Origin of the sequence: Phaeodactylibacter xiamenensis (genome assembly GCF_000759025.1) — a bacterium.
Taxonomy (GTDB): domain Bacteria; phylum Bacteroidota; class Bacteroidia; order Chitinophagales; family Saprospiraceae; genus Phaeodactylibacter; species Phaeodactylibacter xiamenensis.
Window position 1 is genome coordinate 1 of record NZ_JPOS01000034.1, and the last position, 57,671, is coordinate 57,671.

The 57,671-nt window shown below is 51.3% G+C and carries 42 protein-coding genes and 1 tRNA gene (1 of these 43 running past the window's edge); 21 read left to right on the top strand and 22 right to left on the bottom strand.

Annotated features, from left to right (window positions below):
• From IX84_RS12825 to IX84_RS12850, 6 genes are all read left to right on the top strand, one after another.
• A partial coding sequence (locus IX84_RS12825) for a transposase (protein ID WP_044221201.1) occupies nucleotides 1-602 on the top strand: 602 nt, incomplete at its 5' end.
• A gap of 17 nt (nucleotides 603-619) precedes the next feature.
• A complete protein-coding gene (locus IX84_RS12830; RefSeq protein ID WP_044221204.1) occupies nucleotides 620-1,216 on the top strand; it encodes a hypothetical protein in 597 nt (198 codons plus the stop codon).
• A 204-nt stretch (nucleotides 1,217-1,420) separates the two neighbouring features.
• Nucleotides 1,421-1,615, top strand: a complete 195-nt coding sequence (locus IX84_RS34590) for a helix-turn-helix domain-containing protein (protein ID WP_044221207.1) — start codon at nucleotides 1,421-1,423, stop codon at nucleotides 1,613-1,615.
• Between the two features lie 211 nt (nucleotides 1,616-1,826).
• Nucleotides 1,827-2,705, top strand: coding sequence for a hypothetical protein (locus tag IX84_RS12840; protein ID WP_152605035.1), 879 nt, complete (start codon nucleotides 1,827-1,829; stop codon nucleotides 2,703-2,705).
• Between the two features lie 2 nt (nucleotides 2,706-2,707).
• On the top strand, nucleotides 2,708-4,150 hold the full coding sequence (locus tag IX84_RS12845; protein ID WP_044221214.1) for a hypothetical protein: 1,443 nt from the start codon (nucleotides 2,708-2,710) through the stop codon (nucleotides 4,148-4,150).
• Between the two features lie 22 nt (nucleotides 4,151-4,172).
• Complete coding sequence (locus IX84_RS12850; RefSeq protein WP_044221217.1) at nucleotides 4,173-5,351, top strand: outer membrane protein assembly factor BamB family protein; 1,179 nt, start codon at nucleotides 4,173-4,175, stop codon at nucleotides 5,349-5,351.
• Between the two features lie 39 nt (nucleotides 5,352-5,390).
• On the opposite strand, the gene IX84_RS12855 is transcribed toward IX84_RS12850, so the two are convergent.
• A complete protein-coding gene (locus tag IX84_RS12855; RefSeq protein WP_044221596.1) occupies nucleotides 5,391-5,885 on the bottom strand; it encodes a YkgJ family cysteine cluster protein in 495 nt (164 codons plus the stop codon).
• Between the two features lie 94 nt (nucleotides 5,886-5,979).
• On the opposite strand from IX84_RS12855, the gene IX84_RS12860 reads away from it, so the two are divergent.
• Nucleotides 5,980-6,891: a DMT family transporter gene (locus tag IX84_RS12860; protein WP_238578275.1), complete on the top strand. Its 912-nt coding sequence runs from the start codon at nucleotides 5,980-5,982 to the stop codon at nucleotides 6,889-6,891.
• Between the two features lie 198 nt (nucleotides 6,892-7,089).
• Here the strand turns inward: IX84_RS12860 and IX84_RS12865 are convergent, their stop codons facing one another.
• Nucleotides 7,090-7,446, bottom strand: coding sequence for a nuclear transport factor 2 family protein (locus IX84_RS12865; RefSeq protein WP_044221220.1), 357 nt, complete (start codon nucleotides 7,444-7,446; stop codon nucleotides 7,090-7,092).
• Nucleotides 7,447-7,579: 133 nt separating this feature from the next.
• Here IX84_RS12865 and IX84_RS12870 point away from each other — a divergent pair, with 133 nt between their 5' ends.
• Nucleotides 7,580-8,080, top strand: a complete 501-nt coding sequence (locus IX84_RS12870) for a DUF1761 domain-containing protein (RefSeq protein ID WP_044221223.1) — start codon at nucleotides 7,580-7,582, stop codon at nucleotides 8,078-8,080.
• A gap of 279 nt (nucleotides 8,081-8,359) precedes the next feature.
• Here the strand turns inward: IX84_RS12870 and IX84_RS12880 are convergent, their stop codons facing one another.
• Together IX84_RS12880 and trpF are read right to left on the bottom strand one after the other, a co-directional pair.
• Nucleotides 8,360-15,844: a T9SS C-terminal target domain-containing protein gene (locus IX84_RS12880; RefSeq protein ID WP_044221229.1), complete on the bottom strand. Its 7,485-nt coding sequence runs from the start codon at nucleotides 15,842-15,844 to the stop codon at nucleotides 8,360-8,362.
• A 123-nt stretch (nucleotides 15,845-15,967) separates the two neighbouring features.
• Complete coding sequence (gene trpF, locus IX84_RS12885) at nucleotides 15,968-16,615, bottom strand: phosphoribosylanthranilate isomerase (protein WP_044221232.1); 648 nt, start codon at nucleotides 16,613-16,615, stop codon at nucleotides 15,968-15,970.
• Between the two features lie 106 nt (nucleotides 16,616-16,721).
• On the opposite strand from trpF, the gene IX84_RS12890 reads away from it, so the two are divergent.
• From IX84_RS12890 to recA, 4 genes are all read left to right on the top strand, one after another.
• Entirely contained in the window at nucleotides 16,722-17,069 is a 348-nt protein-coding gene (locus IX84_RS12890; RefSeq protein ID WP_044221235.1) for an MGMT family protein, read from the top strand.
• Between the two features lie 34 nt (nucleotides 17,070-17,103).
• On the top strand, nucleotides 17,104-17,538 hold the full coding sequence (locus tag IX84_RS12895) for a DUF2147 domain-containing protein (protein WP_238578276.1): 435 nt from the start codon (nucleotides 17,104-17,106) through the stop codon (nucleotides 17,536-17,538).
• A gap of 124 nt (nucleotides 17,539-17,662) precedes the next feature.
• Nucleotides 17,663-17,902: a hypothetical protein gene (locus tag IX84_RS12900; RefSeq protein ID WP_044221238.1), complete on the top strand. Its 240-nt coding sequence runs from the start codon at nucleotides 17,663-17,665 to the stop codon at nucleotides 17,900-17,902.
• 237 nt (nucleotides 17,903-18,139) lie between these two features.
• Complete coding sequence (gene recA / locus IX84_RS12905) at nucleotides 18,140-19,228, top strand: recombinase RecA (protein WP_044221241.1); 1,089 nt, start codon at nucleotides 18,140-18,142, stop codon at nucleotides 19,226-19,228.
• A gap of 138 nt (nucleotides 19,229-19,366) precedes the next feature.
• Here recA and gldD read toward each other — a convergent pair whose 3' ends face one another.
• The 11 genes from gldD to secA form a co-directional block, all read right to left on the bottom strand.
• Complete coding sequence (gldD, locus tag IX84_RS12910) at nucleotides 19,367-19,960, bottom strand: gliding motility lipoprotein GldD (protein WP_052515983.1); 594 nt, start codon at nucleotides 19,958-19,960, stop codon at nucleotides 19,367-19,369.
• Between the two features lie 7 nt (nucleotides 19,961-19,967).
• A complete protein-coding gene (gene gldE / locus IX84_RS12915; RefSeq protein ID WP_052515984.1) occupies nucleotides 19,968-21,383 on the bottom strand; it encodes a gliding motility-associated protein GldE in 1,416 nt (471 codons plus the stop codon).
• Between the two features lie 29 nt (nucleotides 21,384-21,412).
• Nucleotides 21,413-21,919: a single-stranded DNA-binding protein gene (locus tag IX84_RS12920; RefSeq protein ID WP_044221250.1), complete on the bottom strand. Its 507-nt coding sequence runs from the start codon at nucleotides 21,917-21,919 to the stop codon at nucleotides 21,413-21,415.
• Nucleotides 21,920-21,955: 36 nt separating this feature from the next.
• Entirely contained in the window at nucleotides 21,956-23,071 is a 1,116-nt protein-coding gene (gene mutY / locus IX84_RS12925) for an A/G-specific adenine glycosylase (protein WP_152605036.1), read from the bottom strand.
• 143 nt (nucleotides 23,072-23,214) lie between these two features.
• Nucleotides 23,215-23,754, bottom strand: coding sequence for an RNA polymerase sigma factor (locus IX84_RS12930; protein WP_044221256.1), 540 nt, complete (start codon nucleotides 23,752-23,754; stop codon nucleotides 23,215-23,217).
• A gap of 362 nt (nucleotides 23,755-24,116) precedes the next feature.
• Entirely contained in the window at nucleotides 24,117-25,205 is a 1,089-nt protein-coding gene (locus IX84_RS12935) for an LptF/LptG family permease (RefSeq protein ID WP_044221261.1), read from the bottom strand.
• A gap of 124 nt (nucleotides 25,206-25,329) precedes the next feature.
• Nucleotides 25,330-26,463 (bottom strand): tRNA guanosine(34) transglycosylase Tgt, encoded by a 1,134-nt coding sequence (gene tgt, locus IX84_RS12940; protein WP_044221263.1) that lies wholly within the window; start codon nucleotides 26,461-26,463, stop codon nucleotides 25,330-25,332.
• Between the two features lie 11 nt (nucleotides 26,464-26,474).
• The gene (gene rodA / locus IX84_RS12945) at nucleotides 26,475-27,917 is read right to left on the bottom strand and encodes a rod shape-determining protein RodA (protein ID WP_052515985.1); all 1,443 of its coding nucleotides are present in this window, start codon (nucleotides 27,915-27,917) and stop codon (nucleotides 26,475-26,477) included.
• A gap of 6 nt (nucleotides 27,918-27,923) precedes the next feature.
• Nucleotides 27,924-28,328, bottom strand: a complete 405-nt coding sequence (locus tag IX84_RS12950; RefSeq protein WP_044221266.1) for an SPOR domain-containing protein — start codon at nucleotides 28,326-28,328, stop codon at nucleotides 27,924-27,926.
• Between the two features lie 258 nt (nucleotides 28,329-28,586).
• On the bottom strand, nucleotides 28,587-29,243 hold the full coding sequence (deoC, locus tag IX84_RS12955; protein WP_394333434.1) for a deoxyribose-phosphate aldolase: 657 nt from the start codon (nucleotides 29,241-29,243) through the stop codon (nucleotides 28,587-28,589).
• 371 nt (nucleotides 29,244-29,614) lie between these two features.
• Nucleotides 29,615-32,932, bottom strand: coding sequence for a preprotein translocase subunit SecA (secA, locus tag IX84_RS12960; RefSeq protein ID WP_044221274.1), 3,318 nt, complete (start codon nucleotides 32,930-32,932; stop codon nucleotides 29,615-29,617).
• Between the two features lie 260 nt (nucleotides 32,933-33,192).
• On the opposite strand from secA, the gene IX84_RS12965 reads away from it, so the two are divergent.
• The 3 genes from IX84_RS12965 to IX84_RS12975 all read left to right on the top strand — a co-directional run bounded on the left by IX84_RS12965 (nucleotide 33,193) and on the right by IX84_RS12975 (nucleotide 35,898).
• Nucleotides 33,193-33,948 carry a hypothetical protein gene (locus tag IX84_RS12965; protein ID WP_044221277.1) on the top strand — a complete coding sequence of 252 codons (756 nt, stop codon included), beginning with the start codon at nucleotides 33,193-33,195 and terminating at the stop codon, nucleotides 33,946-33,948.
• Entirely contained in the window at nucleotides 33,920-35,683 is a 1,764-nt protein-coding gene (locus IX84_RS12970) for a T9SS type B sorting domain-containing protein (RefSeq protein ID WP_044221280.1), read from the top strand. Before IX84_RS12965 ends, IX84_RS12970 begins: the two co-directional genes overlap by 29 nt.
• A gap of 144 nt (nucleotides 35,684-35,827) precedes the next feature.
• A tRNA-Cys gene (locus tag IX84_RS12975) sits at nucleotides 35,828-35,898 on the top strand.
• Nucleotides 35,899-36,626: 728 nt separating this feature from the next.
• Here the strand turns inward: IX84_RS12975 and IX84_RS12980 are convergent.
• From IX84_RS12980 to IX84_RS13015, 7 genes are all read right to left on the bottom strand, one after another.
• Nucleotides 36,627-37,475, bottom strand: coding sequence for a glycoside hydrolase family 16 protein (locus IX84_RS12980; RefSeq protein WP_173426307.1), 849 nt, complete (start codon nucleotides 37,473-37,475; stop codon nucleotides 36,627-36,629).
• Between the two features lie 167 nt (nucleotides 37,476-37,642).
• Nucleotides 37,643-40,375, bottom strand: a complete 2,733-nt coding sequence (locus tag IX84_RS31855; RefSeq protein ID WP_081968740.1) for a carbohydrate-binding protein — start codon at nucleotides 40,373-40,375, stop codon at nucleotides 37,643-37,645.
• A 128-nt stretch (nucleotides 40,376-40,503) separates the two neighbouring features.
• Nucleotides 40,504-41,544 carry a T9SS type A sorting domain-containing protein gene (locus tag IX84_RS12995; RefSeq protein ID WP_044221287.1) on the bottom strand — a complete coding sequence of 347 codons (1,041 nt, stop codon included), beginning with the start codon at nucleotides 41,542-41,544 and terminating at the stop codon, nucleotides 40,504-40,506.
• Between the two features lie 157 nt (nucleotides 41,545-41,701).
• On the bottom strand, nucleotides 41,702-42,535 hold the full coding sequence (locus IX84_RS13000; protein WP_202965249.1) for a PKD domain-containing protein: 834 nt from the start codon (nucleotides 42,533-42,535) through the stop codon (nucleotides 41,702-41,704).
• 39 nt (nucleotides 42,536-42,574) lie between these two features.
• Nucleotides 42,575-44,347 carry a RagB/SusD family nutrient uptake outer membrane protein gene (locus IX84_RS13005; RefSeq protein WP_044221290.1) on the bottom strand — a complete coding sequence of 591 codons (1,773 nt, stop codon included), beginning with the start codon at nucleotides 44,345-44,347 and terminating at the stop codon, nucleotides 42,575-42,577.
• A gap of 12 nt (nucleotides 44,348-44,359) precedes the next feature.
• Complete coding sequence (locus tag IX84_RS13010; protein ID WP_081968741.1) at nucleotides 44,360-47,431, bottom strand: SusC/RagA family TonB-linked outer membrane protein; 3,072 nt, start codon at nucleotides 47,429-47,431, stop codon at nucleotides 44,360-44,362.
• A 159-nt stretch (nucleotides 47,432-47,590) separates the two neighbouring features.
• Nucleotides 47,591-50,539 (bottom strand): ligand-binding sensor domain-containing protein, encoded by a 2,949-nt coding sequence (locus IX84_RS13015; protein WP_081968742.1) that lies wholly within the window; start codon nucleotides 50,537-50,539, stop codon nucleotides 47,591-47,593.
• A gap of 168 nt (nucleotides 50,540-50,707) precedes the next feature.
• Between IX84_RS13015 and IX84_RS13020 the strand changes: the two genes are divergently transcribed.
• The 6 genes from IX84_RS13020 to IX84_RS13045 form a co-directional block, all read left to right on the top strand.
• Complete coding sequence (locus IX84_RS13020) at nucleotides 50,708-51,454, top strand: SDR family oxidoreductase (RefSeq protein ID WP_044221296.1); 747 nt, start codon at nucleotides 50,708-50,710, stop codon at nucleotides 51,452-51,454.
• 79 nt (nucleotides 51,455-51,533) lie between these two features.
• Nucleotides 51,534-52,487: a helix-turn-helix domain-containing protein gene (locus IX84_RS13025; RefSeq protein WP_238578277.1), complete on the top strand. Its 954-nt coding sequence runs from the start codon at nucleotides 51,534-51,536 to the stop codon at nucleotides 52,485-52,487.
• Between the two features lie 86 nt (nucleotides 52,488-52,573).
• Nucleotides 52,574-54,775, top strand: a complete 2,202-nt coding sequence (locus tag IX84_RS13030) for a carbohydrate binding family 9 domain-containing protein (protein WP_044221298.1) — start codon at nucleotides 52,574-52,576, stop codon at nucleotides 54,773-54,775.
• A 4-nt stretch (nucleotides 54,776-54,779) separates the two neighbouring features.
• A complete protein-coding gene (locus tag IX84_RS13035; RefSeq protein WP_044221301.1) occupies nucleotides 54,780-55,259 on the top strand; it encodes a cupin domain-containing protein in 480 nt (159 codons plus the stop codon).
• Between the two features lie 10 nt (nucleotides 55,260-55,269).
• Entirely contained in the window at nucleotides 55,270-56,442 is a 1,173-nt protein-coding gene (locus tag IX84_RS13040) for an alpha/beta hydrolase (RefSeq protein ID WP_044221304.1), read from the top strand.
• 9 nt (nucleotides 56,443-56,451) lie between these two features.
• Nucleotides 56,452-57,671, top strand: partial view of a glycoside hydrolase family 3 protein gene (locus IX84_RS13045; protein WP_081968743.1) — the 5' portion only. The gene runs 724 nt beyond the window's last position; the window shows 1,220 of its 1,944 coding nt (coding positions 1-1,220); the start codon lies at nucleotides 56,452-56,454; the stop codon falls past the right edge of the window.

The window sequence follows — 57,671 nt, forward strand, 5'->3', positions numbered from 1 at the left end:
GAGATGCCGAATTCGACGGCTGCGAGTTGCAACAGTCTTGTTTGGCTCACGGTTGGGAGTACGTGCTAAAAACGGCGAAGGATACTTTGGTAGCCGATCATCCGGACATGGAGAATGCTTCGGCTTTTGGCCATTTGGCCGCAAGTATCGGTCAAAAAAGCTTGTTCCTGCCCCAAATGTATGTGACTAAGCAAGGGTTTGGGCCAGTCAATGTCTTGTTCTGGCATGACCGGACCCGATATGACCGACCTTTGTATCTGTTGACCAGCTTGGAATATGGCCCACAAGCCGAAACATATTACCGAAAGAGGTATCACATTGAAACCTTTTTCGGCGATATCAAATCTCGCGGATTCCACATTCATAAAACCAGGATTGAAGAGCCTCAAACCTTGTTCAATCTCTTGATCGTGGCTAGCCTGGCTTTCATCATCTGTATCTTGTTCGAGTTTGATGCCCGAACCTCAGCCCAGTTGGGTAAATTCTGCCGTAAAGACCGAATCGATAGCTTGTCCGTGTTTCAGATTGGACTGAGGGCTGTCCGATTTTATGTCAGGCATGCTTTAAATCTTTCTTTCCAATTTTCAAAGAACTTCCCGTAAAATAAAAGTGTACGGCAATGAAATTTTACAACGCTGTAAAGGAAATGCGCATGATGAAGGTTGCTAAGATGAATTGTATTGCTGCTTTTTCGCTGTTACTCCTATGTCGTTGCAATATGGCAGAACTCCAGCCGCCCAATTATTGCCAAATGTTAAGCAACGATCAGGCCCATGTGAATTACGACAAATCAGATGCCAATTACTTGTCGGACAAAGCAAAGCGTCATGAGATTTTCAGGAATAATTTCTTTGAAATCATGGAGTATGCTTCTAAAGAGGGCTTCCCTCAAATAAATGTAAAACAGCCAGCACCAGATTCCTGTATGCAGCGTGCAATCACCATCACATTCATTCACATTGCTCAGTCAGATGTAACAATTTTCTTTGATAGGAAAATCAAGCGGTTGCTACAGCAAGAAATACAAAAGGGCAACCTGCCACCAAACCTAATCGCTAAGTCAATAGCCATTATGCTCCGCACCAATGAGCTGTGCAGGCAGACAAAGGTGGATTTGCTCCAATTCGTCAAAGACTTAGCGATCGACTCAGAGGTTGTGCAGGGAGACACCCTATCGGAAATGCTAAAGCAAAAAGAGCCGATAGCTTGTGAGTAAAGCTTCCTACTGGTATATGCACCTGCTTAGATGCAGTTACTGGCTGTCAGATGTAGCCTTATTATCAATAATGAGGTGGTCCAATGAGGACGTAGCCGCCTTCCTTTCAAAGGGTGAGTTATGGTCACTAGCGGTGATGTAATGCTTTGGAAAACAGATTTTTGTTTTATATTTAAGGGTGAAGACGCTTAAAGACCTGTATTTATGAAGCCAGAACCCACCGGATTTCCACCCAAGACGAGAAAGCAAATTGCAGAAGAGTACGGTATTAGCCGAAAGACCTTGTACAGGTGGCTGAATAAGGCGGGTATAGTGCTGGCACCAGGTTTGGTTAAACATGAAGACTTAAAGCGGATTTATGAAGTGCTTGGACCTCCTCCTCTCAGGAAACCTGCCTAGAGCAGAGTTGTGCGGAGATCGATAGACTTTAACCTGTCCCAAACTGTCCCAAACTGTCCCAAGCTATCTTTTTATATTTGTGTAATGAATTTTCGTAATTTATTCCTAAATGATTTAGAGGCTACATGGCAATTTAACGCCCAAGCAATATTGAACCGTAGGCGTGCCTCTCTAACAGTTGTGTACGGCATTTAACCATACCTTTGGATATATGTATTTTTCAAAATATAGCAGGAGAACAGCTCATCTGCTGGTGCTCGCCTTTCTGCTTGGCATTGCAGTAAGCTGTCAAAAGGATCACCTTAGTGGTGGAGCTGACAGCAAAAAAACAGGTACAGAGCTGCCTGAGTCAGCCGCGATAGCAATAAGCTATGATGTAATTGTTTCTACCTTTCTTATCCCTGAAAACCCGGACGATGCCGAATTGCTCAGCCCGGGCGAGCGGGCACTGGCTTCTCCCATTGTGGAAGGCAGCCGTGTAAAGCAGTTTATAAACAGAGATGGCACTATAGACGGAGAGATTCAGCGGATGGACCTGGAGGGCATGCCCAGCTACCCTGAACCTCGCATTGGCGGCCCGGTTATGCCAAAAAAGTACCAACCGCAGCGCATAGTAATTGAGGGAGGGGCGAGCACATCATTCAACGCTGAGGACGAGATCATAAGCCATTGCTTTCAGGGGGCTGAGACCGCTATGTATTTCCAACGCATAGCGGATGAGTTATCCGAGGGCACCATGCTCTCGGGAGAGGAATTTGACTATATGATAGAGGGGTTTGACGAGGCAGGTTTCGAGGTATCCGTCAATAGTCAGGATAACAATATTGTCGAGCTGGTCCACGAGTTTGAGGATGCCCGCCGGACAGTCTTTTATCTAGACAAAGTACAGCAGCGCATTCGCGCACGGGCACATTATGATGCGGAAGGACAATTAGAGACCTTGTCTGAATACGTCTTCGAGCCGGGGGAGCCGGCTGTGCTTACCGCTCACCGTTTTGTGACTTTCTACGATGCCCCCCGGAATGGCGTACGCATGGGCGTTTGGAAGACCGCCCAATTTCGCAATTTTGAATTGGAGAAAAATCTATAATCATGAAGAACAACAAACTACTCAATACTTTTGCCTTAACGCTGCTACTCTTTCCGGGTTGGGCGATGGGGCAGCGCAATACGATTTGGCTGGATGGTGCAACGACCACGACATCCAAGGGATGGCGAGGTACCCCAAACGCCATGCGCGACTTTTACAATTACGATTTTGTAGACCTGGTTTCCACAAATTCAGCCGGTAGCCAGGAATATGACTTAAGTTTAGGCGTCAGGGACTTTGATATACCGACAAGCCCTACCGCTGCTATACAGATGGAGCCCATGCTAGACAATAGGAGTAATGTACTCGGCATTGCGCACGATTTCGGTGGTCTGGTATTGCGGGAATTGGTCAACCGGGACAATAGCTTGTCTGCCATGATTCTTGACGGGGTGCCCAATCAGGGCTCTTCGGCAATTAAGCTGGCTACATACCGCGAAAACCCCGGTGACAATACTTCTGCCCAATTGATACTTGAAAATGCTCAATCTGTCCAGGCCATGCAAAATTGCGATGACTGCAATGCTTTAGGTATTTTTGAAACCTGGATCAATGCCCTCTCCACTACTAGTATTGATGCATTCAACCAAATGGCGAACGGCAGCTCGCAGATAAATTATTTAAATGATAACCCACCACCCCCTGAAATTCCATTTGCCATACTGTGGGGCAGTGTGGAGGAGCTGTCATTAATGAGCCTTATGGACTCCCGAACATCGAATAATCCGTGGAGTACCCCTATCACAAGCTGTGCCGCAGAGGCCATGGAGAGGGCAAGAAAAGACTATGAGACAGACCTGGAAATACTGGGGCTGATCAGTACTGTGAGTGGTTTCTTCGGCAGAGCGCTGAGTGCTTTTGGTGAGATTGTAGGAGATATTGCCGGAGGTGAAACCCCCTCTCCGGGTACGGTGCTTTCCGCATTTGGAGACTGGATAGTGGTGGAACGAAGCGCTATCATTGAAGATATTGAGGCACAACGGGAGGCCGATCAGGAGCTGGCGCGGATACTGCGCTGCGAGCTGTCTCATCAATTGCTGGCTTCCGAATGGCAGTTTGGGCTGATAGAGTATGGCACTGTAGAAGTAGGTACTGAAGAGGTCCCCCTGCTACCGGAAGCCTCTCAGGCGCTGTGCATACAGTACTGTCAGGAGCAATTTACCGGCTTTCCGGGCTTATCCGTTTTTGGCAATTGTGTAGAGGATTGCATGGACGATCCGCCTACGCAAACCGTTACGGTCTACCTGCCGGAAGAAAACGATGGGCTGCTACTCAAATCTGAGCAAATGCTGGACGGCGCAGCGCACGTTTATCATTTGGAAGAGCACAACCACTTTCAGGAAACGGCCCTGTCCGGCCAGTCTTCTGAGGGGACACTGAATCATGCTTTACAAGAACTTTTCGACGGAACAGCAGGGCCTGCTTTTGCTGTGCCTAAACAATAATGTTTGATTGGATATCTAACCTATGCGCTACCTGATTGTAGTTTGGGAATTGCTGATAAGCTTGTCAGGCTGTTCCTCCGCCTTGCAGGAAAGCTGGGTGGTCCCCTGTTCCGGTCATTTTGAGTTTTACCCTTTGAATTGGGAGCAGTTGCTCATCCTGTCGTCAAGTTGCGATTCGGGGCCCTGCATTAAGGCGATTGATTTGCGCAGCGGTGAGGAAGCCTGGTCGCTTTCTGATACGCTATTCAAGCAGGTCTACTACAACTTTCAGCCCTACCTGGACGAGCGCTACCTGGTACTTCCGGTCGGGCGGGAACTGATTTGCCTGTCACCCAAAACCGGGGAAATACTTTGGCAAAGCCGGCGCAGCAGGCCAGGGGACTCTCACGTATTCGGGGATGGTCAATTCGTATACCGTTCTTATGCTGCACCGACTGACACCGCCTTTGAGTGGATACGCTTTGACCTGGATTCCGGCAGGGATAGCCTGCTGCTCGTGAGCCCGGTAAGTAAGGCTTCCCGCTGCCTTATGCGGTCGCCGGTGCCTTTTTTTGACGGGCGTGATAGCGGCTTGGTCAGCCCGGTGATCGATTATGAGCCCCGGGGTCTTACCGAAAGCTATCTGTTGCTTTGGAAGCGAGGACAGCCAGCTGCGGCAGTGCGCCATACCATTTATCCGGATAATGAACAAGGCCGAGGACCTGGTTTGCCACCGGTTGTAGCGGGAAAGTATTCCTGGTGGGTAGCCAGCCAGGATGTCGTCTCCTTTGATTTGGCAAATGAGAAAATAGTATGGAGGGTAACCCTGCCCCATGGGTTGCTCACTTCACGCCTGACCTTGCATGGTGAAAATCTTTTTCTGGCCTGTGAAGATGAAAAATTGTACGCGATTGCTGCCTCCACCGGGAAGTTGCAGTGGTCATCGCCCATAGCCGGTACGCCGAGCCGGGTTTTCCATACCCCTGAGGCCACTTACCTGATTGGTGGATCTGATCAGGTACTTTATGAAATTGACCGGCATAATGGGCAATTGTTAGGTCGATACACTTTTCAGGGCACCGGTCGAAAACTTCGCCGGGTGGCCTACTTTGGGCATGGTGTGGCTGTGCTCAATGATGGCCGTGATTGGCAGGCGGTGCCTCTAACCGCTTTGCCAACTCAGCTGCGCAGGCTCCAGGTCCCCAGAAACAATCGTAGATAGCTTGGGCGGGCAGGGTCGCCTGTTTTTCCGAAAAACGTGTTATCCCGGCAGCACCTCCCGCAACCGCTTTACCACCTCATAAGCTGCGGGGCAGATCGTCGTATTCTTCAGCGTCAAATCCAGAATCTGGTGGAAGCCCTTGTGGTTGGTGTGCGGGTACTCGGCGCAGGCCTTGGGGCGGTACTCATAAATGGAGCAGTAGTTGTCGCTGCCGAGGAAGGGGCAGGGCGTTTCGTTGAGGACGTAGTCGCCTTCGTCATCCAGGTGCAGGTATTGGTCTACGAATTCGGCAGGGCGCATTTTCAAATGGCTGGCGATGCGCTCAATATCGCGGTCGCGGAATATGGGGCTGGCCGACTTGCAGCAGTTGGCGCATTGCAGGCAGTCGGTCTCTTCAAACACCTCATCGTGCAGCTGGGCAACGGTGGCGTCCAACTGCCGGGGCGGCTTTTTTTTGAGCTTTTGGAAATACTTTTTATTCGCCCGCTTATCGCTTTTCGCCCGCTGTTTGAGGTGCTGCAGGCGGGTAGGCATGTCTTCCTTGAGCGGTTCCTCCTCCATCGTTACAACTTTTGATCCTTGCTCTGGTTTTTTAGTGGTCTGCATCAGAAAACAAAGATCGTAAATTTTGAACGCAACATCCACTCCGCCCAAAGCAGAAGTTGAACAGGACAGCCAGCCGGACCTGATGAGCTGGGTTATCCTCGTTACCCTGAGCCTGATTTGGGGCAGTTCTTATATCCTCATCAAAAAGGGGCTGGTGGTCTACTCCAGCACGGAGGTAGCCTGCCTGCGCCTGGCGATCTCGGCCCTGTGCTTTCTGCCCTTCCTGCTGTATCAGTTCCGGAAAGTGGACTGGTCGCGCTGGCCATTTCTGGTCATTGTGGGACTGACGGGTACGGCTATCCCGGCCTTTATGTTCGCGATTGCTCAGACAGAGATCAGCAGTTCCATGGCGGGCGTGCTCAACTCTTTGGTGCCTTTGTTTACGTTGGTACTGGGTGTGCTGCTATTCGGGGCAAAGGCGCGCTGGCTTAAGCTGTTGGGGGTACTCATCGGACTGGCAGGAGCGGCTACGCTCATCCTGTTCAGCCGGGAGGCGGGCATGGAGGGCAACCCCTGGTACGGGCTGCTGGTAATCGTCGGCTGCATCTGCTACGCTATCAATTCCAATACCATTGCGAAGTACCTGAAGGAGATGAAGTCGCTCATCATTAGTGCCACTTCTTTTACCATTGTGGGCATACCGGCTTTTGCCTACCTGTTTCAGACGGATGTGCTGCCCAAGCTGGAAAGCACCGCCGGTGCCTGGGAAGCGTTAGGCTATGTTGCACTACTCAGCATCATGGGTACCGTGCTCGCCTCTCTGATTTTCTTCCAGCTGATCAAGCGTACCACTCCGGTATTTGCCTCCATGATCAGCTACCTGGTGCCTATGGTGGCGGTATCCTGGGGCTTTCTGGACGGAGAGGTGATTTCTGTGATTCATTTTTTGGGTATGGGGCTGATTTTGAGTGGGGTTTATTTGGTGAAGCAATAAAAAAATGGCTGCCCACAATCTACAGCAGGCAGCCACCCTAAACATTACCTTTGCGTCTATACATGACCGAAGCAGTTTGGGCAAGGTCCAAACCGCTTCGGTCAGTAAATGCCGACACGAAGCAGGTTTGGACCTGTGCTGACCGATAGCGTCAGTAACTCCAAACCACTTCGTCGTCGGTATAGCTTAAGAAAAAATCTACCCAGCGTTATAGTAAAAACGCTCGTGCACGATCTGGTCACCTTCCCATTTCTGCACAGCCACCTGCTCCATCTGAACGCGGTTGCCATCCTTGAAGGTCACTTCCATCATGTTTTCAACAGTCGTGATCCCGTTTTCTTCATCTGAGGTCAGGCTGTGTACCTGCAGGTCGTGAAACTCCTGTACGTTGTTGAGGAACTGCTCCTCGTATTCACGGCAGGCAGCCTTGCCGGTACGCTTGCCCGTTGGCTCTTCCATGATGACGCCCTCTGCGTAGTACTTCTCAAAAGCGTCCATTAATTTGCCCTGTCCGAGCATGTTGTAAATATCCTGTGCTTTTTCCTTGTAAGTCATAATTGATTAATTTTGATGTTTAAACATTAAATGTTTGCACGCTGAAATAGTTCGCAAGAGGCCGGCTTTTTTCAAAAAAAATGAAGGGATTTTTTCCTTTTGCTTACTTTAGGGTAACTAAAACCTTATCACCATGGAAATAAACTGGATTGCAATCGCCGTAAGTGCGCTCATACCGCTGGTTATTGGCGCGATTTGGTACAACCCCAAAGTACTGGGCAAAGCCTGGATGCAGGCGAGTGGCGTCACAGAAGAACAAGTACAGACCGGCAATATGCTGGTCATCTTCGGGCTGACTTACGTTTTTGGGCTGCTGGCCTCTCTTACCTTAAGTTTCTTGGTCGTGCATCAGGGACACCTGTACTCCATCCTGGTTAATGAACCGGGCTTCGGGGAGGAGGGTTCGGACATCATGCGGTACATCGGGGACTTTATGACCAACTACGGGGATAACTTCCGCACTTTCAAGCACGGTGCCTTCCATGGCCTGATGACCGGGATTACCTTTGCTTTGCCCATTATTGCCATCATCGCACAATTTGAGCGCCGCCCCTGGAAGTACATCTGGATCCACGCCGGCTACTGGGCCCTGACGCTTATGCTCATGGGCGCTGTCATTAGCGGGTGGCAGTAATTTTTCACCGGGCGCAATTGTCCGCAAAGCTCGTCAGCTTAGATATGGATTGGGTTCACGCAGAGCCCGCGAAGTGTCACGCAAAGTTCGCAGAGGTTGGCGGAGTGGCTAATTGTGTGGCGGGCGGTTCACGCAGAGCGCGCAAAGGGGGGCACGCAAAGTTCGCGAAGTGTCACGCAAAGATCGCAAAGTTTGCCTGTGCGGTCTTTCGCTCTGTGGTCTTTGCGTACCCTTCCTCCGCGCCCTTTGCGTGATTTATCCCGTGTGCTTCCGTCCCAACTACCGCACCAACATCACCCCACCTTCACGCTCTACCTCCAGTTCCTGCCCACAGTAAAAGACCTGCCCCTTCAGGTGGTAGACATACAGGCCGGTATTCATCAGCGTGCCTTTGAACGCCCCATCCCATCCCAGTGCCGGATCGGTACTTTCAAACAGCTGATTGCCCCAGCGGTCAAAAACCATCAGGTTGAAGGACTGCCACTCCAGGCCCGGTGCCGGGTAAGCCCGGAAGGTATCGTTATTGCCATCCTCATTGGGGGAGAATGCGGTGGGCAGGTAAAGGAAAGCCGCTTCGTCCACCCGTGGAGCGGTGACGTTGAAGTTCAGCGTCAGCACCTCACAGGCGTTGCTGAGGGTCAGTTGGTAAGTACCGGCAGTATCGAACTGCGCCATCGGGCCGCTTTCTCCATTGCTCCAGTTGTAGGAAAGCTCTGATTCTGTGCCGGAGAGCACCACGGCATCTACTGTAGTCGATGGTGTTTCGCAATCGCCGGGCTGAATGTCAAGTTCGGCCTGTAGGGGCGGCAGTGCTTCAACGGTCGCCATGAGCGTAGCCGTACAACCATTGCTGGTGTTGGTAACAGTCAGGCTGTAATCGCCAGCGCTCAGGTTGCTGAATGCCGGGGCGCTCTGCGTAGGGAAACCTTGCAGGGTGAAGGTCAGTGGTTGCTGGGAGCTATCCTGAACTACCAATGCCCCTGTACTGCCTTCCGGGCAACTGGGCGCTGTGGTTGCTATCGGCATGGGAGCAGATAGTTCTTCCACCCGCACCAGCACAACAGAATCGCACCCTTCGCTATTGGTCAGTTCCAGCTGCAGGGAATCGCCCGGGCTGAGGGATTGCCCTTCAAAATCAATGGTCGTTCCGGTACAGGCTTCGAGATTGATGGTGGTGAAGCTGGGGTCAGCTGTTCCCACTTCCACAAACACGAGGGAGTCACAGCCTGCTGCACTTTGGAAGGTAAAGACCGTATCCTGCCCGGTCTGAAGCTCGGTGCCGTTATAATCAACACTTGCTCCTGCACAAGCGGAGAGGGCGATGTTGGTCTCCAAAGCTTCCACCGCCTCTACTTCCACTGTAACCACGGAGTCACATCCATTGGCATTGATAAAGGTGAAGTTGGCAGACTCGCCCGCCGGAATGGCTGTGCCTTCGTACAAGTAGTTAGTGCCTGAACAGGCTTGCACCTGCAAGGTTGAATCGGTGGGTGTCAGGGTTTCTACAACCACCGTGACCACGGAGTCGCATCCATTAGCATTGGTGAAGGTGAATTCCTGTTGCGTTCCTGCGGGTACAGGCGTGCCGATGTAGTCTGCACTTTCGCCCTGACAAGCCGCAAGATTGAGTGTGGAGTCGGTGGGCAACAGGGTTTCGACGATCACGGTGACCACGGAGTCGCATCCATTGGTATTGGTGAAGGTGAAGTCTTGCTGCGTCCCTGCGGGTACAGGTGTACCGAGGTAGTCTGCGCTTTGGCCCTGGCAAGCAGCGAGATTGATTGTGGAATCGGTGGGCAACAGGGTTTCGACGATCACGGTGACCACGGAGTCGCACCCATTAATATTGGTGAAGGTGAAGTCTTGCTGCGTCCCTGCGGGTACAGGTGTACCGAGGTAGTCTGCGCTTTGGCCCTGGCAAGCGGCGAGATTGATCGTGGAATCGGTGGGCAACAGGGTTTCGACGATCACGGTGACCACGGAGTCGCACCCATTAATATTGGTGAAGGTGAAGTCTTGCTGTGTCCCAGCGGGCACGGGTGTGCCAAGATAGTCCGCACTTTCGCCCTGGCAAGCCGCGAGATTGATTGTGGAATCAGTAGGCAACAGGGTTTCAACGACCACGGTGACCACGGAGTCGCACCCATTAATATTGGTGAAGGTGAAGTCTTGCTGCGTCCCTGCGGGTACAGGCGTACCGAGGTAGTCTGCGCTTTGGCCCTGGCAAGCCGCGAGATTGATTGTGGAATCAGTAGGCAACAGGGTTTCAACGACCACGGTGACCACGGAGTCGCACCCATTAATATTGGTGAAGGTGAAGTCTTGCTGCGTCCCTGCGGGTACAGGCGTACCGAGGTAGTCTGCGCTTTCGCCCTGACAAGCCGCGAGATTGATCGTAGAATCGGAGGGTAGGAGGGTTTCTACAACCACCGTGACCACAGAGTCGCATCCATTGGCATTGGTGAAGGTGAATTCCTGCTGCGTCCCTGCGGGTACCGGCGTGCCGAGGTAGTCAGCGCTTTGGCCCTGGCAAGCGGCAAGATTGATCGTAGAATCGGTGGGCAGTAGGGTTTCAACAACCACAGTAACTATGGAGTCGCATCCATTGGCATTGGGAAAGATGAAGTCCTGTTGTGTTCCCGCCGGCACCGGCGTACCCAGATAGTCCACATTTTCCCCCTCACAAGCGGCGAGGGTAAGTGTGGAATCCGTAGGCAACAGCGTCGCCACCACCACCGTCAATATGGAATCACAACCTGCAACATTTGTAAGTATAAAATCCTGCTGTGTACCGGCCGGGATAAGCGTGCCCTGATAATCGAAAGCTTCATTCTCGCAAGCGCTGGCCTGCAGGGTGGCAGCTGTGGGTTGTAGTATGTCAATAGAAACCTGCACCAGGCTGTCACAGCCCCAGAAACTACTCAGCGCACTTTCCAGAATGGTATCCTGTACATAGGTTACCCCTTCGTAAACTACCGAGTCACAGCCCGAAAAGCTAAAGTTGGTGGTGTCAGGCGTGCAATTCACCTGTAGCAGCCAGTCGGCCGGGAAGGCAAGGAAACAGCCAAAGGTGGTGGTGTCGATTTCGGTGTAAACCGGCACCAATTCCTGTGGCAGCTGCGTAGTATCCAGCTGTAGCTGATAGTCGCCCGCCGGGAGATTGGGGAAGGTGTAACCATTGGGGGCAATTGCTGTAAGGCTGTTCAGCAGGCTGTTGTTTTGCAACAGGTCAATGACGGCCCCGCTGTAGAGCGTATCTGCTGCGTCAATGATGCCATTATCGTTGACATCGATGTACACCTGCCCTTCCAGCTGACTTAATCCGTCGAAGAGTTCCAGTTGTAAGGGTTCCGAGGACAGAGCGCAGCCATTCTCGGCAACCATATCCAGCCAGTAACTGCCGCTTTCGGTGGCGATGAGCTCGGGGACGGTGGAGGAAGGTGCTCCCAGCGGCAGGCCTTCAAATACCCACTGATAGGTGCTGATGCCGGGGATTTCGGGCAGGCAAAGGGTGTCCGGGCGGCAGCGGCTGTAACAGCCATTGGGCACCAGTGAAATATCCGGGCCGGGCTCAATCTCCAGGGTGTTGCTTTCGCTTTCGCATCCGAAACCGTTAGTGGCCGTCACGGTGTAGCGCCCGGGCTGATCGGTTTGCATGACGGGACCGGTAACGCCATTGCTCCAGCGGTAGGAGAGAGAAGGGGCAGGGCTGTCTACTGAGAAAGTGACCAAGGTACCTTCGCACACAAAACCACCGGGCGATTGACTGATCTGTACTTCCGGTACCGGATTGACAATCACGGTGAAGGGGCCTTCCATGTTGATGCAACCGGAAGCCGTTTCGGTTACCGTCACGTCAAAGGTATAAGTGCCGGCGGTAAGCAAGTTGCCCCGTTCATCGGAGAACTCTATGGCGACCGCACCGGTACCGTTCGACCAGGTGTAGGAGTAGTCAGGATTCGCCAGGGTTTCCAGGAAGACATCGGTGCCCTCGCAAACTTCCAGGGTGTCGTATTCATAGCCTAGAAGTTGGCCCAGTTCGTTGTAGATCGCCGCCCGGATGGTGTCTTCGGGGGCAGGGCGGAAAGCCAGTTCGACCGGGTCAGTTGTATAAGTGCAGCCATTTGAATTGGTAACGGTAACATCGTAGATACCGGTTCGGGTAACAAACAGGCTGTCCCCGGCCTGGCCATTGCTCCACGCCCAGGAGACGCCGCCCGGAGGTGCTGTAAGTACGGCCGTATCCCCCGCACAAAATTGAGTGCCATTCGAGCTAATCATACCGCTCAGGGTATTGGGCAGAATGGTCACCGTTGCTACGTAAGTGCTGTCGCAGCCAAAGCGCCCGATGGCCGTCAGAGAGACCGTGTAGGTGCCTGGATTTTCAAAGCGGTGGTAGGCGATAGTCCCTTCGGCTTCGTTGGCTTCTGCGCTGGCCGGGTCGCCGAAGCTCCAGAAAAGTTCTGTGACATCAGGCCCGGCATCGGCTTCAAATTGTACGGCTTCGTCGGCACAACTTACGGCGGGCTGCGGGAAAGCTACCTCGGGCAGGCCCTTGACAGTGACCGACCGGCTGAAGGTAGAGGTGCAGCCGTTGCTCGTGATGGTCAGGCTGGCGGTGTATACGCCCGGAGCGGTATACAAGTGTTGGGGGGCAGGCAGGTTGGAAGTGTTGTTCGGGCTGGCAGGGTCGCCAAAGTCCCACGCCCAGCTGTCGATCGTTGCCCCGTCGATAAAACGGGACAGGTCAATGAATGTCGTAGGCCCGCCTGCACAAACGGTGTCGGCATTGAAATGGGCGACCGCATAGACCGTGTCCGGCCGGTAGAAAGAGCAGGTGGTCGCCTGCCCGGTGGAGGGGTCCGTAAATTCTCCAACAAAAAACACCCGGTAGTAGCCGGGGCTGGAAAACACGTGGCTGGTCTGCAGGGTGCCAAAGGAGATATTCCCCGGGCCGCTGCCGGGGTCGTCAAAATTCCATACAGCAGTGCCTGGGATATAATTGGCAGACACGATGGCTTCGTAGCTGCGGTCGTTGCAGTCGCCATTGCTCATTTGCTGAAGGTCAATGGTGCCGGCACAGCCCGGGCTGTTTGGAAAAATGCCGCCGCCAATGCCCGAGCAACCGAGTACGGAAATGGTATTGGACAAGTCTGTACACCCGTTCTGATCGGTCACACTCACCTGATAAGCCCCGAAGTCGGTCGCGGTGTACTGCGCGCTGTTGGTTCCTACGGGGTTGCCGTCCTGCAGCCACTGAAAAGTATATCCGGCTTCAGTATCAGTGGCGTAAAGCCGGGTGGAAGGCGGCAGGTTGCAAAATCCATTGGGGTCAGGGGTGGAAATGCTGACTTCCGGCGCTTCATAGCCGCGGATGAGAAAGAGGGTGTCTTCCGCACAGCCGTTAAAGTCGGTCACTACGGTGCGGTAAAAACCGGGGCCAAGGTCAGGGGTGTTGTCCAGGGAAACGATGTTGCCTGTTTCATCCAGCCAAAGGTAGCTGTCGAAAGGGGCTGTGGTTTGAACCATAGCCGTTTCTTCCGGGCAGAGCACATCCGGGTGGTCCACCACCGGCTCCGGCAAGCCATAGACGGCTACTTGCAGGAGGGCGATCTGATCACAGGCTTCCATCGTCAGGGTGGCAAAGCCGGTGTAGTGCCAGCTGACAATAATATCGGCACTGCCATTTTCATTGATAATGGTGCCGGCACCGGCAGGGCTGATGCTCCAGTTGTAGTCCAGCCCTTCGATATCCGCTACGCTGTAAGAGGTGATTTCCTGATTGCAGGTTTCGTCCGGCCCGCTGATTTGAAGCTCCGGGAGGGTATCCAAAGCAATAAGCGTGTCGGGAGAAGAGCAGCCTAGTACGCTTTCCTGCCGCACGCTGATTTCGTACGGTGGGGTAGGGCCAAAGCTTACATTGACCGGGTTGCCGGTTCGGGTGGAAAGGGTCCCCCCATCGTTGATGGTCCAGAAAAAGCGGGCACTGTTCAGGTCGGATTCTGCCTCGTAAGTGTAAACCCGCCCCGGGCAAATCTGCCGGGCGCCTTGTATAGCCTCAATTGCTGGCACGGCCGGCAGCACTCTGAGTACGGCGGAGGCTTGCATCAGGCAGTACCCGCTTCCGGTTTCGGGCGTGGCGGTCACCTCGTAGATCCCATCTGTAAAGTCGAGGGGGAGCGACCAGGTCCCGGTAACGCTGTTGTTAACCGAAACAGTATCGCCGGTGGCATTTTGGAGCACCCAGGTTGAAGGGGCGGGGCTGCCGCTGGGGATGCTCAGGGCATCAATGGCTATAGTATCGCCGGCACAAGCTTCCAAAGGTGCTTCTATTAAAAGCCCGGGGGTGATGCGTACCGGAAGGGTATCAGCAGCCACGCAGCCCAGGTAGCAATTGTCGAGCTCCACGGCGACCCACTGTGGCTGATTGGACAGGAAATTGGCCCATTCCACTACGATTTCGTTGGTGCCTTGCCCTTCCAGGATGGTGCCAAGAGCGCTGGCAGACCATGTCATCGTGGTGCCTTCGTAAGGAGCGATGCTGTATACGCTGGTTGCTGCCCGGCATACATTGGTTGCGCCGCTGATGGCAATGGTGTCATCCAGAATGGGGACCTGGGCATCAAAGACACTGGTGCAGCTGCCAGGATCGGGGCAGTCGCTCACTTCCAGTTGCACGGTGCCTGCCGGCCCTTCGTTCCATTCCACGCTGATAAAGTCATCCTGCGGGCCGCCACCGTCGATGATGGTCCCGTTGCCGATGATATTCCAGGTGTAAGTGCTGCAATCGGTTGCCGCCTCGTAGGTGCCAATTTGCCCGGCGCAGAGCGTGCCCACACAGTCTACGATGGGCACTTCCCCTTCTTCCACTACGACGGTCAGGCGGTCCTCATCCACGCATTCGCACTCGTTGAATGCCGACAGGGTAGCGGTGTAGGTGCCCGGCAGGTCGTACCGATGGCTGGGCTGCACTCCGGCAGAGGTGTTCCCATCGCCAAAGGACCAAAAGAAGGATTCGGCGGCCTGGCTGTTGTTGAGGAACTGTATGGATTGCCCCTGACAGACAAAAAGGGTGTCGCCACTGGCTTCGGGCAGGGTTTTGAAATCGGCGATTGGGTCTTCTAATACTTCGGTACAAGTAAAAACTTGCTGCTCTGTTCCGCACGGGCTGTCGACGATTAATGAAAGGCTCCCAAACCCGGCCTCTTCCCAGGTTACCTCCACACGATTGTCAAAAATGGTGAAGTCGCTACTGCCGCTGACTTGAGCGGCTACGAGGGTAAAAGAGCTGTCGGAAAGCGTATAACTGACGGTGCTGCCCGCACAGACAATTTCGCAGTCTTGAGTGCCGCCTGGGGTATTGTTGCCCTGGTTAGCTGAGGGGCAGATCAAGGCCGCATTGGATACAATATCCGGGGTGGAAGGAACGGCAGTTATAAAGGCCCAGCACCCTGGGAAGTCTCCGCAAATGTTGGGGTCAAGGCAAGCTACCTCATAAATGAACGTTCCTAACCCATCAATAATTTCCCCATTGGAAGGGTTCTCGTCATTGACGATCTCTATTTGATAGATTTCCGGGTTGTTCGCCAGGGTCGCGATGTCGCCTTCTAAGACGCTAAAAATATTTAAGACTCCCTGGGCTTGGCAGCTATCACCGGTGAGGGAAACTTCGACTATTGCATCATGGCAGGAAAAAAGGTTTTGCGCTGTTAAATTCAGGCAGGGACTGAGAAATATCGCCCACAAGAGAAAGCTCTTTTTCATGGGATGTTTGTTGAGATTATGGAAGCAGCCAAAGGGCTTGTAAGGCCACCGAAAGCTGGCGGCCTGTCAGGTTAAGCAATATCTTTAAGCAGGGCTTTCAAGCTTTGAAGCCAGTAGGCAATTTTACTCCTCAAAGGTCTCCAGTGCCTCAAACAGGTCATCCAGTTTATCAAAGGATTTATAGCCCACTTTTTCCTCTTCGCCCCCCCGTACGCTGATGCCCGCTGCGGCAGTGGTTTCCAGTACCTCTTCCACCTGCCCGGCCGGGAAGTCAGCGCTTAGCAAGATAGGGAATTCTCCGCAAAGTTCCTGAAGTTGCCCCTGTGCATTAGACTGAATATCAGCCCATTTTAAGTTGTTTTTGGCAAAGTCGAGCACAAAGTACTGTACCTGGTCTTCGTTGGCCTTCATCTGGGTGGCTATAGCATCGAGCTCGCTCAGGTCCTGCACTACCATTTCCTGAATGACGGGCACTTCTGCTTTGTGCAGGGCTTTGAGGGTTTGCAGGTCAGCGAACATGCCCACCTGTACGGCATCGAGCTGGAGCATATCGACGGCGCCCAGGATTTCATCGTTGGCCTGCAGGTTGAATTCGCCGAGTATTTTCACGCCGTCCACCCATTCGCGGATGGCCTCCATATTGGCAGGGGGGATGTAGTCTGCGGCTCCGGTATCGAGGTTGAAGCCCAGCCACTCCACTTCCCAGGCGGCGAAATAACGGGCATCAGTAAGGTTAGTCACGGCGCTGGCCTTTACTTTTGTCTTTAGCATAAACTAATAATGCGTGTTGCTTGTCAATATAAATGGTCGATCCTTTTCGCTGAAGCGATTAATCAGCAGGCTCGCAGTGCAAAGTTATAGAATTGAAATGTGAACCATGGCACAGCCTTCCTATTATACTTTAGTGTTTGCCGTGACCCGGGAGATTCCGCGGGGGCGGGTCAGTACTTATGGCGCAATTGCCGATTTCCTGGCCCTGGGCTCCGCCCGTATGGTCGGCTGGGCGCTAAACAACAGCTTCCACGAGGAAGACGTTCCGGCCCATCGGGTGGTCAACCGGAAAGGCGAGCTGACCGGGCGCAATCATTTTCCGACACCAACGTTAATGCAGGAGCGGCTTGAGGAAGAAGGTATCCGGGTGGAAGATAACCGCGTGGCGGACTTCGACGAAGTGTTTTGGCACCCCAAAGTCCTGGGCATGGATTACGAAGTGAAGGTTGATTAAAAGGGGTAAACCCCAAAACTTAAACTTAAGCGAGATGATGAAGCAGCTGTTGTTGCTACTGTTTGTTACACTAGCTGGCGTAGTAAGCGTTCAGGCACAGAATACACCAACCGGCATATGGAAAACCGTTGATGATGAGACTGGCGAGGCCAAGTCGCACGTGGAGATTTACCAGGATGGCGGAGAGTACCACGGGAAAATCACAAAACTACTGCAGTATCCTCAGGACCAAGTCTGCGAGGCCTGCACAGGCAGCCGCAAAGGGAAGAAGCTGGTAGGGATGGTCATTGTTAATGACCTTGAGCCCTACAAGGATTACTGGAAGAATGGTACCATTATGGACCCGGAGACCGGCAACGAGTATGGCTGTTCGGTCTGGTTTGAAGAAGGCAAGCCCGATGAATTGAAAGTGCGCGGCAAGCACTGGACAGGGGGTTACCGTACACAAACCTGGTACCGGGTCAGGTAATCAGACGGGAGGATAAAGTTTTGGTGGTGCAGCACCGAAAAAAACAAATTAAAAGGGCAATATGAATGTCCTTTCTTTAGTTTTATAGGTGATTTTCTTAAACGCAACCACATCAAATTATTCTATGAAGCAAAGCTTTACATCCAACCATCTCGTCAGATACCTCTACAGTGAGGTGACGGTATCAGAACGGCTCGGCCTTGAGGAGGCACTCACTCGGGATTTCGGGCTATTTGAGGAATACAGCGAGCTGAAGGCGGCTTACCGAGCCTTGCCGAAGGTGACGTTTAGCCCCTCAAAGCAATCGCTTCAGCGCGTGCTGGAGTATAGTAGTGAAAGAGCTGCCCTGGAACGCTCGCATTGAGCGCCGGAACATTTACTGCTTAAGAAGCCCCTGGCATCGCAATGACGGTCAGGGGCTTCTGCATTTTAGGCCGTCGCTCTTTTGAATCCCTGCCGGGTTTGCCTAACTTGAGCCGTGGTTGCGGGCATACCTGCCTGCAATCAGTTTTAAATAAAATGTAGCGTTTGTTTGCTTTTTACAAACGAAGTGTTTATTTTTGTTGGGCATTCAAACAAAATCTTGATTAAACCACACCAAATGGCAGATGTCAACAAGGACCGGGAAGCTAAACTCAAGGCGCTTCAGCTGACAGTAGACCGGATAGAGAAAACCTACGGGAAGGGCTCGATCATGCGCCTCGGTGACGACAACGTCATCGAAGTAGATGCCATTCCCTCCGGCTCTTTGAGCCTCGATATTGCGCTCGGCGTAAATGGATTTCCCCGCGGGCGTATTGTAGAAATTTACGGGCCGGAGTCTTCCGGTAAAACTACCCTGGCTATTCATGCGCTTGCAGAGTGTCAGAAACAGGGCGGGATTGCAGCATTTATCGACGCAGAACATGCCTTTGACCGCACCTATGCCAAAGCCCTGGGCGTAGATACGGAAAACCTGCTTATCGCTCAGCCGGACAACGGTGAGCAGGCACTGGAGATTGCTGAAAACCTCATCCGCTCAGGTGCAATTGATATTATCGTTGTCGACTCCGTGGCGGCCCTGGTGCCCCGCAGTGAGATCGAAGGGGAAATGGGGGATTCCAAAATGGGCCTTCAGGCGAGACTGATGTCTCAGGCCATGCGTAAACTTACAGGTACGATTGGCCGTACGGGCTGTTGCTGTATCTTTATCAATCAGCTTCGGGAGAAAATCGGTGTTATGTTCGGTAACCCCGAAACAACTACCGGTGGTAATGCCCTGAAGTTCTATGCTTCCATGCGACTGGATATCCGGCGTTCGGGTTCGGCCATTAAGGACAAGGAAGGTAACGTAGTGGGCAACCACGTGAAAGTGAAGGTGGTGAAAAACAAACTGGCGCCCCCATTCCGGATTGCTGAGTTTGACATCATGTACGGCGAGGGTATCTCTAAAGTCGGCGAGGTCGTTGACCTTGGTGTCGATCACGATATTATCCAAAAGAGCGGCGCCTGGTACAGCTATGATACTGCCAAAATTGCGCAGGGGCGTGAGGCGGCCAAGCAGTTTATGATGGACAATCCGGAAGTGGCGCTGGAAATCGAGCAGAAGATTAAAAACAAGATCACCGGTGTGGCAGAACCTGCAGAGGAAGACGATGCAGGCGCTAAGGGCAAAAGCACCAAAAATGCCGTGAAGGTGAGTGAGGATTAGGATGTTCCCGAAGAGGGAATATGCAGAATAATAATGTAAAGAATAGAAAACGGCGTGTCCCTGTAGGAATGGACACGCCCTTTCTGTTTAGTCCTGTATGGATTAGGTATTATGGCTGCAGAATGAAGGTGGCCCTCTCTATTCTTTCCATTCAAAGGTCTCGATCATCTTCAGAAGGTCGGTTTCCAGGAATTTGTAGATTGGCGCCATAGAGTCCGGGCGTACTTCTGTGTTGAAGTAGAGCGAAGCCCTTAGGAAGTGGTTTGTACTGTCTGTAAGGTAGAACTGAGCCGGAGAAGCAGCGTGCCCTTCAATAAGGAAAAGAACACCACTAACGTTATTGTCTTTTTGGATGAGCATCTCATCAATATAGCTGGCTTTTTTATTGTGCCAGTCTGCAAGGTTGAAGGCATCGCTGCGCAGGTCTTCCCAGTCTGCCTGACTTTCAATAGGGGCGTAGCTGCAATAGAGGCGCCCATCAAAGTCCTTAAAGTAAAGGTCGAACCAACAGGGGTGTGGAGGAGCTTCGTCAAAGAAGCTTTTGTCCTGTTGAACTTCAGCATAGTTCGGGTACTCGAAGGTGAAGGCACAGTAGTCTTCATCAAATTGCTGATAAGCCTTTTCGGGATACTCAACTTTGGGGAATGTTCTCGGTTTGGGGGTGGGGGCAGGGGCGTCGCCGCAGCTGCCTAATAAAAGGGTCAGGAAAACAAAAAAGCTCAACCGGTACATAGACGATCTAATTTTTGGGAAGTGTCAATAAAATCTGCTCAATCCTCCGCTTGCTAACGGTCACGACTTTGAAACGGTATGCCCCCTGGGTAATCTCTGCGTCAGTTTTGGGCATATATCCCTTGATTTCCAGAATTAGCCCCGCCAGTGAATCCGCCTCGCCCTTTACTTCGTCAAAAGTATTGGTGTCGATACCGATAATGCGGCACACATCATTGAGCAGTGTCTTACCTTCAAATAAGTAATTGAAATCATCAATTTTTTTATAAACCACTTCGATCTCATCATCAAACTCGTCTTTGATTTCGCCGATGATCTCTTCCATGATGTCTTCCAGGGTAACGATGCCGGAACTACCTCCGTATTCGTCCACCACGATCGCCATGTGCAAACGCTCCACCTGGAACTCCTTTAGCAGGTCATTAATTTTCTTCGCTTCCGGCACGTAGTAAACATCCGGCCGGATCAGCTCCTGCCATTCAAAATCAGCAGGTTCGTCCAGGTGGCCCAGCAGGTCTTTCACATAGAGGATGCCGGTGACGTTGTCGAAATCATTCTCATAGACTGGGATACGAGAGTAACCCGCCTCCTTAATAATTTCCAGGAGCTCCTTATAGTCCATTCGGAAATCGACAGCCACGACATCTACCCGGGAACGCATAATCTGTTTGACGGTCACATCACCAAACTTGACAATACTTTTCAGGATATCAATATCCCTCCCTGCCCCTTTTTCCTGGCTTACCGTTAGCTCGATGGCTTCATCGATTTCGGCCCGGCTGGGGCTGTTGCCATTGCCGGCGCCGGCAAGGCGCCTTTCCATGATATTGGTAGACCGGACCAGGATATTGCTGACCGGATGGAACAACCGCATCATGATATCGAGAGGGCGGGACATTAACCGGGCAAGCTGCAGGTTGTTGATACGGGCATAGACCTTGGGTGCCACTTCCCCAAACAAGACGAGGAGGAAAGTAACGCCAGCTATCGTGATCAAAAAGCTCAGCAAACGGCCCCAGAATTCTGTTTGTTCAGCCGTGGGGACCGTAAACAAACCAAGCAGAGTTGTTGCCCATTGATCGAAAGTTTCGTCCGGAAAGGCCGAACGGAGCACAAAGTCAGACAGGATGACGATCGCAATATTGATGAAGTTATTGCTAATCAGGATAGTCGCTAAGAGCTTTCGGGGTTTTTCCTTCAGGCTGATAATGGCGCGGTCTGCGACGGTATTACTGTCTTCCAGTTTTTTCACATCGCTATAGCCCAAGGAAAAGAAGGCGACTTCAGAACCCGAAATCAGGGCTGATGAAAAGAGCAGCAAAATAATGCCAAATACGCCCAGCAACAATTCAGGGCTGAAGGCACTCAGAAATAGTGGATGCTGAACCAGAAAAGACAATAAACTAGCGGGCTCCGATTCCAAGGTGCTGGGAATTAGTGAACGGAAGTTGCCTAGAATGGCAGGTCATCTTCGGCGGTGTCGCTGCCGCTGGCAGATTCATTAGATGTATTGCCGACAGGTGTGTCAGATGTTTGTTGAGCCGTAACTGACTCAGAGTTGCTTTCTTTCTGCATGCCATCTGTTTCCTGCTCATTTCTGGGGGGGGCTTCATTGTAGCCGGGGTTGTTGTCACGTTTGCCACCAACCATTAAAAAGTTGTTGGCAACTACCTCTGTGGTTTTGCGGTTATTGCCATCCTGGTCCTGCCAGGTGCGGTGGGTCAGCTTGCCTTCGACGTAGATCTGCGCACCTGTTTTTAGTTGCTTTTCTGCACGCTCAGCGAGGGCTCTCCACATGACAATATCGTGCCATTCTGTTAGTGTTTGTTTCTGCCCATTACGATCTTTGTAAGTTTCATTGGTAGCCAGGCGCACCTTAGCTACGACCGCACCATTTTCCAGGCGGCGTACCTCCGGGTCTGCACCTAAATTGCCAATTAATATAACGCGATTTACCATTTTTAGCTATTGGATTGAAGTTTGAGGCGCTCTTCGTTACACCAACTTTAAATATAGCGAATTATCACCTAAATACCAATCAATTATTTTTGGGAAGGCGAAATTACTTAAGTTTTTTCGATCGGCAAGAATGTAAGGGGCTAATTCTGATATGGAGGGTGGTTCGTCTTCGAGGTGGATTTCCCAAAACACGGCCTGAATCTTTTGATGGGTCAGTGTTTGCTGCTGAGGCGGGGAAATCTGCTCGATCCGGGCGGGCCGATCGCCAATGCAAGCCTCCCAGGGAGCGCTGCGCCGGATTTCCTGTTCACTTGCTTTAGCCTCCGGCCACTCCAGTACCGGGAATTCATAGAGGTTGCGCCAGATGTCCTTTTCGGTTCTTTTCCGGAGCATAACCTGCGGGCCTGCGTTCACGACCAGGTAATGAAAATACCGGTTTTTCTTTTTGATTTTTTTGGACTTGACAGGGAGCTGATCGACTTTTTTATTCTGAAAAGCGGCGCATTGGCCATTCAGAGGGCAATGTGAGCAAAGTGGCGCTTTAGGCTTGCAGTGGATCGCGCCAAAATCCATCATAGCCTGATTGTGCTGAGATGGGGCAAGGGATGAAGCCTGTAGTGCCCGGTCTGCCAGATTGGCAAACTGCTTTTTCCCTTCTGTACTGTCAATGGGGGTTTGAATGCCCCAAAACCTGGAGAGCACCCGGAATACGTTGCCATCAACTACGGCATAAGGGAGCTCGTAGGCAAAGGATGCAATCGCTGCTGCGGTATAAGGGCCAACTCCTTTGAGTGCCCGTATTCCTTCGTAGGTGCTGGGGAATTTACCCTTGAGCGTGTGTACAATATACTTTGCGGCTGCGTGGAGATTACGGGCCCGGGAGTAGTAGCCGAGGCCTTCCCATGTTTTCATGATGGTATCCTCTGGTGCATTAGCGAGGTCATGAACGGTAGGGAAGCGTTCCCGGAAACGCTCAAAGTAGGGCAGACCCTGTTCTACCCGGGTCTGTTGAAGGATGATTTCGGACAGCCAGATCAGGTAGGCGTCTTTTTCACCCTTCCACGGAAGAGGGCGGTGGCTTTGGCTAAACCAAACCTTGAGCTGATTCGTGAAAAATGACAAACTGTCTTTTGAAGTGGATCTTCTGAGCATAGGTAAAAAAAGTAGCGGCAATAGAGCCTGATGGTTCTATTGCCGCATAAAAGTAAAGTTTATTTTTCGATAAAGGGGGAAATACGTAGGTCCGGAATGTCTAAGTTGCCACAGGTATTACCAGGTTAAACTTGCGCGAAAACCTACTGATGAACCTTCTGACGGAGCTCGCTCAGGTTCTCATAACGCTTGCCAATCACATCTTTGAGTTCTTTGCGAGCGAAGAAAATACGGCTCTTGACAGTGCCCAGCGGAAGCTCCAGGTGCTCTGCAATCTCCTGGTACTTATAACCGTGGTAGTGCATCAAAAACGGAATCTTGATGCTGTCGTCCAGCTCTTCGATCATTTGAGTAAGCTCCTTAAGCATGATGTTGGATTCTGCTTTGTTTGAAATAACGACGCTTCCCGAATTAATATAGTACATATTATCGGTAGAGTCCATTATCGTGTTGGCTTTGACTTTTTTCCGGTAGTTGTTGATGAAGATGTTCTTCATGATGGTGAAAAGCCAGGCTTTAAAATTCGTTCCGGGACGGAATTTATCCCGGTTGGTAAAAGCTCTGAATGCGGTCTCCTGGAAAAGGTCTTTCGCATCCTCCGTGTTTTTGGTCAGATTGTAAGCGAAAGAATTAAGGAGAACCGTCATTTTATCGAAGTTGCTGTAAAACTCTGTGGTGGACATGGCTAAATTGGACTTTAATTTATTTGTTCTAGTTTTCTTCTCTTGTTGAATCAAAGATAATAAATAGTTAAACAAAATACAATATTTCATACCAAAGTGACGCCTGTTTTGCACTAAAATGAAGCGTGAATTCTCGAATTCGTTTCGTAACTATCTAATAGACAGTTTTTTACACTGATTAAGGAACTTTCGAAAATTTTTATAACTTTCAGTAAAAAATGAAATGAGCGGGTTTTTGTAGAGACTTACAGGCGTGTTTTCATACTTTTGTTCAACATTCGGGACTTTAAGCGGCACGAAAAAGTCTGGTGTAGAACGATGCCTACCCTAAAGTTGAACAGAAAATAAACTTTTGTTAAACCTTACTTTTGAGCATTTCGGACCAAATAAATGGCAACTGCGCCAAAGACCAGGTTGGGCAGCCAAATACCCACAATCACCGGAATGAGCTGACCGGCTGCAAATACAACAGCAAAGCGGGAAAAGAAAATGAACAGTGCCCCTATGCCAACCCCCATAGCCAGATGAAGCCCAATGCCGCCCCGTACTTTACGCGCAGCAATAGCCATGCCGATAACGGTGAGGATAAAAATAGTGAAGGGCTCGGCAGTCCTCCTGTGAAATTCGATTTCGTACTTCTTAGTATTGCCCACTCCGCGGGCTTCCTGCTTGGCTATATAGTCGAGCAGTTGCCGGGAAGTCATCATCATATGCTGCTCTTTATAGTCCACAAAGTCAGCCGGTGTTAGGTTGATCGCAGTATCGAGGGTCTCTCCCCGCCCGAGGATGAGTTCCTCTGCCATGCCATTGAAAGTGCGGACTTCATAGTTGCGCAGCCGCCACTGATTAGGTGGGCCAACCCATTCAGCGGTATTGGCTTTAAGGAGCGATACCAATTCACCATTCTCAAAGTGCTCCAGCCGGAATTTCCGGGCGGTGCTGTCGCGCTTCCGGTAGTAGTTGATGTAAACCTTGGTGTTGGGGGCTACGAACATATGCACGTCCTGTGTCTTGCCTTTATCGTTATTCGTCCAGATATAAGCATGTTCGACGTCCAACCGGTTCTTGTTGCCAAGCGGGATGAAAAAGTGGTTGCCTATCAGATGAAGTATTGCAATAAAGCTTGCCGCAACCAAATAGGGTTGCATAAACCGCCGAAAGCTAATCCCGGCATTGAATATGGATATGACTTCTGAGTTGTAGGCGAGGCGTGAGGTGAAGAAAATGACGGCAATCAGGGTGTACAGCGGCCAAAGCAACCCCGCAATAAACATAATAAACCCGGGGTAGTAGAGCACAAAAATCTCATAGCGCGTGATTTCGCTCTCGATAAATTTCTCTATTTTTTCACTAAAGTCAATAATGACCGATATCATAGTGAAGATGAGCACCGTGAAAAAGAAGGTACTCAAAAACTTCTTAATAAGATACAGGTCGATTTTCTTTAGCATAGTTCTGGCCGGGTTCTTGACTTGGCAACAAAGAAAAGCGCTTTTGAGCGGAATTCCCGCTGCATCTGCTGCGCTTCTTTTCGGTAACGCATGGGATGAGTATTTAGATGCACTACTAACAAAATTATAACCTCCTTTGCACTCGTTTAACCATCTCCTCCTTCCAGGACGCAAAGTCGCCGTCAATAATGTGCTGCCGGGCTTCCCCCACAAGCCAGAGGTAGAAACTCAGATTGTGCAGGCTGGCAATTTGCGGGCCCAGGAGCTCTTTGGTATGCATCAGGTGCCGCAGGTATGCTTTGGAGTATTGCTGACTGGCATAACAGGGGTTGCTGGCATCCACCGGGCTGAAGTCGTCTTTCCATTTGGCATTCTTGATGTTGATAATGCCCTCTGAAGTATAGAGCATACCGTGGCGGGCATTCCGGGTGGGCAGCACACAGTCAAACATGTCCACACCCAGAGCGATGCATTCGAGGATGTTTTCCGGTGTGCCCACGCCCATCAGGTAACGTGGCTTGTCTTTAGGCAAAATGTGGCAGACCTGATCGGTGGTTTCGTACATAGCTTCCGCAGGTTCGCCCACCGAAAGACCGCCAATGGCATTACCCGGTTGCCCTGCTGCTGCGATCGTCTCTGCTGATTTGCGGCGCAGGTCGGGGTAAGTGCTGCCCTGCACGATGGGGAACAGCGTCTGTTCGTACCCGTATTTGCCCCCGGTCTCTGCCATGCGCTTCACACAGCGGTCCAGCCATCGGTGGGTGAGCTCCATAGAGTTTTTGGCATACTCATAGTCGCAGGGGTAGGGCGGGCACTCATCGAAAGCCATGATAATGTCTGCACCAATGATGCGTTGAATATCGATGGCGCGCTCCGGAGTAAAAGTGTGGGAAGAACCATCTATATGCGACCGGAAAGTGACCCCTTCCTCATCTATTTTGCGCTGAGCGCTCAGGGAGTAGACCTGATAGCCACCGCTATCGGTAAGCATGGGGCGCTTCCAGCCATTAAACCCATGCAGCCCGCCTGCATTTTCCAGTATCTCCAGCCCGGGGCGCAGGTACAAATGATACGTATTGCCCAGGATGATCTGAGCCCTGATATCAGACTCTAATTCTCGTTGATGGACTCCTTTGACGGTGCCAAGGGTGCCAACCGGCATAAAAATTGGCGTTTGGATCTCGCCGTGCGCAGTTTCTATACGGCCTGCCCGTGCCGCAGATTTTGGGTCAGTATGTTGCAGCTGGAACGTGAACAAATTCAATCAGTTTAGTGGCGGAAACGGTGTTTGTCTAGCTTGAGCAGAATGCTGATCATGATGGTAAAGCCCAACAGGGACGAGCCGCCCTTGCTAATCAGGGGCAGGGGGATACCGATGATCGGCGTCACGCCCATGGTCATGCCGATGTTGATAAAAATATGGATGAACAGAATACCTGCAACGCAATAGGCGTAGTGCCGGGCAAAAGCGGATTTTTGCCGCTCAGCAACCACCGTTATGCGCAACAAGAGCAGCAAATACAGGAGAATGATACCGGCTGTGCCCACAAAACCCTGCTCTTCACCTATGGTACAAAAGATGAAGTCAGTAGACTGCTCCGGTACGTAGTTGAGTTTAGTCATCGTGCCATTAAGAAACCCTTTGCCTTCCAACCCTCCGGAGCCAATGGCAGCCTTGGATTGGGTCAGGTTATAAAGGGAGCCCCGCTCGTCGCATTTTTCGGGCTGCAGCCAGACGTTAATCCGGTCCTGCTGATGCGGTTTGAGCACATAGTTGAAGGCGTAGTTTGAAGCGAAGGCGAGCCCGCTGCCCAGTATCAGAAAGAAAGCCATGAGCATAGCCATGCGGCCGTTGCGCTGCTGGTAAGCGATGAAACCGGAAGCCAGGAAAAACAGGATTGCTCCGCCCAAAAGGTATAAATGATAGCCCAGCCCCGACAGATTGTACGCTGCAATGGCCAGGAGGGCAATAGCTGCCCACGCATAATTTCTTAGGTTGTTGCTGAAGTAATAGGCAAGCACCGCTGCACCAGCCAAGACGGTGCCAAAGATGATCTGTACAGGAGGATATATGAATCCCAGAATCAGCAACGTGGCTCCGACGATTCCTACAATATAGTAGATAGGGTTCAGCCCTTCGCGGAAGTATACAACCAGGAAGGAGGTGAAAACGAGCGCTGAACCGGCATCAGGCTGTAGCATGATCAATAAGACCGGTAGCGCGATGAGCCCAAGGGCTGTCAGTTGTGCTTTGGGATGCCGGAGGTCAGTGCTGTAGGTACTTAGAAATGCGGAGACGCCCAGGCAGGTGCCCACTTTGGCCAGTTCGGAAGGCTGCAGGGAAAAACCACCGAAAGAAAACCAGGAGGTTGCGCCTTTAATGTTGGTCCCAAAAATCAGGACCAGGACCAGCATCAGCATGGACAATCCGTAGATCGGATAGGCAAAGGTTTGCCAAAACTTATGGTCAAAGAGCATGATGAAGGCGAAAACCAGCCCGCAAATGCCCAGCCAAATGGCCTGCTTACCGGCAGATGTATTCAGGAAGCCTCCCATGCCGACTTGCCTGTACTCCTCGTAGCTTACGGAGAAGATCATCATCCAACCAATAACCGCCAGCCCCAGGAACAGACAGAAGGTCAGCCAGTCAATGCGGCCAAACATCATCACACTTTCCGGGTTACCCTGATGTTGTCTGCGGTATGCGTTCATAAAGGATTAAAAGTTTCCAATAAGCTCTGAAGGTCTGATCCTGTCATCTTTAACGAGATAAATCCCGGAGTAGTCTTGTTGCAGGATATACTTCAGCCGCATCGCTTCCAATTTGGACTCAAAGGCGCCGGCCCGGAGCTTGTAGTAAGGCTTCGCGTGCTCCCAGTCTACCGGGATATTCGGGTAGCGGTATTTGAAGGATTGCTTGACCGTCTCCAGGCGCTGCCGGTCCGGCGTAGCCAGAATTTGTACCCGCCAGCCTTGTACAAAGTTTCGGGATTTGTTGAGCTCTACGTAGCGGTCCATCATCTGCTGAATAGGCTCATCTGCCTCAATAATGACATTTTGGGCTTGCCCGAAGCCAAGGCATCCTATCATAAAGAAGGCGGAAAACAGGACTCTGAATAACATTATAATCGTTTTGATCATTCAATTGACTATGCCTTTGGCAGGCATGTTCCGAAGCCGCAATAGCGGGAAATTGATGCAAAGTTCCTAAAATTAAGGAATTATAACGAGGGGAAGTCATTAAAAGTGGCGATTGCCATAGCTGAACGGTCAAAGCTATGCTTTTTAAGCGCAGATTTCAGGATGGACAGAGACCCGGGCTTACATCAAAATCTACGTGTGCCGTTAGCCCTGATGCGTGCAGAGGAACACGGCCCGTCTTTACCCGCCTATGATCGCAACTCCTGAAGATGTGCCGATACGTTCCGCCCCTGCTTTAATAAACTGCTCGGCTTCCCAGCGGGAACGGATTCCACCTGAAGCTTTGATCCTGGCTTTCCCGTTGGCCAGGCGCTTTAGCAGTTCGACGACCTCTAGGGTAGCTCCACCACCATTAAACCCGGTTGAAGTCTTCAGGTACTCCACCTCTTTATCCAGGCAAATGCCAACAACCCGCTCGATCTCCTCCTGAGTGAGCAGCGCAGTTTCGAGGATAATCTTTATTTGTTTGCCTTTGAGGTGGGTCGCTGTGGTCAGGCTGTCGATGTCATTGGTGACGTAGTTCCAGTTGCCGGATTTCACCGCACAAATATTGATCACCGCATCAATTTCGGAGACCCCTTCATCGATTGCTCTTTTGATTTCTTCTATTTTGGAAGGAGTAGAGGCATAGCCCATAGGGAACCCAACTACGGTAGCTACAGCAACGGAGCTGTCTTCGCAAAGGTCAGCAGCCCGTTTCACATGGAAAGGAGGTACGCAGACAGCTGCGAACTGATGCTGCCGGGCTTCCCGGCACAGTTGCTCAATGTCTTCCATTGTGCAATCAGGTCTGAGGATCGTATGGTCAATGTAACCATTTAGGTTCATCTTGGTAATCAGGGTTTGTTCTTTCAGGGATAGAATTATTCAGCGGTGCAATATATCACAAATATCCTTTTCGGATGGCATTCCTTTCTAATTCGTGCGGAGAATGATTGTTAAACCCGGTTGCCTTGTCAGAAAACTACCCGAATTAGGGTATGAAACAAAGCCCGGAATCAGGCGGGCTGTTCCGGGCTTCGTCAGTAAGGTTTAACTAGTGGTCTGTCAAGGCTAAAACTAGGGGGTTGCCTGCGGCGACTTTTGAGGCTACTCTTCGTTGGACAACCCCTTACGTAGCGCTGCTATGCGCGGGAACATCCGCCTTGATTAGCCTCAAAATTCGCTCCCACTCAACCCATAAATTAACACTTGACAGACCACTAGGCTTATCTGCCATGGCAATGCTTGTACTTCTTGCCACTGCCACAGGGACAAGGCTCGTTTCTGCCTACTTTCTTTTCGTTGCGAACCACAGTCTGAGGCTTGGGCTGGCGGCTCACGCCCTCAGCAGCTGCCCTTGCCGCACGTTCCTCCGCAGACCGGTTGGTTCTGACTTTGCTAAGGTCTGTCCGTTGCTCGCGTGCCTGCTCAAGGGTCCGGCCATCAGCAAAGATGAGGGTGCCTCTTGAAAGATAAGAAGTTACCTGCTCGTTGATTTCAAAGATGAGCTGCTCAAACAAATTATAAGCCTCCATCTTGTAGATCACAAGCGGGTCCTTTTGCTCAAAGGAAGCCGCCTGAACAGATTCCTTAAGCTCATCCATAGACCGCAGGTGTTCTTTCCATCGCTCGTCAATAATGGCAAGAGTGACTGCTTTTTCAATGTCCCGGCGGATTGATTTGCCTTTGGTGGTTATAGCAGATTCCAGGTCTGCGGTAACAGCCATGGGTTTTGTCCGGCCATCACTGAATGGGATCACGATCCGCTTAATCTGATTCTTCTCCTCATGCTTCTCGATGAAGAAGGGCATCAGTGCATCCGTAATCTGAGTCATCTTACGGTCGTAGAACTCATCGAATTGTTGTTGGAACCGCTCCTTAACTTCTGTTTCGGGTGCCTCCTTAAAGTCGATGGCATCCATTTTGGGGTCCATGCCCAGAACGCCAAGAGCATCGCGGCGGAAACTCTCAAAGTCGCCCGTTTCCCGGTGGGTAGCCACCAGGTTTTCGAGCATGCCCTCAAACATATTATTGACGTCAACGGAAAGGCGCTCACCGGAAAGAGCATTGTCGCGTTTCTTGTAGATCGCTTCCCGCTGAATGTTCATTACGTCATCGTACTCCAGCAGCCGCTTACGAATACCGAAGTTGTTCTCTTCCACCTTTTTCTGCGCCCGCTCAATAGACTTGGTCACCATAGAGTGCTGAATGACCTCGCCCTCTTCGTGGCCCATGCGGTCCATTAGCTTGGCAATGCGCTCGGACTGGAAGAGGCGCATGAGGTTGTCTTCCAGCGACACATAAAACTGTGAGCTACCGGGGTCGCCCTGACGCCCGGCGCGACCGCGCAACTGCCGGTCTACCCGGCGGGAATCATGGCGCTCGGTACCAATAATAGCTAAACCACCACTGTCTTTTACTTCCTGCCCGATTTTGATGTCCGTACCCCGGCCGGCCATGTTGGTGGCAATGGTGACATTGCCTGGCTTACCGGCTTCGGCAACCACTTCTGCCTCGCGCTGATGCTGCTTGGCGTTCAGTACGTTGTGGTTGATATGGCGCAGCTTCAGCATCCGGCTCAGGACCTCGGATACCTCCACGGAGGTCGTACCCACCAGTACCGGGCGGCCCTGCTCCGTCAGGTTGACGATCTCATCAATCACTGCGTTGAACTTCTCCCGCGCGGTCTTAAAGATCAGGTCCTCCCGGTCGTCCCGGACGATTGGCCTGTTGGTGGGAATGACGGCCACATCCAGCTTGTAGATTTCCCAAAGCTCGCTGGCCTCCGTCTCTGCTGTACCCGTCATACCAGATAGCTTGTGGTACATCCGGAAGTAGTTCTGTAGCGTCACGGTGGCGTAAGTCTGGGTGATATCACCAATCTTTACATTTTCCTTTGCTTCCAGTGCCTGGTGCAGTCCGTCAGAGTAGCGGCGGCCTTCCATCATACGGCCCGTCTGCTCGTCCACGATTTTCACCTGCCCGTCCATGACTACGTATTCCTGGTCTTTCTCAAAGAGCGTGTAGGCTTTCAGCAGCTGGCTCATGGAGTGCAGGCGCTTGGACTTGACCGAGAAATCCTGGCTAAGTTTGGTTTTGGCTTCCTGCTTTTCCTCTTCGGTCATCGAATCATTATCATCGATTTCGACCATAGAAGTGGCTATATCTGGCATGATGAAGAATTCGGGGTCAGAGGTGCCCTGAGAGAGGTACTCTGCGCCGAATTCAGTCAGCTCAACGTTGCGGTTCTTTTCGTCTATGGTGAAGTAGAGCGGCTCATCTACAAGGTGCATGTTTTTGGACTGCTCCTGCATGTAGAAGTTCTCAGCTTTTTGCATGGCTACCTTTACACCATCCTCACTCAGGAATTTGATCAGTGGGCGGTACTTTGGCAGGGCGCGGTAGGCGCGGAGGAGAGCCATCCCGGCTTCTCCTTCCTGGTAGCCTAGTTTACCTTCTTTAAACAAGCGTTTGGCCTCGGCAAGGTACTCCGTAGCCAGCTTGCGCTGTGCAGCAATGAGTTTTTCTACAAAAGGGCGCAGGCTCACATATTCCTGGTCTTCGCTACCCTGAGGGACCGGTCCGGAGATGATCAGGGGAGTCCGGGCGTCATCAATCAGTACAGAGTCGACCTCATCGATCATGACGAAGTGGTGCTTGCCCTGCACTTTCTCGTCAATGGAGCGCACCATATTGTCCCGTAGATAATCGAAGCCAAATTCATTATTGGTACCGTAAGTAATATCGCATTTGTACGCTTTGATACGCTCGTCGGAATGCGGGCGGTACTTATCGATACAGTCAACGGTAAGAAACAGGAATTCGAAGATAGGGCCGACCCATTCCTGGTCACGGCGGGCGAGGTAATCATTCACAGTGATAACGTGTACGCCCTGCCCGGACAAGCCATTGAGGTAGGCCGGGAGGGTAGCCACGAGGGTCTTACCTTCACCGGTTGCCATCTCTGCGACTTTGCCATCGTGCAGGACCATACCACCGATCAGCTGCACATCATAGTGCACCATATTCCAGGTGATTTCACCACCGGCAGCCATCCAGCTGTTTTTCCAGACCGCCTGATCTCCTTCGATGGAGACGTAGCCTTTCTTGGGGTCCGCTGCAATATCCCGGTCGTGCTCGGTAGCTGTGACCCGTATTTCAGAGGAGGCTGAAAAGCGGCGGGCAGTCTCCTTGACTACAGCAAAAGCTTCGGGTAGGATCGACTTCAGGATTTCTTCGAGGTGCTTGTCACGGTCTTTTCTGAGCTCGTCCAGTTCTCCGAAGAGCGCTTCCTTGCGATGCAGTTCCTCTTCCTCGTTAGCTTCGGCCCGGGCTTCCGCAATATCTTTGTCGATACCGGCCAGGTGCTCGGCGATGCGGGTGCGGAATTCCTGCGTCTTATTCCGCAGCTCATCGTTGGAGAGGCCAGAGAGCTTTTCGAAAGCCTCGTTAACCTCTTCAACGACAGGCATATACGTGTTGACATCTCGCTCCTGCTTGGTGCCGAACACTTTTTTAATGGATTTTGCTATAGCATTAAACATATGAGAAAATTTCCAATGTTAGTCTTTTATTGTGGCGCAAAGATAAATATATTTGCGGCGTTTAGAGCATCTGTTGGGCGGGTAGCCGGATGATCTTGGTCCTTCCTCTGCATTTATCGTACCATTACCTTTAACCGTGCCATTTTGGCACATACAAAATAAACAGAATGAAATAATTATAGGTTGATAAAAGCGTTGATTAATAGCAGACAAGCTTTGCTTTTTCCGGGTTTTTCCGGTGAAAACCTGTTTTTCATATTATGATTGATCTGAGGTTATTTGTTTCAGCTCTTTTTATTGTCATTTTCGTCACCGGACTGTCATCCTGTCGCGAAAACGGGCCTAAAGACATCCGTGATTACTACTTCCCGCTGCGGGAACTGGAGGACGGTCTGGTTTATGAATACGAGCCGGTACACCTGGATTCCCTTACGCCTGCCTATTGGTATTACCGGTCGTTTATTCAGGAGGAGGGCGTGTTCCTAACCGGTACTTACTACGAGTATGACCTTGTGCCTCTTCAGTTGGTGCGTGAGGAGCTGGTACGCAACGGTATGCTGGTACAGGATGTTTATTTGTACGAAGAAGAGGCCGATAGCTCCGGGCAGCAGAACCGCACAGCCGTTGAGGTGTTGCAGGGAAGTGCCTTCCCCTTTGAGGTTACAGACGGCTCGGGTGTTTTTTTATATAAAATCCGCTGGGCGCCTCCGCAGGACAGTGGGGCGGTGATCACACTGGTGAAAAACCGGCGCTACCTGAAAGACACCGTGGTACAGGCGCTGGGGGCAACCCACGATGCGGTGGTCTTTGAGGTACGCGAGTTGCTCTCTTATGACAAGGAAGGTGTTTTTGAACAGGAATACGGCGGCCGTGAAATTTATGCGGAAGGCATAGGGCTGGTTTATTACGATAAGAAAATTGGCGGGAGCATGGCGTTGAGTTATGCGCTTAAACGCCGGTATCCCATGAACGAACTAGAAGAACAGTATGAACAAAGAATCAGAGCAGCGCAGTAAATATGGATGGTTAGCGATAATCCTTTTTCTTGCCCCATGGGCCTCCCTTTCGGCGCAGATCGCTCCGCCTGAGTTTTTGTGTGTCAGCAATGATACCCTGCGCTGGGACCTGCCGGTGGTCAACTGCGGCCCGGTTAATAGTTATGAAATCTACGCCAGCCAAAACGAGAACGGGCCTTACACCCTTCTGGCCTCCGTCACAGATCTTGCCATTGATTTTTTCTACCACGATTCGCCCGGGGCCGGCACCTGGTACTATTACTTGCAAACCAATGCCGACTGCCCCGGAGAACCGGTGGTGGCTTCTGATACCCTCGATTCGCTTATTCCGCTCCCGGCGGTACTGCAGTCTGTCTCTGTAGAGAATGGGAACGTGGTTATCAACTGGGGCGAGAGCCCTTCCCCGGAAGTCGTGGGCTACATCATTTCCCGGGAGGTAGATGGAGTCGGCTCGGTGGTCCTCGATACCGTCTTTTCCGGCAATACTTATCTGGATACCGGAGCAAGCCCGGGCGCTCAGCAGGAAACCTACTTCATTGAATCGATTGACCCCTGCGGCAATAAAAGTATTGTTGCTGCACCCCATTCGACCATTTTGCTGGAAGCCAGTGACTTCGACAACCCCTGCATCCGCAATGTGACGCTTTCCTGGACACCTTACATCGGATGGAATAGCGGCGTGGCAGAGTACCGGATTTTCGAAGCTGCCGATAGTTCTTCCTGGGCTTTGGCCGGGACGGTGGATGGGGCTGAAACCGAATTCCAATACGAAACCACTGAGAACGGGCGTGAGTATTGTTTTTCCATCGTTGCCATTCAAAATAATGGAGATCAGCAAGCCCGGTCGAATACGGTTTGCGCCACCGCCATGATCAACGACCCGGTGGAAACCCTCGTGATGGCCAATGCCACCGTTATGAATGGCGAAGTACAGCTCCAATGGTTTTGGAACGATAATGCACTCATTGACAGCTACACCCTGCAGCGGGCCGGTGCTAATAGCAATTTTGCCGGTTTGCTTACGCAGCCTCCGGTTCTGCCACTCAGCAATCAAAATACATACACGGATGCGGGTATCAACCCTTCCACTGAGTCCTACTCCTATCAGGTGCTGACCACGGATGCCTGTGGGGTGGAGATGACCTCCAATACTGCTGCAACCATTTGGCTGCAAGCAGAGGGCCAAAACGGCATCAACACCCTGGAATGGACCCCATACACCAACGGGCAGGGCACCCTTCAAGGCTACCGGGTCTTCCGATTGGAAGCTGGTGCGCCGATAGAGCTGGGCTTTTTCGACTCCAACACCCTGACTACCGCCGATGAGGTAGACCTCAGCGACCCGGATCAGGCTCAGGCCTGCTACTTCGTGGAGGCAGAAACCATGGTTGAAGTCGGTACAGACACGGTGATAGCCCTCCAAAGCCGCTCGAACCTTGCCTGTGCAATACAGACTGCCAAGGTCTATGTCCCCAATGCCTTTTCTCCCAATAACGATGGCGTAAACGATATCTTTCGCCCCTACCTCCAGTTCGGTACCCCATTAGCCTACAGCCTTCGGATATTTGACCGCTGGGGCGGGCTCGTCTTTGAATCCCAGGATTACGATCAAGGCTGGGATGGGCTGCGTGGTACGGAGCCTTTAAATATCGGCGCCTACGCCTATCAGCTCCGTATCGAGCAGGCAGACGGCACCCTTATTGAGCGTTCCGGAGAGATCTACCTCGTTCGTTAAAAAAGAATAGCGGAAGGGAAACTTTATGTCCCGTTCCCCCGTTTTCCTATTGTCCTCAAGCAAAGGATAAAATTAGTGCCTAAAAGCTGGGTACTTTTGAAAAAAGCTTTATATTTGCATTCCGCTAAAAATACAGCGGTAGACGGTTGGGTGGCCGAGTGGCTAGGCAGAGGTCTGCAAAACCTCGTACGGCGGTTCGAATCCGCTCCCAACCTCTAAGCACTTCACAGCCTCTTCGCGACAGCGAAGGGGTTGTTTGCATTTCAGGCAGGTCGAAAGTTCACTTTCGTAAGCGGCTGAAACGCAAACAGCCCACCGCCGATAGGCGGAGGCTGCGGAGGGCTTTGAATCTTTGTCCCGGCGCCGAAGCTAATGGCGAAGGCGGCCCCATCTTCGGAAGGGGCGCAGCCCAATCCGCTTTCCCAAGTCCTTTCTGACAGCCCCTCTCTAAAGAAAAGCACAAGCCATGCCCATAGCAGACAGCTTGTGCCTCACCATACATCAGGTGTTTAAGGACGGGAATCATGCTCCCTGGTAAAATTGGGGTTTAGTCAGGCAGAGGTCATGCCCCTGCCAAATCAGCGGACAAGCAACCTGCCAGCCAGTATTTTTTATCATCGGTTTGGATGCGATAGAGATACAGGTCACTACTCAGGCTTGCCCGGTCAATTCGTGGCATAGCTTAACTGGTATTATCATTTTTGCAGAAAGCTGGATAAAAGTATTGTTAGGGCTACCCGTGCGGCATAGGCGAATGAGGCGGTTGGATTGGATATGGCTGTGAGAAGTGCTTCTCTCAGCTAGCCTTCTCCGAAGGCGTTAGGGCACAAAAGCCCTCATGGCGTAGGGCTGTCCAATATACAGCCCCAGCCATAAGAACAAAAAATTAGTGTATGAGACTAAAAATGTATCAGCGCGGCTCTTCCGTAATAGAATGGCCTGGCTAATCTTTATATTCATGCTTTACCCAATCTACCTCCATCGTCCACTCCCCCTCCATTGGAGAATCGGTAATCTTTGCATAATTCAAAATCGCAAACATGGGCTCCGGATAGTTGTCGCCTTGCCCAATATTGCGGTACACTTCTTTGCCGTCCAGGCGGTAGACCAGATCACTGCCTTCCCATTCTACGGCATACTCATGATATTCGTTTAGCGTAGCATCAACGCCCTTGCGCATGCTCCACCAGTCTCCTTTATCACATTCTCCCAGGCTTTTTATCGCTCCCGTGGTAAAGTGGTCCTTTTGATGGTCACCGTGGTGTTCGAAAATATCAATTTCACCAGATCCGGTCATCGGCCAGCAAACCTTTTCATCTTCCTCCTGAACGGGTGGCTCATTGTTTTGGGCACCCAAAATCCACCATGCAGGGAACATGCTGGCTTCTCCGTTGCTCCACAGCCTCAGTCTGGCAGTCCATCTTCCCTTAATGAATTCTTTGCGGTTTTTTGAGGTGATGCGGCCAGCGACAAACTCTGTATCGGGGTGCTGTTTCCCATATTTGTCCAAATTGTCGCAGGGGCGCTTTTCTCCGATGTTGACGACCTTTAATTTTAATGTGCCATCACTCACCTCCCGGGTGCCGAATTCTCCATCGGGGACATAGCAGTGCGTTTCATTGTTTACCCAGATACGCTGATCCTGCCAGTTTTCCGGGTCGAATGTATCAAAGTCATCAAAGAAATCCACCTTCCAGACAGGGGCCGTATGGTCATCTTTTGTTTCTTGATGCCCTAAATAGAGGGTTAAGTTTAAGGAGACAACAACCCCCATGGTTAAAACATACTTCATTGTAATTGATGTTGGTGATCAGTTAGATTTTATCTTATTGAAGGGGGGCGTAAAAGCTGAGAAGGGCCTTTTCCTGAGGCTGTTTTTTCGCAGACTTGCAAAATGGGCTCAGCCCTCAAAAGCAGCGTTGAGCCATTCAGAGCCCACAGCCCCCCCCTTTGGGTTGGTTAGTCAAGCTTGATCAGCTTTTTTGAACAGGCAGAGCCATCTGAAAACCGGATTAATAAATAGTAGCAACCGCTTGGCTGCCTACCAAGAGATATCGTTTCTTCAATGTGCTCTGCTTTTGGGAGAGGCCTGTTTATAATGACCTGACCATCTGTAGCGTATACCTGCAGGCGCAATGCTTGTTTCTCCGGTGTACTCAGTTGTACCTGGTACGTGCCCTCAGAAGGGTTTGGGAAAACAGTTACCAGCTCGTCTGATTCTTCCTGAGTCGAGGAAGTCCCCAGGTTGAACTCTATCCAGTTCAGGTTGAAAGGAGCGGCAGTGATTCGTGCTCTGAGCGTATAGCGCCCCGTGGGGAGATCTGCCATTTGCTGAGTTGTAGACCAGCTTTGCCAATCGCCCGTTGGTGTGAAACTTACATTCTGAATGACGAAAGCATTTCCTGCTGTATCTATGAGTTGCAGCTCCATTCCTCCGGTGCCAAATTGGGATGCCGTACGGTAGCTAACCTGATAGGCTCCCGGAGTAGTGATATTGACTTCGTAGTCTAGATAATCGCCTGGGTCAAGATAGGCAATGTTCTGCCCGCCCCCTTGATCGGTAGTTTCTTCGAGCTCGATGCCTTGCTGCACACGGAAAGCTTCCGCTTCGACCCGGCCAGGCAATTGGTGAACGAATGGGAGATTGTTTTTAACTTTTTCGAGGGTAAAAGGGCTGAGGGCACCCCCATCATTAGCCATCACCTCACTTCCACTGTAAGATATCCGGATATCTTCTGTTGATTTCAGAAGATAATCTACCGAAAAGAGGAATTGTTTATGGTTGTCCGGGTCGATTTTCACCGAAGCAACGGGCACACTATTTCCGTCTACATGTATCTCAAAACCGCTGGGCGCAGCCGGCAGTGCCTCATTCATAGCTTTGTTGGTGTTCATTTTTATGGTGTACTCATCTACAGTGGAAGCTTCCATAAACCGAGTGAGCACCTCTGCCGGAGCAAGCGCTGTGCCAACGAATTCGAAACTGCTGATGTTGAAGCCGGCAGCATCAATATAAAGCCGGATTTTTTGGGCATTGCTATCAAGGATGACATTGGGGATGACAACTGTTTCCCAGTTTTGCCAGCCTCCGGTCGGAGGCATAAAGCTGGTTGGCGTGATGGCAGTGCCATCGGCAGCAAAGTGCAGCCTGCCACCGGAACCGCCGGAAGCGACCCTAAGGTGGATGTCATATACCCCGCTTTCCATAATGTCTGACTCGTACTGCATCCATTCGTCCGTCTCCGTAAAGCCAACGTTGAACCCATTGGTATTGAGGGTATCTGCGCAGGGCTCAATATCCACGCCATCGTTTCGGTAAGCCCAGCCATTATTCCAGGCCGTGTAGTTGCCGGTGGATACATGGTAGTTGGCAACTACTTTGTCGTAGTAAGCTTCCCCAACGACCCCCATATCAAAGTCAGTGGCGTGGATAACTCCGGGTATGGTATGCGGCTGATGGTAAGGTACCGTTTCATCAGAGCGCACCTGCCTGAACATGGCGTCAATGACATCTTGCTGAAATATACAGTTTTCCGTTTTCAGCCCTTCAGTGATTTCCATAAGTGTGGCGGCTGCAAATGCCGGATCAGGGGCAGGGCCATTACCGTTCCAATAATCCAGCAGTGATTGGTATTCCTCGGTTTTGACCACTGAAAGAGGACCGGAAATGGATTCAATTTTTTTCATAGGCCACCAGGCCCAGCCAATGCCCAGGTCTTCCAGAAGTCGGATGGCATCCCGGAACCATACATTGGAGTTTTCTCCACTCTCTCCAAGGTAGAGTGGGACGTTATAAGTGTTCCGGATATCCAGCACCCACTGCATGGTGGCTACATCATTATTGGACCAGTACTTATGAGGGGAATAAACGATATTGTCATCCCACGGTGGTGTCAGGCCCGTAAAATCATTGGCCCACCAGTTGCCTTCGATGATGAGCATGTGAGTGGTATCCACGGTGCGAATACTATCTGTGGCTTCTTCGTAAAGCTCCCGCAGAAGTACATTACCTGGTAGCTCCCAGTTGGGCTCGTTGAGGAGATCATATCCGGCTACCCACTGTTCGTCTGCATAGCGCTCGGCAATTTTTTTCCATAGCGCAACCATTTTGTCGCGGTTGTCTTTGCTTTCCCAAAGAGAAGGTTTGGTAGGGTCATAGTCACTAATTGCAGCGTCCTGACCCTGTCCTCCCGGTGCGGCATGGAGGTCGAGGATAACGTACATCTCGTTCTGAGCACACCATGAAATGACACTATCGGTCAGTTCAAAGCCTTTGTCCAGCCAGGTCTGCTCGCCGGGTATTGGCTCTTCTTCAATAGGCAGCGTAAATAGATTGTAGTGCATAGGCAACCGGATGGAGTTGAAACCCCAGGATTTTAGAGAATCAATATCTGATTTTCGGACGTGGTTGGCCAGCCATGCTTCATAAAACAAGTCGGTTTGTTCTTCCCCAATGAGGGCTTCGATAGCCGCTCTGATCTCATGCTGCGGATTTGCAAAACCTGAAGTTTGTAACATATATCCTTCCTGTATCATCCATCCGCCGAGCCCCATGCCACGGAGGAGTACAGTGTCTTGGTTCTCATTGACTATGGCTTGTCCATGTGTCCTCAGCAGGTGCTGTCCGGCCATTGGGCTGAGCAGGGTGAGGCAAAAAAAGCAAAGGGCAAAGGAGGTTAATTTAAGATTCATTGGGAAGTAAGTTTTATGAAGGCCTGATAATTAAATAGTGCATGTAAAGGAGGTTATTCGCCATATTCCCGATAGTGGCAAATGGCGAATAACCATCCTGATTCTAAAGCTCAACTCAATAGTTTGTGCTATCGCTGTACGATAAATTTACGGGTATAGGTAGCGGTTGCTGTATTGACGCGTACATAGTACAGGCCTGTGGCATAGTCAGTGGTGTTTATTTGGTAGAAAGCTTGTTGTGGGGTATCGAAGGTTTCTATCATTTGCCCGGCTGCGCTAATGATCTGTATTTCCTTGTCCATTGACACGACCCGCTCATTGAAAACCAGTTGGGTGAAGCCCGTGGCCAAGGTTGGGTAGAGCTCGAACAGCGTTTCATCCACGGCTACTCCATTTGTACTGGTAACCTGGCAGGAGCCATCGTTTGCGCAGTTGCCAAAACAAGCCATGATGGTTGTATCCGATTGGGTCGCTGGCAGAAACCGATCGTTGAAGCTGTTGGGGTCACCACAGGGCAGCCCCTCCAGGTTTTCCTTGCAGGACCAGTCGCCACAAGCACCATTTGTAAAGGTGTAGTAGCTCGCAAAACCTTTTGGCCTGCGCATGGTAATGGTGTAAATGCCATCGCCATCGGGGTCGATCATTGGATTGTCGCCCGGAAAACCGAAATTGTTACCACCTGCCAGGAAGACGCCCGAGGGGTCAATCATCTCAATATTTTCTGTATTGAGATGGAACGTTATATCGATAGAGTCCGTGACAATAGTACAGGAGCCATCGCCGTCACAAGTACCAAAACAGGCCAGAATAGTAGTATCTGCCGATACAGGCGGTAAGAACCGGTCATTAAAGTTGGCAGGATCGCTACAGGGCAGGCCAGCTATGTTTTCCTTGCAGCTATAGTCCCCGCAATTGCCATTGGTAAAGGTGTAGAAGCTGGAAAAGCCGACTTCCCGCTGTAGGGTAATGCTATAAATGCCATCCCCGTCCGGATCCGTTAGCTCATTGTCTCCAGGCGAGCCAAAACCGCTTCCACCTGCTATATAAAGCCCTCCCGGGTCAATCATGTCAATGGTGGCTGTGTTGAGCTCAATGGTAATATTGACCTGTGCGGTCAGGGCTGCAGTCAGTGCTGCCGAAAAGAATGCTGTAAGTACTAGTTTTTTCATTTTACTTGGTTTGATTGATAATTGATGAATAAGCCATTAACGGGTCCGGTATAATGCAGACGTTGCGTAGTGGCATAGTAGGGGCAGGGGCACCGTAGGTCATAGGCCTTATGGTGCCTGCTATTTGTGATAAATTTTGTACTATTTCCAGGTGTGCTTAGAGTGCACGTACTGATACGTTGTCTATTGTCACACCATTGGTGCCATAGTCTGCCCCACCACCTCTGATGACCAGGTACACGGTGCCTCCTTCAGTAAATTGGAACGTACCATCATCCCCGCTACAGCTGTAAGCCGTGAATAGGCCTTCAAACGGTTCGCCACCGCAGCCTTCCCAGGTATTCAAGCCAAGCCGGATGCCGCCGTCGGTATAGTCGTTGCCTGGGGTGGGCACTGTTTTCCCTGCATACACTTCAAACCAGGAATCACTTAGCCCGTTGCAAGTGACCTCCATATTGATTTGGTACACCTGATCGGCCTCCACTTCAATGGCTTGGTAGATGCCCTCCTGCCCCCAGCCACCACCAGACCAAGAAACAGCCCCATTCTCAAATGCCACTTCTACCCCATTTGAAATGGGGAGTATGCTCCAGGCTTCATCACCATCAAATTCACCGTTTTGGATGAGGTTGGGGCCCAAGATATCCGATTCGATGGAGATGGTCTGAGTGCTTTGGGCTGTACCGCCATCGGTGAAAATTTTGAAACGCACCTCATATTCGCCGCTAAGCGGGTAGGTCTTGGTAGCTTCCATTCCTTCAGCAGCCGTGTTATCGCCAAATGACCAGTGCGTGTACCAGGTTTCTACCTCAGGGGAAGCTGTAAAAGTTAGCCTATTGGGGTTTTCAGGGTCGGGGGTATAGGAGAATGCAGCCTGTTCACTGTCGGGAGGCAGGACGGCTGCGGGGCCCTCATCGGTGTTGCAACTTGACAGAAGCAGCAGCGTAAAGAGTGATAGAAGCCCGTATTGAAGTTTTATTGCTTTGATCATGCTGTTATTTTTTAGTTTACAAAAACCTATCCCTGCCGGTTAATAGCCAGGGTTCTCGATGAGCTTGGGGTTGTTGTTCACCCGGTCTTGTCCGATGGGGAAGTAGTAATGACGTGGGAAAAAGTTCATCTTTTGAGATTCGGCTACAATGGTCTCATAAGTGAAGGTCTCCTGTCCCTGATCATCCACGTGGCGCAGGGAGCGTATGCCCATAATTTGGACACTCAGCGCTTCCTCTGCAATACGCCAGCGCTTCACATCCCAGTATCGCTGGTCTTCGAAGGCCAGCTCGATTTTCCTTTCGTTTCGGATGCGGTCTCTAAGTTCAAGCCCTGAGTAAGGCTCCAGACGGAGGTGTTGCTGCAGGCCTGCACGCGTACGGATGGGCTCAATATAGCCCCGGGCTTCTTCCTCCAGCCCGAGCTCAATAGCTGCCTCGGCAGCATTAAGGTAAATTTCTCCCAGCCGGAAGATGATGCAGTCCTGTCCCGAGTAGTATTGCTGAATGAGGAGTGGTGAGGAGCTATCATTCAGGTATTTTCTTACATAAGCTCCGGTCTTTGTGGCATCGGGGTGGATCCCCATACCATCTTTACCTTTACCCGTGCCAGTATTGGTGTCGAGCTCGCCATTCCTCTCAGTAGCATACCAGGTCTCAATGCGGGAACCCTGAAAGATATCGTTATCGGTGAGCAGCGTCCCTTTGAAGCGGGGGTCGCGGTTGTCAAATGGAGCCTGAGGGTCGTACCCGGAACCTTCCTCATCAGGCAGGAGTCCGGTACTCAGCATTTCGTAGCTGTCCATCAGTTGTTTGGAAGGAGACATGCTTGAGCCCCAGTCGACCCGATAGCTGTACGGCGTATTGTAGAAGTCATAGGAGTGTCCTTTTTCAAAGGGAAGCCAGACTTTCATAAAGATGGTCTCATCTTCGGTTTCATCAACGAACAGGCGATAGTAGTTTTCGGCAGGGTCCGGGTATTGGTTGAAAAGAGTATGCCCGCTGTTACTGATGATTTCCGCTGAGGCATCCAGCGCCTGCTGATAATAAGCATCGGCATCAGAGGACGGCAGGCCTACCAGACCGTCCATTTCATAAGTGCCATATTTGGCAATGCTTCCTGCGTATAGTGCTGCGCGGGATTCCAGTGCTTTTGCCGCCCATTTTCCAGCCCGCCCTTTCAGCCCATTCCAGCGATGGGGTAGCAATTCAAATGCCAACTGTGCGTCCGACAAAACCTGATCATATACAGCCTGTTCTGTATCCCGCTCCGGGAAGTATTCTTCCTCCGGGGTGGTATTAGGGTCTTGAGGCTCCAGAATGATGGGTACGCCACCGTAGCGTTTCGCCATTGCAAAATAACAGTATGCCCGCATGAAGTACAGCTCGCCTAAGCGGTGGTCCCGCTCTTCCGGGGTGAGGACATCCTGGCCCACGGCTTCGATGTTTTGAAGCGCGTAGTTGATTTTCCAGATGTTAAAATACCCCCACCAGTCCAATGGCCAGGTATTGTTGGCAGTCCCCCAGTTGCCGGGCCGGAAAGTATTGGAGGCTGGAGTCCAGGCATAAGTACTGCGTGCCAGGTCAGAAAGAATTTCACGATGGGCACCCCAGCCCGCACCACCGCCAAAGTCTTTAAGGTAGTCCCATGGCATATCGTCATAGATCTTATAGATGTAAGCATCGATTAGTGCCTGATCTCTCCAGACGTCGCTGTCGGTGATCCGGTCTAGTGGGGGCTGATTCAGGTAATCCTCACTGCAACCAACAAAAAATAAAGTAAGCAGGAGGAGTAGAAGAGTATTGCGGTTCATTTTGGCTAAGTTTTAAAGTGTCAGATTGATTCCACAGGTGAAAGACCGAAGCTGAGGATAGTACCAGCCTACGGAAGATTGCATCTGTGGATCAAATTCTTCGTCAAAGTTTTTCAGGACCAATAAATTATGACCGGTCACGAATAACCGGACTTCGTCAAACCCCCTGAGCCTTTCAAGGAGTAATTTGGGAATGGAGTAGCTTAAGTTGACGTTCCTCAGGCGAATGTGGCGGCCGTCGCGCATCCAAAAATCTGAATATCGGTAGTTGTTGTCGTTAAAGCCTCCATCGGTAATGCGCGGATATGCTGCATCTGTGTTTTCGGGCGTCCAGTAGTCCATCTGGTAGGTGTAACCATTGAAACCGTTTCGCAGGGGGCTTTGTGCTTCTCCGTCAATATAGATGTCGTAACCGGCAGCACCAGTGAGCAGCACAGAGCAATCGAAGTTTTTATAGCTGGCCGATAGATTTAGGGAATAGTTCAACGCGGGCTTATCGCCATCACCAAATACCCTTTGGTCACGGACATCAATAATGTTGTCGCCGTTAAGGTCTACGTATTTGACATCTCCTGGCTGCAGGCTGTTGTTCTCATTGCCATCTTGTATTGGGCTTTGATTAATTTCCTCCTGAGTTTGGAACAGCCCGTCCGAAATATAGCCTCTTCTCAGGTTGGTATATCCTCCGGTGACTGTCAGGTTTTGCCGCATAAAGGGATCTTCAAAGAAGGCCTCGTCAATGAATACTGCCGTTTCCCGGGCGCGGGAAAAGTTGAGCATGGCACCTAGTGTGAGGTCCCGGTTTACCTTTTTATTGTAATTGAGGGATACCTCAAAGCCTTCATTGGAGTAGGCGTGCAAATTTTGGGCAGCCAGACCAACCCCAAGGGTACTGGGCACACTGCCAGAAGCAAAGGCCAGTACATCAGTCCGGTCGCGGTAAAAATAATCGAAGGATACCGTTAGGCTATTGTCCAGAAAAGCGGCATCGAAACCGACATCATAGGTGGTAATGGTCTCCCAAGTGAGGGCTTCATTGGCCAGGGCCGTATTATTGATAGTTGGAATGGCTGTTTCGTTGATGGCAAAGAAACCATCGTAGACAAATCCGGACAGCCATTGATACGCTCCGGTGCCATCATTACCAGCTGTACCCACGGAAGCACGAAGTTTGAGGTTTTGAATAACACCTCTCGCCCCGTCAAAGAAACCTTCCTCTGATAATCGCCAGCCTGCGGAGACTGAAGGGAAGAAACCCCACTCCCGGCCGGGGGCAAAACGTGAAGAACCGTCATAGCGGAAAGACGACTCTATCAGGTATTTTGCTTTGTAATCATAGCTCAGGCGACCTACCAGGCCCAAACGGTTCTCCCGGTACTCCCCACCGTTGGCATCCTTATTTTCATTCGATCCGGCAAAAAGTTGATCAATAAGGGTAGACTGAAAATCCTGCCGCCGGCCAAAGAAGTTTTGTCCACTGTTATTTTGCAGCTCCCCGAGTAAAAGAGCCGAAACGCTATGCTGCCCAAACTGTTGATCATAGTTAATAGACTGCTGTACAACGTAGTGGTTGTTAAAATTAGTTGACTGCGTCAGTACCGTCTCGCTGAACGAGCCTTCCGGACTGGCTGTAAAAGCATCGTACTCGCCGGTTTGACGGTTCAGGGTATATAGCTCATAGCTTTTGCCCCATTCCTTGGCGAAGTTGGTATTGTAGACCAGGGAGCCATAAGACTTGATGCTAAGACCGGGCACTTGATTGACATCCCATTGCAGGGACAGCTTCGTATCAATATTATTGTTCCGGGCCCGGTAGTAGCCGGCGTTGAAGTCGCGAATGCCTTCAAGGATATGGTTGGGGCTGAAGCTGGGGCGCGCGGGGGTGCCATCTGGATAGTAAGCCAGATCGGTTGGAAGGGCACGGCTGAGTTCCCGGAAAATATTGAATGCGGAGTAGGCAGGGGCTTCATTAAGCCGGCGCCGGCCTGATAGTTTGAAATCCAGGATCAGGTTATCGGTGATGTTGGCATTGATATTTGACCGTAGGTTGAACTGCTGATACCCGAGGACGTCTTTCGTGTAGTTGGAGCCCTGATCCAGAAAACTGGCAGATACAAAGTACCGCACTTTTTCGCTACCACCATTAAGGTTGAGGTTGTGGCGTTGCTGGAAGCCGTAATCGTTAAACATCAGGGCTTTCCAGTCTGTATCGGGATAGTTGATAGGATCAGACCCCGAACGGAAGGTCTCCACTTCGTCTTCTGTATAAAATGGAGCCTGCCCTGCATTCAACAGTCCTTCATTGAGCACGGTAGCGCGCTGAGCGAAATTGAGAAAGTCTGGATAGGAGGTAAATGACGTAAAGGTAAACTGATTGTCATAGCTTAGTTTGGGTTTTCCCATCGTGCCTCGCCGGGTGGTAACAAGGACTACGCCGTTGCCCCCTTGCACCCCGTATACGGAGGCTGCCGCTGCATCTTTAAGAACGGTAATGCTTTCGATCTCATTGGGGGCGAGCTCGTCAATATTGCCCGGAGACCCATCTACAATGACCAGGGCGTTACCGAAATTGCGCACCTCAAAAGAGGACCCGCTAAAGCCAGGCTCTCCGCTCCCCTGACGCACAAACAAGCCTGCCGCCAGGCCTTCCAGCCCATTGCTGACATTAGCCACCGGCAGCTTTTTTAGCGTTTCTTCATCCACAGTGGAAACCGCTGAGGTCAGCTTTGCTTTGGATTGACGGCCGTAGCCAACCACCACCACTTCCTCCAATGTCTCCCCTGAAGTTAAGGCTATGTCAATTACGGTCTTTCCACCAATATCAATGGTTTGATCAGCATAGCCGGTGTAAGAGAAACGCAATTGCCTGGCGGTATCGCTGACCACTAGCACGTAGGCTCCGTTGATATCGGCAATTGTGCCATTTGCTGTTCCGACAACCAGGACGTTGGCTCCGATTAGCGGATCACCCGAATCGGCATCCGTGATGACCCCGCTGATGCTGATTTGTGCATTCAGATGGGCTGAGCCCAACATCAATAGCACCAAAATGACGAATGGATAGAGTAGGGTATTTTGCTTCATAATCGTGGTTTGTTTTTTCACTTTCTGAAGCCCAATAATCCAAAAGCCTATCCATTTTCCGCAATTTTACACTACGACAAACCTACTACAGGCAATATTCTCTTGCAAAAACGCTGTGTTTTAAGGGTTTATAATGCACTGAAAAACAAAGATGTAGGGTTAGTCTGTTGTTTTAAACCCGGTGATATACTTGTTAAGGTCCTCTTCTTTGCCCAATTCTAACCTTTTTTTAAGCCGGTAGCGGCCCTGCTCCACTGCCCGGGTCGATATATTGAGCAGAAAAGCAATTTCCTTTGTGCTCAGATTGATGCGGATCAGGGAGCACAGCCGCAAGTCATTTTGGGTCAGTGCGGGATGCTTGGCGAGGAGGGACTGGAAAAAGTCCTGGTCGACTTGATTGAAGTAGATATCAAAATCTTTCCAATGGTCTTCGTTGCGGAGTTCGGCATCAAGTTTTCTGACCACACTGGTCAACGGGGCGCCCGATTGCTGCTGTACTTTTAGCAAATCATCTTTGAGGCCGGTAAGAATTTCGTTCTTGTGAGCCATTTGTACTGTTGAGAACATAAGCTTAGAGGTCTTAGCCTCTATCTCAGCCGCCATTTTCTCATTTTTCAACCTTAGGAGTGCTCTGTTATGAACAGCCTCCTTACGTTTCAGGATGAGATAAATGCCAATAGCTGCCAAGCAGATAATTGAAAGGGCTATTAAGACGCGAAACCAAGAGGTTTGCCAAAAAGGAGGTTGAATATGCACATTAATGGAAGCCATCTGCTCCTGATACTTTACCTTGAAAGTGTAATCGCCCGGGTCTAAATTGGTATAGCTTACCCGGTTTTGGCCAGCTTCTGTTTCCTGCCACTGATCATCAAAGCCCTGCATGATAAATGAGTATTGATAATCCATTGGGTTGGTATAATCAATAGCAGAGAAGCTGAATGAGAAGGATTTATCGAGATAGCTGAGTTGAATGTGTTCTGCTTCTTCGATAGGGCGCTCCAGGATCACCCGGCCATCTACCTTTTGCCCGGCTTTGATCGTCTGATTGAAAATTTTAAAATCGGTCAGGATGATGGTGCCAGCAAAAGCTTCGGTATTCAACTGGCTCGTTTGTATGGTATTGAGCCCATTAGTGCCCCCGAAGAAGAGCCGCCCGTCATTTGCTGCGAGCAGGGCAGACTGATTGAACTGATTGGCATTCTGGTGCGTACGGAAGTCAAAGTTTTGAATGTCCATAGTTTCAGGGTCTAGGCGGCTGATACCCTCAAAGGTGGTCACCCAGATCATGCCCCGTTCATCTTCAGTAATGCCCATAACGCTATTAGCCACTAATCCTTGACTTTTCCCTATCCGCTTAAACCGGCCATTGCCCAACCATTGGTTGAGCCCTCCCCCCTCTGTGCCGATCCAAAGATTACCCTGACTATCCTGAAAAATGCTACGGATGGCGTTATTACTGATCGAATAGGGGTCTTCAGGGTTATAGCGAAAGTGTTCAAATTCCTTACGGCTTTCCACCCAGCGGTCAAGCCCCTGATCGGTCGTGCCTACCCATATCTGATCGCTTTGGTCTGCGTAAACGGCCATGATGTTGAGGTCTGCCAGGCTTTGGGGATTGCCGGGCTCGTGGCGAAGGTATTGGTTTTCAAGGGTTTCCGGATCTAGCACCACGATACCCTCCCCCATAGTGCCCACCCACAATTCCCCGTTTTGGCGTTCTGCAATGGACCAAACGCTGTAAGGCGGTCCAAGTACATGCTCAAAGGTTTGGTTTTCTGGCTTATAACGATCAAGCCCTGCTCCGAATAAGCCGACCCAGAGTTGATTTCTGCTATCCTCAAATAGCGCTTTCACTACATTTCCGGCAATGGAGCGTTTGTCATTTGCCTGGTGCCTGAATGGAGGTATAATAAACTGGCTTTGCTCCGGGGTAAGCCTGTTGAGTCCGCCCCCATCGCTGCCAATCCATACTACACTGTCATGGGTTTGGGCCAGAGCGAGGATAGAGCGATTATAGAGGGTGCTGCTGCCTGTCATTCCCGGTGCAAATTGCCGGAACCAGACTTTCCGGGGTTTATAGATGTTGATGCCTCCGTTGTAAGTTCCGATCCAGATATTTCCCGTCCGGTCTTTTTCTATACAATATAGCGCGTCACTGTTCAGCCCCGTTTTGTTTTTTACCTGATACCTGTATTCAGTTATTTCTTCTGTATCAGGACTATAAACATTAAGCCCACCCCCATCTGTGGCAATGAAAACAGTGCCATCTGGCATTTTGCAGATGTCTCTCACGCCGTTAGAGCTGAGTGGGCGTTCTTCAAGGCCAGGGGCAAAATGAATATAGGAACGGTCCCGGATATCCATCCGGTATAAGCCTGTACCTTCAGTACCTACCCATAAATGCTCATCGTCCAGCAATAGCTTTTTCCGGTAGCCGCTCATATTCGGATGATTGGGCAACATGGGGTGGCTCAACTGGAACTGATGGTCTTTACCCAGTATGTTGAGCCCCCCACCGGCCGTAGCGACCCAAATTGTACCGTATTTGTCTTCTTTGATATCAAAAACGACATCGCTGGAGAGTCCGCTATTGGCTTGAGTATAATGGCGGGTCGTGCCGTCTGAAGGGGTGTACCGAAGCAACCCGCCTTCAATCGTTGTGATCCAGATCTGGCCTTCCTGATCTTCCAGGAATGAGGTAATCTCGTGGTCTGCAATAAATATAAAAGCAGAGTCCTGATTTAGGCTGATAAATCGGTCATTGTGAACCTGCCGATAGTAGATGCCATTCTTACTCGTCCCCACCCATAAATTGCCTTTGCGGTCCTCATACAAGGCAGTGATTTTCGCACCGAACAATCCCAGGTTTTCTTCCTCTTCGTTGAGGGACTGAACAACTTCAAAGTTGTAGCCATCATATTTATTAAGCCCGTGCTGGGTGCCTGCCCATAAATAGCCATATCGGTCCTGAAGCAGGCAATGCACTGTATTATGAGACAAACCGTCACTGATGGTGAGGTGGTCAAAAAACAACTCGGTATAAGGCTGCTGGCTGGTGCCGGCTATCGCAAGTATTACACAAAAAAATACCCCCAATAATCGTTGCATGGATCGCTTTTACTTCTCGTGTACGTAACTTTGCTAAGTTACAAGAAGTAAATTGATTAAAAGTCAACCGCTCCTGTTTGATTTTCATAACTATCCGTTTGAAAACCATTAGCCCCTGCCTGTGCTTTTCGCTGACCTTTGCATTAAATCAATGCAAAGGAGAATATCATGAACGAAAATATTAAAGGAAAAGTCATCATCATCACCGGGGCAAGCAGCGGGCTCGGCGAGGCCGCGGCAACGCATTTGTCAGGGCTCGGAGCAACCGTTGTACTTGCAGCCCGGCGCTCAGCGCGAATTGAAAATTTGGCGAAAGCCATCACCGATAAGGGCGGTAATGCCCTGGCTGTGACCACCGATGTGACGGATAAGGTGCAGGTGCAGCACCTGGTAGACACCACAGTGGATACGTTCGGCCGGGTGGATGTGCTCATCAATAACGCCGGGCTGATGCAGCAGTCCCCGCTTGATAGCGGGAAGCTGGAAGAGTGGGATAATATGATTGACATCAACATCAAAGGCGTGTTATACGGGATCGCTGCGGTTTTGCCACAAATGCAGCAGCAAAAATCCGGGCATATCATTAATGTGTCTTCCGTAGCCGGTCATAAGATAACGCCTGCCGGCTCTGTATACTGTGCCACGAAGCATGCGGTGCGGGCCATTTCGGAAGGGCTGCGGCAGGAGGTGAAGCCATATAACTTGCGCACCACCATCATTTCTCCGGGCGCTGTGGATACGGAATTGCCCAACCACATCACCCACGAAGCCTCCGCAGAGGGCATTCAGGGCTTTTACCAACACTATGCGATCCCGGCTGAACCCTTTGCCCGGGCAGTAGCTTACGCGATTGAGCAGCCTGAAGAGGTCGATATCAATGAGGTGCTGTTCCGGCCAACGGCGCAGGCGCTGTAGCGGGTAACAACAAGCTGCAGGCATTCGCTTTGGTCCGCGGCTTTCCTTTTTCCGGAAAAAATATTAACTATGACTACTGATGCAAACCGCCTGGATCCGTTTTTTCAATGAAATTGCTCATGCTATGGACTCCATCGAGACACTGGAAGAATTCTACAAGCGAAAGTTCGAACTGCTGCCGGAAGAAGTGGAGGAAGGCATTGGCCATTTCAATATCTTTCACATAGCGCCTTTCCGGGAGGGGCAGCGGACTTCTGTGCCGTACCGCCGCCGCGATTTTTATAAGGTCATGTTACTCAAGGGCAACAGTCAGGTGTACTATGCGGACAAAGTGTACCAAATTCAGAATCAGGCGCTGGCATTTTCCAACCCCCTCATTCCTTACAAATGGGAGCATCTGGACAAGATGTTCGATGGGGTGTACTGCATCTTTAATACCCCATTCTTCCATAACTTCCATCAGCTGGCCGATTATGAGATATTCCAGCCTGGGGGCAACCACATCTTTGAGCTGACGGACGAGCAGGCCGCGGAAGTGCAGCAGATTTTTGAGGAAATGGAGCAGGAGTTCAATTCGGTGTACAAGTACAAATTTGATGTGGTCCGCAACCGCGTGCTTGACCTCATCCACTACGGGCTAAAGCTGGAGCCTTCCACTTCCATACAGCGGCATTCTGTGGATGCCGCCTACCGGATATCCCGTTTATTCACCGAGCTGCTGGAACGGCAATTCCCCCTTGACGAGCAGCACCCGGAGATTGCACTGCGCGCGCCTTCCGAATTTGCAGAACAGCTCAATGTGCATGTCAACAGCCTCAACCGCGCCGTGAAATCCACCATGAGCAAGACCACCTCTGAGGTGATTGCTGAGCGCCTCGTGCAGGAGTCTAAGGTACTGCTTCGGCATACCGACTGGAGTATTTCAGATATTGCCTTTGCATTGGGCTTTCGGGAGGTCACTCATTTTAGTAATTTCTTCAAAAAGCACATGCAACTGCCGCCTTCGGGATTCCGGTCGGGGGCAGCTGTTTGATTTTCGTAAGTATCCGTTTGGCAAGCATAAGGCACTAAGCCCCTTTATCCTGACATTTGGACTATCGAACCAATAGGTACAGCCTTATGAAACGGCATTTCCTTTTTTCATTGCTTGTATTGGCGTTCCTGAAAAGCTTTGCACAGGACCACCCCGGCACCCTGCAGGTCCGTCACATTGATCAGGCCATCACGCTGGATGGGGCATTGGAAGAGGCCGTTTGGGAAACAGCGGATCGAATCACTGGCTTTTGGCAGTACTTTCCTTCCGATTCTGTACGCGCCCGTCAATCCACGCAGGTGAAAATCCTGTACGATGATGAAAATATCTACGTGGGCATCTATGCCGTTTCTGCTGCGGATAACTACGTGGCCACAAGTCTGCAACGCGATTTTAGCGGAGCGAGCAACGACAACGTCTCTGTCCTCTTCGATACCTTTAGCGACGGGGCGAATGCTTTCCTGTTTGGGGTCACGCCCTACGGTGTACAACGGGAGGTACTGATCTCGGAAGGGGGCATATCAAGGGGCTTCAATCCCGCCTGGGATATGAAATGGCGGGCGGAGGTTCAACGCTTTGACGGCTACTTCACCGCTGAAATGATCATCCCACTGACGTCCATGAAATTCCCGGAAGGCGAGCGTCGGTGGCGGTTTCAAGCCTACCGGTTCGACTATCAGGCGCAGGAGCATAGTGCCTGGGCGCGGGTGCCACAGAATCAGTTGCTGTCCAACCTGGCTTTTATGGGCGATTTGGAATTCGAGGAGCCTCTGGGCAAATCCCGTACTCCTTTCGCGGTCATTCCCTACATCAACACACTGGGACAGCAGGATGGTGCGGCGGGCACCTCAGATGTGTCTCTCAAAATAGGCGGCGATGCCAAGCTGTCCATTGGCAATGGCATGAACCTGGACATTACAGCCAATCCGGACTTTTCCAATGTCGAAGTGGATGCCATTTTCACCAACCTGACCCGCTTCGAGGTCCTGCTGCCCGAGCGCCGTCAGTTCTTTATTGATAATAGCGACCTGTTTAATTCTTATGGCAGCATCTACAATGATGCTTCGCCCTTCTTCTCGCGCCGCATCGGACTGGCCCGGGATACTGCTGGCAACCTCATCCAAAACCGTATCATCGGCGGGGCACGCCTGAGCGGCAAACTGGACGAAAACTGGCGCCTGGGCTTCCTGAGTATCCAAACCGATGAAGACCGCCCCAATGAAATCCCTTCCAACAATAACACCATGCTGGCGCTGCAGCGCAAAGTCTCCGCCCGTTCCAATATCGGTGCCTTTTTCATCAATCGGGAAACAGTGGGGAATTACGAATTTCAATCGCCGGAGGAGCTGTACAACCGGGTGTACGGTATCGATTACAACCTGGCGTCCAAAGACAACCGCTGGACAGGGAAGTTTTACGTGCATCAATCTCTGCAGCCGGACGATACAAAGGGCAATCTCTCCGCTCAGGCTACCGTCACTTACGATGACCGCTTCTGGAATTTCACGGCTGACATCGTGTCCGTAGACGAAGGATTCCAGTCCGATCTGGGCTTTATCCCCCGCAAGGACATCATCAAGTACGGCATGGGCGGAGGGCGTACTTTCTACCCCAGAAGCGGCATTGTCAACAAACATGTCCTGCGGCTGGTTTCCCTTACCTTTTGGCGGCCTGGCCTGGACTACCAAAGAACCGATCAGCTCTGGCGCCCGGAATACACGATCGAGTTCCGCGATCAGTCCAATCTACGGATGCGATACTTCGATCAGTTCATTTTCCTGGCCAATGATTTCAACCCTACGGGAAAGACGGGTAGTCCTATTCCCGGCAATACCGGCTATGACTTCAACCAACTGGAGGCGACCTATACCTCCAATATCACAAGCCCTTTTACCTATACGCTGTCCACTACACAGGGGCAGTTTTTTAATGGCAACTACACCTCCTACGGGCTGACGCTCGGCTACCGCCTGCAACCTTACGCCAGCTTTAGCATTGATACACAGTACGACCGCATCCGGCTGCCCGGCGACATACCGGATGCCGACTTCTGGCTGCTCACGCCCCGGGCAGAGGTGACCTTCTCCCGCTCCGTCTTCTGGACGACCACCATTCAGTACAGCAATCAGCGGGACAATATCGGGGTGAACTCCCGCCTGCAGTGGCGTTTTGCCCCATTGTCTGATTTATTCCTGGTCTACAACGATAACTACTTCCCCAATAGCTGGAGCCCGAAATTCCGCTCCCTCAATTTGAAACTGACTTATTGGTTGAATCCAAAATTATAGCTTTATGAGACCTTTTATCTTGTTTTTTTGCTTCACCACTTTCCTGCTCGTTTCCTGTGCACAACCGGCGGACGAGCCTGAATCTTCCGATACGCTGAATGACATTTTCCCGAAAGGGCAAAAGGGGTCGGCTGAGCTCTTCACCGGCAATGCCTACAACTACGGTCTGGTGCCCATGGACTCTACCTATACCACCCTCGTAGGAAATGTGTATTTTGAGCCGGGCGCGAGAAGCAACTGGCATACTCATCCGGCCGGACAAATCCTCATCATCACCGATGGGGTAGGCTACCACCAAATCGAAGGGCAGCCCCGGGAGACCCTCCGCAAGGGGGATGTGGTACAATGCCCGCCCAATGTGAAGCACTGGCACGGCGCGAGCGAGGAGACCGGTTTGCAACAGCTGTACATCGTGCCCAATACCGAAAAAGGGGTCGTCAACTGGATGGAACCGGTGACAGATGAAGTTTATACAGCGCAATAAAAACTAAGTCATGAAAAAAATAGCACTTTGCTTAATACTGGCTGGACTATCCATCAGCCTGCAGGGGCAGCAGGATATTTTTCAGCGCGCAGCGATTGTCTCTCCCGAAATCAACGAAGATGGCACGGTCATCTTCCGCCTGATGGGGCCGGAGGCCAATGAAGTATCCATTAGCGGAAGCTGGATGTCCGCGTCGTCATTCCAGCTTATGCAAAAACAGGGAGACAGTCTCTGGGTCCACACCACGCAGGTATTGGAACCTGGCTTTTACCGCTACAGCTTTACCATCGATGGGGTGCGGGCCATTGATCCGGCCAATGCTCATGTAATCCGTGATGTGGCGTCGATTTCTAACGTATTCCTTTTAGAAGGTGGCAGAGCGGATCATTACAAAGTACAAGACGTGCCGCACGGAAGTGTGGCTTACCGTTGGTACGATTCCCCGGGGAATGACAAAAAACGCCGCCTGTCGGTATACACGCCTCCGGGCTATGAGGGCAGCACCAGGGATTATCCCGTACTCTACCTGCTCCACGGCATTGGAGGGGACGAGGAAGCCTGGCTGGGTTCAGGTCGGGTGGCTCAGATCATGGACAACCTCATCGGGGCGGGAAAAGCCAAGCCGATGATCGTCGTGATGCCCAATGGGAATGTGGCTCAGGAAGCTGCGCCGGGCAAAGGCAGTGCAGGCTTTGTACAGCCTACCTTCATGCTGCCGAACACCATGGATGGGCAGTTTGAACAAACCTTCGGCGATATCATGAACTTCGTGGAATCCAACTACCGGACCCTGGGCACCAAAGAGGGCAGAGCCATAGCCGGACTTTCGATGGGCGGGCACCACACTGCATATATCTCTCTCAATTACCCAAATACATTCAATTATATTGGCTTGTTTTCCGCTGCGCTGAATGTCAATCCGGAAGGCCTGCCCGATTCGCCTGTCTATCAAGGCTTGGAGGAGAAGCTGATTGCTCAGAAGGGGAACGGCTACGCCCTCTACTGGATCGCTATCGGAGAGGAGGATTTTCCCATACTGTACCAAGGGGTGCAGCAACACCGAAAGCTACTGGATAAACTGGGTATGGAGCATACCTACCTGGAAACAGCAGGCGGGCATACCTGGGCCAACTGGCGGCGTTATCTGACCGAATTTGTCCCCTTAATTTTTATAAACGATTAACCAACAACCATGAGAGTATTCCTAAATTACGCACTGCTGCTGTCTATAGTGGCTACTTGGGGCTGTCAGTCTGAACCGGGCATGTCAGAAAAGACTATCCCCGCACTAGCCCTGGAAAAAACAACCCTCAAAGCAGAAGCCGATGGCACAACCTTCCGGGACCTCAACAAAAACGGCAATCTCGACCCCTACGAGGATATTAATGCCCCCATTGAGGAGCGGGTGGAAGACCTGCTTTCTCAAATGACGGTAGAGGAGAAAGCAGGGCTGCTGTTCATGCCCGGCGTGGGCGTCAATGAGGATGGCAGTTTGGAAAAAAGTGACAAAGCGAAAGGCCCGGGCGCCCGCTATCCTGCGGCGATCGAGAATATTGACAACGGCAAGCTGAACCACTTCAATGTCTGGACCATTCCGGAAGACCCCAAAATGATGGCGGTGTGGTACAACAACCTGCAGGCTTACGCCGAAAAATCCCGCCTAGGTATTCCGGTCACCATCGCCTCCGATCCCCGGCACCATTTCAGCAATACCATTTTCTCTATGGCGGCCGATGGCTTTACGCAGTTTTGCGAAACCCCGGGCCTGGCGGCTATCGGCAATGATTCATTGGTGGAGGCTTTCGCCAATATCGTCCGCGAGGAGTATCTGGCGGTGGGGCTGCGGGTGGCTTTACACCCACAAATTGACCTGGCTACGGAGCCCCGATGGTCGCGCATCAGCGGTACCTTTGGAGAGGATGCAGCGTTGAGTGCCCGTATGGTCACGGCTTATATCAAAGGGCTGCAGGGCGAAAGCCTCAATGAGCGGAGCATCGCCTGCATGACGAAGCACTTCCCTGGCGGCGGACCGCAGAAGGAAGGGCTCGACCCCCACTTTGCCATTCAAAAGGGGCAGATTTATCCAGGTGAGAACTTTGACTATCACCTTATCCCCTTTGAGGCGGCTTTCAAAATGAATACGGCTTCCATCATGCCTTACTATGGCATTCCTACCGGGCAGACCGATGAGGATGTGGCCATGGCTTACAACAAAGCCATCATCACCGATCTGCTGCGCAACAAATACCAATACGACGGCGTGGTTTGTACCGATTGGGGCTTGCTGACCGACGTGCCCATGGGACCGGACGTGATCTGGCCGGCCCGAGCCTGGGGCGCTGAGCACTTGTCGGAAGCGGAGCGCGTACAGAAAATTATCGACGCGGGTTGTGATCAGTTCGGGGGAGAAAA

Coding starts and splice junctions, on each gene's coding strand:
- IX84_RS12995 (WP_044221287.1), bottom strand. CDS start 41,544: ATGAAAAAACTAGTACTTACAGCATTCTTTTCGGCAGCACTGACTGCA.
- gldD (WP_052515983.1), bottom strand. CDS start 19,960: ATGTACCGGTTGAGCTTTTTTGTTTTCCTGACCCTTTTATTAGGCAGC.
- IX84_RS12895 (WP_238578276.1), top strand. CDS start 17,104: ATGATGAAGCAGCTGTTGTTGCTACTGTTTGTTACACTAGCTGGCGTA.
- IX84_RS12935 (WP_044221261.1), bottom strand. CDS start 25,205: ATGCTAAAGAAAATCGACCTGTATCTTATTAAGAAGTTTTTGAGTACC.
- IX84_RS12870 (WP_044221223.1), top strand. CDS start 7,580: ATGGAAATAAACTGGATTGCAATCGCCGTAAGTGCGCTCATACCGCTG.
- IX84_RS12920 (WP_044221250.1), bottom strand. CDS start 21,919: ATGGTAAATCGCGTTATATTAATTGGCAATTTAGGTGCAGACCCGGAG.
- IX84_RS12840 (WP_152605035.1), top strand. CDS start 1,827: ATGTATTTTTCAAAATATAGCAGGAGAACAGCTCATCTGCTGGTGCTC.
- IX84_RS13020 (WP_044221296.1), top strand. CDS start 50,708: ATGAACGAAAATATTAAAGGAAAAGTCATCATCATCACCGGGGCAAGC.
- IX84_RS12855 (WP_044221596.1), bottom strand. CDS start 5,885: ATGCCTACCCGCCTGCAGCACCTCAAACAGCGGGCGAAAAGCGATAAG.
- IX84_RS12965 (WP_044221277.1), top strand. CDS start 33,193: ATGATTGATCTGAGGTTATTTGTTTCAGCTCTTTTTATTGTCATTTTC.
- IX84_RS13005 (WP_044221290.1), bottom strand. CDS start 44,347: ATGAACCGCAATACTCTTCTACTCCTCCTGCTTACTTTATTTTTTGTT.
- IX84_RS12970 (WP_044221280.1), top strand. CDS start 33,920: ATGAACAAAGAATCAGAGCAGCGCAGTAAATATGGATGGTTAGCGATA.
- IX84_RS12865 (WP_044221220.1), bottom strand. CDS start 7,446: ATGACTTACAAGGAAAAAGCACAGGATATTTACAACATGCTCGGACAG.
- IX84_RS12900 (WP_044221238.1), top strand. CDS start 17,663: ATGAAGCAAAGCTTTACATCCAACCATCTCGTCAGATACCTCTACAGT.
- IX84_RS31855 (WP_081968740.1), bottom strand. CDS start 40,375: ATGAATCTTAAATTAACCTCCTTTGCCCTTTGCTTTTTTTGCCTCACC.
- IX84_RS34590 (WP_044221207.1), top strand. CDS start 1,421: ATGAAGCCAGAACCCACCGGATTTCCACCCAAGACGAGAAAGCAAATT.
- IX84_RS13010 (WP_081968741.1), bottom strand. CDS start 47,431: ATGAAGCAAAATACCCTACTCTATCCATTCGTCATTTTGGTGCTATTG.
- IX84_RS13025 (WP_238578277.1), top strand. CDS start 51,534: ATGCAAACCGCCTGGATCCGTTTTTTCAATGAAATTGCTCATGCTATG.
- IX84_RS13000 (WP_202965249.1), bottom strand. CDS start 42,535: ATGATCAAAGCAATAAAACTTCAATACGGGCTTCTATCACTCTTTACG.
- IX84_RS12845 (WP_044221214.1), top strand. CDS start 2,708: ATGAAGAACAACAAACTACTCAATACTTTTGCCTTAACGCTGCTACTC.
- IX84_RS12850 (WP_044221217.1), top strand. CDS start 4,173: ATGCGCTACCTGATTGTAGTTTGGGAATTGCTGATAAGCTTGTCAGGC.
- IX84_RS13015 (WP_081968742.1), bottom strand. CDS start 50,539: ATGCAACGATTATTGGGGGTATTTTTTTGTGTAATACTTGCGATAGCC.
- IX84_RS12980 (WP_173426307.1), bottom strand. CDS start 37,475: ATGAAGTATGTTTTAACCATGGGGGTTGTTGTCTCCTTAAACTTAACC.
- trpF (WP_044221232.1), bottom strand. CDS start 16,615: ATGCTAAAGACAAAAGTAAAGGCCAGCGCCGTGACTAACCTTACTGAT.
- IX84_RS12930 (WP_044221256.1), bottom strand. CDS start 23,754: ATGTCCACCACAGAGTTTTACAGCAACTTCGATAAAATGACGGTTCTC.
- IX84_RS12950 (WP_044221266.1), bottom strand. CDS start 28,328: ATGTTATTCAGAGTCCTGTTTTCCGCCTTCTTTATGATAGGATGCCTT.
- IX84_RS12830 (WP_044221204.1), top strand. CDS start 620: ATGAAATTTTACAACGCTGTAAAGGAAATGCGCATGATGAAGGTTGCT.
- IX84_RS13035 (WP_044221301.1), top strand. CDS start 54,780: ATGAGACCTTTTATCTTGTTTTTTTGCTTCACCACTTTCCTGCTCGTT.
- IX84_RS13030 (WP_044221298.1), top strand. CDS start 52,574: ATGAAACGGCATTTCCTTTTTTCATTGCTTGTATTGGCGTTCCTGAAA.
- mutY (WP_152605036.1), bottom strand. CDS start 23,071: ATGCTCAGAAGATCCACTTCAAAAGACAGTTTGTCATTTTTCACGAAT.
- secA (WP_044221274.1), bottom strand. CDS start 32,932: ATGTTTAATGCTATAGCAAAATCCATTAAAAAAGTGTTCGGCACCAAG.
- IX84_RS12880 (WP_044221229.1), bottom strand. CDS start 15,844: ATGAAAAAGAGCTTTCTCTTGTGGGCGATATTTCTCAGTCCCTGCCTG.
- recA (WP_044221241.1), top strand. CDS start 18,140: ATGGCAGATGTCAACAAGGACCGGGAAGCTAAACTCAAGGCGCTTCAG.
- IX84_RS12890 (WP_044221235.1), top strand. CDS start 16,722: ATGGCACAGCCTTCCTATTATACTTTAGTGTTTGCCGTGACCCGGGAG.
- rodA (WP_052515985.1), bottom strand. CDS start 27,917: ATGAACGCATACCGCAGACAACATCAGGGTAACCCGGAAAGTGTGATG.
- IX84_RS13040 (WP_044221304.1), top strand. CDS start 55,270: ATGAAAAAAATAGCACTTTGCTTAATACTGGCTGGACTATCCATCAGC.